Source organism: Clostridium sp. UBA5988, assembly GCF_002435615.1.
In the GTDB taxonomy this organism is placed as follows: domain Bacteria; phylum Bacillota; class Clostridia; order Clostridiales; family Clostridiaceae; genus Clostridium_J; species Clostridium_J sulfidigenes.
In genome coordinates this window covers 57672-114154 of record NZ_DJBA01000012.1, presented here as the reverse complement: position 1 = coordinate 114154, position 56483 = coordinate 57672, and the positions used below count along the sequence as shown (strand labels likewise).

Below are 56483 nucleotides of genomic sequence, written 5' to 3'. Positions count from 1 at the left end.
TTCACGTGCTAAACTTCTGACTTAACAGTTAAAATAAAGCTTCTACAAAATCCCTAGAATTAAATTCTTGAAGATCATCTATACCTTCTCCTACTCCTATATATCTAACTGGAATATTTAAAGTATGTTTTATAGAGATAACTATACCACCCTTAGCTGTACCATCTAGCTTTGTTAGAATTATACCATCTATAGGACATACCTCCATAAATTGTTTTGCTTGAATAACCGCATTTTGTCCAGTAGTAGCATCTAAAACTAGTAAAGTTTCCTTTTTAGCTTCTCCATACTCTCTATCGATAACTCTATTGATCTTTCCAAGTTCATCCATAAGATTTTTCTTATTATGAAGTCTACCTGCAGTATCACAAATTAACACATCAACTTTTCTAGCCTTTGCAGCCTGTACTGCATCGTATATAACAGCTGCTGGATCTGAACCTTCTTGATGTTTTATCATATCCACATTAGCTCTATTACTCCAAACTTCTAATTGATCTATAGCTGCCGCTCTAAAAGTATCTGCTGCTGCTAATAAAACCTTATAATTATTATTTTTTATTCTAGCAGCCATTTTTCCAATGGATGTAGTTTTGCCTACTCCATTAACACCAATGACTAATCTTACTTCTGGTGTTGATTCAGGTATTATTGAGGTTTCATAGTCTCCTAGCATATCCATAATTATAGATTTCATAGCTGGAAGTATCTCTTCAGTATCATTGATTCTTTCAGAAACAACCTTTTTTCTAAGCCTTTCAATAATTTCTACTGAGGTTTCTACCCCTATATCACTAGTTATTAATACTTCTTCTAGTTCTTCATATAAATCATCATCTATTGTAACTGCAAGTTTTAATACTTGAGTCACTGCATCATTAATAGTATTTCTAGTTTTGCTAAGCCCCTGTTTTAACTTATCAAAAAATCCTCCAAACATATTAATCCTCCTTATTTCTTATTAAATTCCATGGATACTACCTTAGATACACCCTTTTCTTCCATAGTAACTCCATAAATCATATCACTGGTTTCCATGGTTCCTTTTCTGTGAGTTATTACTATGAATTGTATGTTTTCAGAGAATTTTTTTAAAAATTCTCCATATCTAAGTACATTAGCATCATCTAACGCTGCCTCAATCTCATCTAGTATGCAGAATGGAGTTGGCTTCATCTTTAGTATTGCAAATAGTAGTGCAATGGCTGATAAAACCTTCTCTCCTCCTGAAAGTAGATTTATATTTTGAAGTTTTTTTCCTGGTGGCTCTACATCTATTTCAATCTTACAGGTTAGTTCATCATCACCTTGAAGACTTAAATCAGCACTTCCACCCTTAAATAACTCCTTAAAAGTCTCATTGAAGTAAATCCTGAGCTGCTTAAAATTCTCCATAAACACATCTCTCATCTTTTCAGTTATCTCGCCTATGAATTCAATTATTTCTTCCTTAGACTTAACTAAATCTTCCCTCTGTGTACTCATAAAAGTATACTTTTCATTTACTTCTTTAAATTCTTCTATAGCTCCTAGGTTAACTACTCCAAGAGCAGTTATTCTCTTTTTCAATTCTGCAACTTCATTCTTTAATATAGCTATATCATAACCCTCTAGTTTAAAACTTAATCCTTCTGCAAAGGTAAGATTATACTCTTCATTAAGCTTCTTCAATAGAACTTCTTCTTCTGATTCAATTTTAGCTAAAGAAATCTGATTTTTATGAATTTCTTTTTCTAGTTTATCTAATTGTAAATCAATATCTTCAATTTTTGAAGTTATAACTGGAATTTTATCTTTTATCTTTAACTTTTCTACTTGGGTTTCTTCGAAAAACTGCTCTAACTCCTTAAGTAACTTAATAATTTCCTTAGTACTTTCAGTACTTTTAGATATGTTTATTCTATATTCTTCCTTAGCTAAAGTGGATGTTTCTATATTCTTCAAATTGCTTTCAATTAGCCTTTTCTCTATATCTACCGCCTGGGTCATCCTATCTAATTCTTGAATATTATTACTTATAACTTCTAAAAGCTTTGCTTTATTTATTTTTATAGAGGTTAATTCATCTTTAATGGCATCTATATATAAATTTTTGCCTTTAGTTTTATTGTTATGCTCATCATATTGACCTTCTAATTCTATTACTTTATCTTTAAGCTGAGTTAATTCCTGCTCTGAAAAAGTTAATTTAGCTTTTAAGGCTTTAATTTTCTCCTCTTCCTTACCCAGATTTTCGCTAGCTTTTTGAAGTTCTCTTTTGTTTCTTAGTTCCTCTTCTGTAACCCTGGATATTTCACCCTTAATCTTTGTTATATTAATACTCTCGTAATGTATTTCATCTCTTAAGTTAAGACCTCTATCATCTAGTTCTTTAATCTTAACATTAACTGATGTTATTTCTTCATTTTTAAGAGCAACTACTCCGTGACTTTCTTCTACTTCCTCAGTTAATTTTTCAATTTCTCTCTTTCTACCAATTACGTTAGCATTTTTAGAATAACTTCCTCCCGTTAGTGATCCCCCTGGATTAAAGACTTCTCCATCTAAGGTAACAATTCTATATTTATAGCCACAAACTTTAGATATATGTAGTCCATTATCCATAGTATCACATACAAGAGTTTTGCCCAAAACTTGATCGATTACACCCTTAAATTTATCTTCAAATTCTATAAGTTCACTAGCTATGCCTATATAGCCCTTAGTATCCCTTACAGTTTTATCTACCACTAAGTTCTTACCCTTTACTATATTTATAGGCATAAAGGTTGCTCTTCCTATTTTACTACTTTTCAAGTAATTAATAAGATTTTTTGCTATGTGTTCATCCTTGGTGACAATATTAGATATGCTAGCTCCCATAGCAATCTCTATAGCTCTTTCAAACCTCTCTGGAACCTTTATTATATCTCCAAGTACATAGCAATCCTCATTTGCTTTATAATCTTTACTATTCTCTATGTGTTGCATTAGAAGTTTTACAGATCTATTATATCCTTCATAGGAATTCTCTAAAGTTACCAAAGCATTTAGCCTAGCTTCTTTATTTCCTTGCTCTCTCAATATTTCTTTTAATTTTTTTTCTAAGATCTCTAAGTCATGCTTACACTTAGATAATTTTTTTCTATTTTCCTTAACTTCCTCTTCATATTTCTCAATATTAATACTAGCCTTATTCTCTTCTTCTATTAAATGATTTTTCGTCTTGTTATTTATTAATATAGAATTTTTAAAAGTTTGAACATCTAATATTAAATTTTCTACATTTCCACTACTAATTTCCATATTATTTTTTAAAATATCTATTTCACTAGTTTTAGAATTAATATTATTATAGTACTTAAATTTTATCTCTTCTAATTCCTTCAATTTATTATTATCACTAGTTACACTATTTAATACATTTGTTAATTCTAATTGTTTTTTTTCTATTTTACTATTAATGTCTAATTCTTCTTCTTTTAAGGCTGCAATACTCTTTCTTTGGTTTTCTATTTTCAAATACGCCTCTTCAAGATATTGATTTTTTTGCAGTATTTCACTGTTCAATCTATTTATACTGTCTTCTAAATGTAATATTTTTTCTTCAAAGAGTTTAACTTCTCCAATTACTCCTTGATGTTTATTTTGACTTTCATAATAAACCTTTTTCTTTTCTTCTAAAATATTATTTAAAGCTTCTAGCTCTTCATTATTATTTTCATAAGCTAGTTTTAATTCATATTTTTCTTTCTTCAAGGTTTCTATATCTGCAGTTACAGTATTTATTGTGTTGTTGTATCTATCTATGTTAACTTTAGTCTTTTCCAAAAAATCTATGATTATATTAACTTCCTTTACTTTTACCTCTTCAGAAGCTTCTAAAAATATTTTGGCTTTTTCACAATCTTCTTCTAAGGATGGAAGCCTTTCTTCATAGGTAGAAATAATATCATTTATTCTAATAAGATTTTGCTCCGTGTTATCTAGTTTCTTCTCAGCCTCTTCTTTTCTTGTTTTATATTTTACTATACCTGCGGCCTCTTCTAATAACTTTCTTCTATCCTCTGACTTAGCACTTAAAATTGCATCAATTTTACCTTGTCCTATTAATGAATATCCTTCCTTACCTATACCTGTATCCATAAATAAAGCTTGTACATCTTTTAATCTACACACAGTATTATTTATTAAATACTCACTTTCACATGATCTATATAATCTTCTTGCAACGGTTACCTGAGAATAGGCTATATCTAAGTCAGAATCGCTATTATCTAAAGTAAGAGAAACTTGAGCAAGCCCTACAGGTTTTCTATATTGAGTACCTGCAAAGATTACATCTTCCATTTTGTCTCCTCTAAGATTCCTAATACTTTGTTCACCCAGCACCCACCTTACAGCATCTGAGATATTACTTTTTCCACTTCCATTGGGACCTACAACTACAGTTACACCTTTTTTAAATGTAAGCTCTGTCTTATCTGCAAAGGATTTGAATCCTCTTATTTCGATAGATTTTAAGAACATCTATTCACACTCCTAAGCTCCTAAGATTATAGGTAAAATAAGTACTGCAGCCATAGCAATGCATATACAAGTAGTTATTATTTTTATATATTTTTCTCTTTTTTTCTTAGTCATCCTCATAAAATCCACTCCTAACTTTAATTTAAAGAAAATATCCTATAGTCTTCCTAGGATACTTTAAAATATATATTTACTTTAGCCTATATAATCAAAAGTTTTATTGATATTTAAGTTTTAAATAATCCTTCTGATTAATTATATCTAACTTTGTACCATTATAAAACCCTATGGAAGACTTTCCTATATTTCTTTCTTGAGTTACAAATAGTTCTTTACTCTTTAATTTTTTTAGAAGCAGATTAAAATATTGCTTTTTATTAGAATAAAGCTTAGATATATCTTTAGGATTTATATATATTTTGTACTTATCCATTTCTTTATCTTTATAGTAATCATAAATCATATCACAGTAGACACTACTCTCCACCAGCTCTCTAAAGGCAGGATGAAAAGGTCCATCTACCACATCTCCATCAGCACTAATCTCTTCTGTAGGTTGAAGGCCAATTCGGATAACCTTTATATCATTACCCTCCATCATTCCATAGACTATCTTACTTATATCTACAGCTTCCTCTAAAGTATATGGCTTATATATGCCTTCCCTTAAGAGCTTTTCCATAGGTGTTTCCTTAATAACTAGGGATGGGTATATCCTACAGATATCTGGATTCATAGAAATACTTTTTCTTGTAGTTTCAATATCCTTCTCTCTTGTATCTCCTGGGAGTCCTAGCATGATTTGATGCCCTAAGGTGAATCCATATTCTTTTATTAATCTCGATGCCTTCTCCACATCTTCTGAACTATGACCTCTCCCTGATTTATGTAAAACTTCTTCATCTAAGGATTGAACTCCTAATTCTATAATATCTACATCAAAACTTTTTAGGTGGTCTAAAATCTCTTGGTCTATATAATCTGGCCTTGTGGACAATCTTATAAATTTAATCTTTCCTATTTTTTTATAGTTTTGAGCTACTGATAATAGTTCTCTTTGGATGCACATATTAATTCCTGTAAAAGTACCACCGAAAAATGATACCTCAATTATAGCATCACTACTATCTATAGTTTCTAAATAATCCTCTATGGTTTTTTTTACATAAGCACCATCTACATTTCCTGCGCTACCTGCTGAACCTGCATCTCCTGTAATACTATCCTGATTACAAAACACACAAGTATGAGGACATCCTATATGAGGCACAAATATAGGTATAATATAATGATTTTTACTCACTAATATCACCCCTCTTAATTAAAACTTCCCTAGCGGCCATTTGTTCAGCTTCTTTCTTACTATACCCTGAGCCACTTCCTTTAGCTTCTCCATTAATCAAAACTTTCACAAAAAATTCTCTTCTATGAGGTGGTCCTTCAAAATTAATCAGAGAATAAGAAATATCTACATCTCCATTTTTTTGTAATATTTCTTGAAGCTTTGTTTTATAGTCTAAAATTATCTCATTTTTAACTGCTTTAATAATAATTGAATTGAAATTTTTAAGGACAAACTCCTTAGTTACTAAAAGTCCTTCATCTAAGTATACTGCAGCAATAATAGCTTCTACAGCATCAGCTAAAATTGATACTCTAGTTCTACCACCGGTTAATTCTTCACCTTTACTCATATAAATGTATTTTCCTAGTTCCCACTTCTTAGCTATTTCAAATAAAGAATTTTCACATACAATTAAAGCTCTTACCTTAGTAAGGTATCCTTCTGTTTCATCTATGTGATTAGTAAATAAATATTCAGATATAATTAATTCTAAAACTGTATCTCCTAAAAACTCTAATCGTTCATTGAAGGCAGTGTTTCTTTCATTAGCGTAAGAACTATGAGTTATTGCTGTTTGTAATAAAGTTAAATCTTTAAAGTCAATACCTAATTTATTTTTTAATTCTAATGTACTTTTTAATATTTTCATCTTTTTACCTCTTTCGCCAAGGTTTATTCTTCAATTTATCTAAATAACCTACTAACTTAATATTATTATTCAAGTAAATAAACTCAAGTGGATAAATTCAAGAATAAATCTAAAAATAAGGTTCCGCATTTCTACGGAACCTGCTGATATTATTCTTCTACTCGTGCTTTTATGTAGTCAACTACATCTCCAACACTAGTTATTTTTTCTGCATCTTCATCAGGGATTTCCATGTCAAATTCCTCTTCAAGGGCCATAATTAACTCAACTAAGTCCAATGAGTCTGCTCCTAAATCATCAACAAATCCAGAGTCCATAGTTATATCATTTTCATCTATGCTTAGTTGCTCCGCGATTTTTGCTCTTATCTTTTCAAACATTTTATATACCTCCTAAAAATTCAATATAATATCACTATTTAATATAATAGCATATTGGATAATAATCAACTGTTTATTTTCAAATACTATATTATAATATACTAAACCTACAAAATTTTATTCACTTATTTTAATTTTTTTATTTTTCTTCTTTAAAAGCATCTTTAACTTTATCTAATACTTTTGTATCATAATAGGTTTTAGAAAGTTTAATTGCATTTTTTAAAGCCTTAGCATCAGAGCTTCCATGAGCTTTTATGCAAATACCATCAACCCCTAAAAATGCAGCTCCACCGTATTCTTTATAGTCATAGTGCTTTTTAAATTTCTTAAATACAGGCTTTAATAATAGTCCGCCTATTTTTGTTGTTGTGGAACTCATTATTTCATTTTTAAGCTCACTTAGAATGGTTTCTGCAACGCCTTCATACATCTTTAATACGGTATTCCCTACAAAACCATCACATACAAGGACATTTACTTCTCCTTTAGGAATTTCTCTCGGCTCTACATTTCCTATAAAATTTAAATTCTCTTGTTTTAAAAGTTGATAAGCTTCCTTGGTTAATTCATTTCCCTTTTCTTCCTCTGATCCTATGTTTATAAGACCTACAGTAGGATTTTTAACCGATAATACACTTTCAAAATATACCTTACCCATTTGAGCAAACTGAGTTAAATAATGGGGTTTACAATCTGCATTAGCTCCTACATCTATTATCATAAATGGACCATTTTTACCAGGCATAACTGGTGCTAGTGCTGGTCTACTTATCCCTTTAATCCTCTTTACAATAAGAGTACAGCCTGCTAAGAAGGCTCCTGTACTTCCAGCAGATACAATGGCATCTGCTTCCTTATTCTTAACTAATTCTAAAGCTTTAACAAGAGATGAATCCTTCTTAGTCTTTAGAGCTTTTACTGGTGCTTCATTAGTTGAAATAATTTCAGTAGTATTTATAATAGTTATTCTTCCTTTGGTATATTCATATTTTTCTAATTCTTTTTTTATAAGATCTTCTTGACCTGTAATTATTATATCTATATCATATTCTTTTTGTGCAAGAACACAACCTTCTACTATAGCTTCAGGTGAATTATCTCCACCCATTCCATCAACTACAACCTTCATAGTAACTCCTTTCATGATTTTAAAATATTTAAATACATTATATATTTTTTTCATTTAAATTTCCACATAAAAATAAAAAGAAAGTCTATCGACTTTCTTCTTATTCCTCAGTTGAAACAACTTCTCTATTCTTGTAGTAACCACAGTTCTTACAAACTCTGTGAGCAAGCTTCATTTCGTGGCATTGAGGACACTCTACTATTCCTGGTAAACCAAGTTTAAAAGTTTGAGCTCTTCTTGAATCTCTTCTTGCTTTTGAAAATTTTCTAGCTGGATTTCCCATTATTACACCTCCTTATGGTTAGAAAACATTTGTGATAGCTTTTCAAGTCTAGGGTCTACATAAAAATCAGTACAAGAACATTGTCCTAAATTTAAATCTTTCCCACAAGTCTGGCATAAGCCTTTGCAATCCTCTTTACATAACCTTTTAACAGGTAGTTCAAGGAGAATACTGTTTTCAATAATTTCATAAATATCTATATTCTCAGTATTGGTTGAGATAATCTCACAATCATCAGTGTTTGATATGTCTTCTTCTATGTGCACCTTAACTTCATAAGAAAAAGCTTTTGTACATCTAGAACAATTTAATAATACTTCAGTATCTACGTCTCCAATAAGTTCTATAACTTCCTTTTTGCGACGCAAAAACCCATTAAACTTAATAGGCTTGGAGTATTTTACCATTTCACTACCATCGTAAAATTTATCTTTCTCAATTTCGATATCTATATTCTTTCTCTCATAGTTCTTATCATTTAAATCTTTAAAGTTTATAATCATAACAACACTCTGAAAAAACATAATATACCTGTTTTTTCTCATATAACTAAGACTAGTTATATATAATGCAAAATGCATAGCTTGAGTAAAGCTCCAACTTCCCTCCTTAAGTTAATTAAATATATCATTCAAACACAAGTTATTATATAAATTATACCGATAAAAGTCAAGGTAATTTACACATGTATATTTTTTCCTTAAGATAAAAAGCTAATTTTTTACTCAAGCGGATAAACATTTTTACTATTTTGAAGTAAGTTCTTTAGTATCTCTTGCTATTACTAATTCTTCATTTGTAGGAATAACAAATACTTTTACTTTAGCTCCATCTTTGCTTACTTCTGTAGATTTTCCTCTAACATTATTCTTAGCATCATCTATTTCTATACCTAAGAATTCTAAGCCTTTGCAAATTTCTGCTCTAGTTTCTATAGCATTTTCTCCAAGTCCTGCTGTAAATACAACCGCATCTACTCCGCCCATTGCTGCAGCATAAGCACCGATCATTTCTCTTACTCTGTAGTTATATACATTTAAAGCAAGAATAGCTCTTTCATTTCCTTCTTTAGCAGCATCTTCTATATCTCTAAAGTCACTACTTACTCCTGATAATCCAAGAACTCCTGATTGTTTGTTCATTAAATTATCAACTTCTTTAGCTGTCATTTTTCCTTCATTCATTAAGAATGTAACTATAGCAGGGTCAATGTTTCCACATCTAGTTCCCATTGCTATTCCTTCAAGTGGAGTGAATCCCATACTTGTATCTACACAATGGCCATCTTTTATAGCAGCTAAGCTAGCTCCGTTTCCAAGATGACAAGTGATGATTTTAACATCTTTTATGTCTTTGCCCATTAATTTAGCACATTCTGCTGATACATATTTATGTGATGTTCCGTGGAAACCATATTTTCTTATTCCATACTTAGTGTATAGCTCATATGGTAGTGGGTACATATAAGCAGTCTTTGGCATTGTTTGATGGAATGCTGTATCGAATACTGCAACCATTGGAGTGTTTGGCATTAAGCTCTTGCAAGCATTAATTCCAATTATGTTTGCTGGATTATGAAGTGGTGCAAGTTTTACACACTCTTCTAAACTTTCCATAACTGCATCATCAATTACTACAGATTCTGAATATTTTTCTCCACCATGAACAACTCTGTGTCCTACTGCTGATATTTCATCCATTGAAGAAATAACTCCATGGTTACCATCTACTAATGCATCTAAAACTAATTTTATTGCATCTTTATGGTCAGCCATTGGTTGCTCTATTATATATTTATCTCTTCCTGGAACCTTTTGAGTTAAAATTGAACCTTCAATTCCTATTCTTTCAACTAATCCTTGTGCTAAGCTCTCTTCTGTTTCCATGTTTATTAATTGGTACTTTAATGAAGAACTTCCACAGTTTATTACTAATACTTTCATTCTCATTTCCTCCTGACGCATTTGTAATATATTAATATATCATTATATTAGATTACAATATATTTTTAATTAAATCAATATAATATTTATTTGCTATTTTGCGCTTGCACTGCTGTAATTGCTACAACATTTACTATATCATCTACACTACATCCTCTTGAAAGGTCGTTTATTGGTTTTGCAAACCCTTGACATACTGGACCTATAGCTTCAGCTCCTGCAAATCTTTGAACTAATTTATATCCAATATTTCCTGCTTGTAAATCTGGGAATATTAAAACATTAGAATTTCCTGCTACTGTACTATTTGGCGCTTTAAGACTTGCTACTTTATCAACTATAGCTGCATCTAATTGTAATTCTCCATCTATTGCAAGATCTGGTCTAGCTTCTTTTGCCATTCTTGTAGCTTCAACAACCTTATTTACATTTTCATGTTTAGCACTTCCCATAGTTGAGAAAGATAACATTGCAACCTTTGGATCTATTCCACATAGAGTCTTTGCATTTTCTGCTGTACTTATAGCTATTGATGCAAGCTCTTCTGATGTTGGATTAGGATTAACTGCACAATCTCCAAATAATAGAGTACCATTATCTCCATATGGAGAATTTTCAAGTTCCATAACGAAGAAACTTGAAACAACTTTTATTCCTGGAGCTGTTTTTATAATTTGAAGTCCTGGACGTAATAAATCCCCTGTGCTATGTACTGCTCCTGAAACTAATCCATGGGCATCTTCTAGTTTAACCATCATTGTTCCATAATAAACTGGGTCTTTAACTGTTTGTAATGCTTTTTCCTCTGTAACACCCTTATTTTTTCTAAGTTCATAAAATGCTTTTGCATACTCTGCAGTCTTAGGTGATACTTCAGGATCTACAATTTCAATTCCCTCAATATTTACCCCGAAATTCTTAGCATTTTCCTTAATCTTATCCTGGCTACCTACTAATATAACTTTAGCTATTTTATTTTTATGGATAATTTCTGAAGCCTTTAAATTTCTTTCTTCTTCACCTTCTGGAAGTACTATTGTCTTCATCTCTTGTTGTGCTAATTTCCATACCTTTTGTGTAAAACTCATTTTTTCTTACCCCTTTCAGTAAAAATATTCTAAATATCCCTTATTACTATACCCCTTTTCATATATATTTTTCAACCTCTATATTGAATTTTTTTGACTTAATTTAATAATTAGGCTATGATAATTAACATTTTTTTGATATAATCTATGGTTATATGAGTACAGGAGGTAATTTTAATGAAAATATCAGGAATTATTGTGGAATATAATCCTCTTCACAATGGACACCTTTTTCATATAAATAAAACTAAAGAATTGACTAATAGTGATTTAATTATTGCAGTAATGAGTGGAAACTTTAATCAAAGAGGTATTCCTTCTATAGTAGATAAATGGAAAAAAACATCAATGGCTTTAAATAATGGGGTAGATATTGTTTTAGAACTCCCTGCAATATACAGCCTATCTTCTGCGGAATTCTTTTCTTATGGTTCCGTAAGTCTTCTTAATAGTCTAGGGATAGTAGATTCAATTTGCTTTGGAAGTGAAGCAGGTGATATAGACTTTCTAAAAGAAGTATCTGATCTACTAGTAGAAGAACCTCCTTTATTCAAGTCCTTATTGAAAGAAGATTTAGATAGAGGATTACCTTTTCCAAAGGCTCGTTCTTCAGCTTTAATTCATTATTTAAATAAAAAAAATTATTATAATGAAAAAAAATTAACTGATTATCTAAATTCTTCTAATAATATTTTAGGGGTTGAATACCTTAAGAGCTTAAAAAAACTTCATAGTAATATTGTACCCTATACCATAAAAAGAGAAGGTGGGGATTACAATAGTACTAATTTAAATAATATCTTCTCAAGTGCTACTGCTATTAGAAAATCCTTGAAATCAAATACTTCTATGAAAGAATTAATTTCTCATGTTCCTCCTAGTGTTTACGAGGATATGGTAGAACTTAAAAACAAAAATTATAATTTTCCCTTTGATTACATGATGTATCCATATATAAAGTATAAGGCTATAACTAGCAAAAATAACTTTTTCCAATCAATTCCGGATGCTTCTGAAGGTCTCCATAATAAGATATTAGCTACCATAAAAGACGCTAAAGATTATGAACATTGTATTGAAATGATAAAAAGTAAACGATATACCTATACTAGAATCAGTAGAATACTATGTCAGTATTTTCTAGGCTTTTATGAATACAATACCTTAGAAATGCGTAAAGAGCCTTGTCCATATGCTCGTATTTTGGGCTTCACTAAACATGGAGCTATGGCATTAAAATCAATGAAGAACAATTCTTCTATACCAATATATTCAAAACTACCAAAGGATATAAACCCTACCTTAAAATTAGATTTACAATGCACTAGCGGCTATAGCATTCTAAATCCTTCCATAAGTGCTATGGAAGATTATCTACAAAGCCCGATTATATTATAAACATAATTCTTCAAGGAACCATACCAAAATAACCTAAATCATTAGATTAATTTTTAGTGACTTGTTTTGGAAGTACCTTGAAGATTTTATTTTACCTATATTTTGTTATCATATATTCCCAAGATAAAAAATATATTTAAGTATATCAATTTAAAAGGATTATTTAAATGAAGGCATTATTTTTTATTGTAATTGTGCTTATTATATTTTTAATATATTTATTATTTAGAAATTCATCAAAAAACCTTCTGCTTACAACAATATTTTCTCTCTTAATTATTTACATCATACTAAATCCTAAAGATTGCATAGCCTTTACTATAAATGGAGCTAAACTGTTTTTTTACTCAGTATTTCCATCACTATTCCCCTTCTTGGTCATAGTTAACTTAATTTTTTCTTTTGGGGGTATAGAAATTTATTCAAAGTTTTTAGGTAAGATACTATGTACCCCTTTAAGACTACCAAAGGAGTGTAGTGTAGTTATTTTAGCTAGTTTGTTTTGTGGATATCCTCTTGGTTCCAGATATGCTTGTGAACTCTATGAAAGAAAGGTTATTGATAAACCAACTTTTGAAAGACTTTTAAATATAGCCACTAATGGAAGCCCTCTATTTATTATAGGTACTGTTGGTACTGCAATGCTTCATAGTGCATTTTTAGGTTATATCCTTCTTATTTCTAATGCTTTATCTTGTATTGTTATGGGGTTAATACTACCTACTAGAAAGACTAATAAATATACTATAAATAGCAATTCTTCTGTTGCTGTGACACAGATAAATGAAAACCTTAACTTCGGGGTAGCCATGAAAAATGCCCTTGAAGATGCTACCAAAACCTGCTTATCAATAGGTAGTTTTGTAGTTATTTTTTCTGTAATTATAAACATAATAAAAAGCAGTGGAATATATCACACTGCCCTTATTTCTTTATGTAGTTCCGGTATTATTAATTATAATCTCCTTGATGGAATCTTCCTTGGATTTATAGAAATTACAAATGGATGTAACATTGTAGCTACAAGTTCCTTAACCCTAAACATTAAAATTCTTATATGCAGCTTTTTAATAGGTTTTAGTGGATTATCTATAACCTTCCAAGTATACTCCTTTGTTTACAAATATAAGGTATCAATGAAAAAATATATATTTCTAAAAGTTGTTCAGGGAATAATATGCACCTTGATAACATTGTTATTTTTAAAACTACCATTTTCTCTAGTTAATCAGGAAACTTTTTTCATAAACAATACTATGCTATCATCTAAATCAGGGTTTTTGGTCCTACTAATATTTATATTTTCTATCCCTGTGATACTCAAAAAGTTACGAGATTGTTTTTAGTCATTTCCTAATTCTTTAATATTTTCTCTTACCTTAGATGTAGTGGAAGAAATTTCTTTATATAATTTTACAAGCATTTCTTCCATTTCATTTTGTATAACTTTTAAAGACTCTTCTCCTATAATGTCTATATCCTTTTGTAAATTACTTAAAGTGCTGTCTGCATAATTCATAACTCCAAATTTTAAATCCTTAGCTTGCTTATTAGCTTCACCTTTAATTTTTTTAGCTTCCTCATTAGCACTTTCTAATATTTCTTCTGCTTCTTTTTTAGCAGCTACTAACACATCACAGTTTTCATATTCTTGTTGTGCTCTTTTTCTACTATCCTGAATAATACGTTCTGCTTCACTTCTTGCTTCGTCTAAAATTATTTCTTTACGATTCATTAAATTTTTAGCTTCTTCAAATTCATCTGGTAGCAATTTTCTCATTTCATTAAGAGTTCTTAAGACTTCTTTTTTATTAATAGATACTTTACCTACTAAATTCTTTGGTGACATGTCAATAGTTTGTTGTAGATAATCTAATAGTTCTAATACCTTCACTATAATTCCCCCTCAAAACTTTTAGCTCTCTCTCTAATTTCATTTTCTAACTCTTTTGGAATTAATCCATCCAAGTGTCCCTTAAACAAAGCCACTTGCTTTATAGCTGATGAGCTAAGATAAGAGTACTTAGAGTTGGTCATCATAAACATAGTTTCTTTTGTTTTATCAAGCTTTTTATTCATTAATGCCATTTGAAACTCATAATCAAAATCTGACATAGATCTAAGTCCCTTAACCATTACATCACTGTCTTCTGCTTCCATAAAATCCACTAAAAGACCTGTAAAACTTTTTACTTTTACATTTGGTAAAGCTTTAACCACTCTCTCAATTTGATCAATTCTCTCTTCAATGCTAAACCAACCACTTTTGTTAGGATTTAGTAATACAGCTACAGTAACCTGATCAAATACGTATGAACATCTTTTTATAATATCTAAGTGACCATTTGTTATTGGGTCAAAACTGCCTGGATAAACTGCTTTAATCATTTTTTACTCCTCAAATTCATAGAAACATACAGTGGTGTTTCCGTATTTTCTTTGGTCTATTAAAACAATGTCTTCATAACCTTCACAAATTTCTTCACCTGAATCTATTTTCGTTACAATCAAGCCATCTCTTTGTAGTAAATTATGTTTTTTAATAAGTTCTAGAGCTGGTGGAATCATATCTTTTGCATAAGGTGGGTCTATAAATATTAAATCAAATACCTTTCCTATTCTCCCAAACTCCTCTAAGTATTTGTATGAATCACCTTTATAAGATGTACAGAAATCTTCAAATTTTAAATTTTTAATATTTTCTTTTAAATACTTATAAGTTACGTCTCCCATGTCTATTAAATGACACTCTTTAGCTCCTCTACTTGCAGCCTCTAGACCTAGGCTTCCTGTACCAGAAAACTGATCTAAAACTATACTGCCTCTTACTTTATTTTGTATTATACTAAAAATTGATTCTTTAACTCTATCAAGAGTAGGTCTAGTGCCCATCCCCTCTGGTGATAGTAACTTTCTTCCTTTAGCTTTTCCTGCAATTACTCTCATTTTTATCTCCTTTGACCTTAGTTAAAGCAAATATAACTAGTGCTTTTCTCTAAGTTAATCATTATTTCTTTAAGTATTCTTTTGTTTTCTTCATCCTTGTTATTAATAAATTTCTTAGCTTCCTGATTTGCTATTTTAAATAGTTGAAAATCCTGTGATAAATCACTAAGAATTAATCCATTTTCACCAGATTGTCTAAGTCCAAACATTTCTCCACTTCCTCTTAATTTTAAATCTTGTTCCGCTATATAAAAACCATCATTGCTATTTTTCATTATGTCCATTCTCTTTTTAGTTGTTTCACTTTTTATATTAGCTACAAGAACACAATAAGATTTATGAGATCCTCTTCCAACTCTTCCTCTTAACTGGTGCAATTGAGATAATCCAAACCGCTCTGCATTTTCTATAATCATAACCGTTGCATTAGGTACATTTACACCCACTTCAATAACCGTAGTGGATATTAACACCTTAATATTTCCTTCTTTAAATTCATTCATAATTAAATTTTTGTCTTTATTACTCATTTTACCATGAAGAATGGCGATTTCCATACTTTTAAAGTAAGTTTTTTTTAGTTCTTCATATAATGCTGTTACAGAACTTAATTTCATATCTTCATTTTCTTCAACCAATGGACAAACTACATAAATCTGTCTTCCCTTTTTTATCTCCTCTAAAGCAAAATTATATATTCTCCCCTTTTCCTGAGTAGATAAATAATAGGTATCAATGGGTTTTCGCCCTGGTGGCAAAGTGTCAATTATAGATACTTCTAAATCTCCATAAAGATATAAACATAAAGTCCTTGGAATAGGTGTAGCACTCATTACAAGTACATCAATATCTTCACGCTTATTTCCAAATCTAGTTCTTTGACCAACACCAAATCTATGCTGTTCATCAGTTATTATAAGTCCTAAGTTTTTAAACTGGACATTATCTTCTATCAAAGCATGAGTACCTATTATTAAGTCTATTTCACCTTTTAATAACTTTTCTTTTATAATGTTTTTATTTTTTTCTGTGGTACTACCTGTTAGTAACTCTATGGTAATATTAAAATCCTTAAAGACTTTTTCAGCCTCGTAGTAGTGCTGTTTTGCCAATATTTCTGTAGGCGCCATCATGGCACCTTGATAACCATTCATAATAGCATTAAAAAGGGCAATAAAAGCAACTACAGTCTTACCACTACCTACATCTCCTTGAACTAATCTATTCATAGGACTAGGTTTCTTTTGATCTCTTAATATTTCTCTAACAGTTCTAGTTTGTGCATCTGTTAACTGAAAGGGTAACTTATCCTTTAAATCTTTCAGTTCCTTTGATATGGAAAAGGAAATTCCCTTAGAATTAGTACTTCTATTTTTTAAGGCCATAAGCTTTAAAGAGTATGTAAATAACTCTTGGAACTTTAATCTTCTTCTTGCCTCTTCTAACAACTTTAAACTTTTAGGATTATGTATATTTCTTATAGCACTATCCAAAGACATAAAATCATGTTCATTCAAAATTGACTTTGGTAAATTTTCTTGTATTTTTACTGTGTTTAAAGTTTCTGTAACTATTTTGTTTATAAAAGTATTAGAAATATCATCCCTTAAGGGATATCTTGCCATAATATCTGTACTCTCTGTAGTAGTATTCCTCATTATGGTTCCATTTTTAATTATAAAATCTCTACCTTGTTTCTCTATAATGCCACTTATAACATATCTACTGCCAATTCTAAAACTACTTTTCACATAGGGCTGATTAAACCATATTCCCTTAACTAATCTGCCTTTATGAATAAATCTAATGGTTGTAAGTATTTTGCCTGTTTTTGTCCTTATATCAGGCAAAATTCTCTCCACTCCAACTTCCAATATTATCTTCCCCTTAGAATCCACTTCATCTAAATCTTCAACAATAAAGATACTCTCATAATCCCTTGGAAAGTATAACAATAAATCTAAAATACTATATATTCCACATTTACTCAATTTCTCAGCCATTTTAGGCCCTACACCTTTAATGGCTGTAACACTACTATAAATATTCACCTTATCAACTCCATATGGCTAACATAGAAAAAAAGCCCTAAGGCTTTTATTCTACTGATGTAATAAAATAGTATAATGGTTGCTCACCATTAAAACATTGAACATCCATCTCTGGATATGCTTCTTCTAATTCTGATACTAACTGGTTAACCTTATCCTCTTCACAGTCTTCACCATAGAATATAGTAATAAGCTCGCTATCTTCATTTACCATGTTTTCTATAAGCTTTTTACATACAGCATATACATCCTGACCTATTTCACTTATTTTTCCTTCTAATAATCCTAGAATATCTCCCTCTTTAATATGTCTACCATTGTCTTCTGTATCCTTAACCGCATAGGTTACAGAACCAGAAGTAACAGTTTCTATAGTTTCATTCATAGCTGCTTCATTATCTTCTGAAGAGCCATCTGGATTAAACATAGTTATAGCTGTAATTCCTTGAGGGATAGTTTTTGTTGGAATCACTATAACCTTTTTATCTTCTATTAAATCTACAGCTTGTGTAGCTGCCATTATTATATTTTTATTATTTGGAAGAACAAATACTACCTCAGCATTAATTTTATTGATACTATTAACTATATCCTCTGTACTAGGATTCATAGTCTGACCACCTTCAATAACCTGATCTACGCCAAGATCTTTAAATATTGAAGATATCCCGTTACCTCTAGCTACAGTTACAAATCCATAAGCTTTAGGATCTTCTTTTATTTCTTCCACTACTGCATCATTGCTACTTTCATCTATTCCTAATAAAGATCTGTGTTGTTCTCTCATATTTTCAATTTTAATTTTTGAAAGATCTCCAAAGGTTACTGCTTTAGATAAAACTGCTCCTGGATCATTAGTATGAACATGAACCTTAGTTATATCCTCTAACCCTACAAGAACTAATGAATCACCTTGAGATTCAAGGAAATCTTTAAATTTTGGTATATCTTTTACTTCATTAAGTATGATAAACTCTGTGCAGTATCCAAATTTAATATCTTCCGGAGCCATGTTTAGCTCTGGAATATCATAATTATTTTCTGATTCACCTTCTAAATCATTAATTAAAGAAACTTCACCTTTATTTTTTAGAACTTCTAACATACCTCTTAATATTATTAGTAATCCCATTCCACCAGCATCTACTACCTTAGCTTGTTTTAACTGTGGTAACATTTCTGGAGTCTTATCAAGCATATTTTTACTTTCTTCACATACTTCTTCAAATAATTCAACTATGTTTTCTGCTTCACTGCAGATAGCAGCTTCTCCTGCCGCTCTAATTATAGTTAAAATCGTTCCTTCTGTTGGTCTCATAACTGCTTTATAAGCAAAATTTGAGCCTTCTACAAAAGAATTCTTAACTTCCTCTATAGTTGCCTCCTCTGTATTTTCAAGTCCTTTTGCCATGCCTCTTAAAATCTGAGAAAGAATAACTCCAGAGTTTCCTCTAGCCCCCATTAAAGCACCCTTAGCTAACCTCTTAGATACTTCGCCTATACCTTTATTCTCTAAACCTTCTATTTCTCTAGCTGCAGCCTTAAAGGTTAAAGACATATTTGTTCCTGTATCTCCATCAGGTACTGGGAATACATTCAAGGAGTTTACATATTCTTTCTGCTTCTCTAATGCATTTGAAGCACTTTTTATCATATTTGAAAAATCACGTCCATTAATCTGTGTATATGCCACTTTATGTTCCCCCTTAAACTCTAATGCCTTGAATATTAACAGTAACTTGAGAAACCTTAACACCTGTAAGATTTTCTAAATTGTATCTAACTGTTTGTATTATATTATTAGCGATTACTGCAATTTTAGTTCCATATTCAACAATTATATATAGTTCTATAGCTATAGCATTCTCTTTTTGAGTTATTTTAACTCCTTTTGCTAGGTTTTCAGCTTTTAATAATTCCCATAAACCATCCTTAGCATTCTTTAAAGCCATGCCAACAACTCCATAGCATTCCATGGTTGATACACCTGCTATATTAGCTATTACATCTTCAGAATAGTATATATTTCCTATTTCAGTTGTTATATTAGCTTTCATAATCAATTCCTCCTTAATTATACCTTATAAACATTTTATATTAACTTAAGATTTAATTCAACTAATATAATTATATATATCATTGAATTTTATTATAACAATATGTATAATATAATGGTATGTGTTTATTTTTCTTAATACTTGCAACAATCATAGTAATTATGTTAAAATAACTTGTGTTTGATTTATAGCAGTATGTTGAAATTTTGAGGAGGTGTAATATATGTCAAGAAGATGTGAAATATGCGATAAAGGTGTAGTTTCAGGAGTACAATTCTCTCACTCTCACCGTCAATCAAAAAGAAAATGGGCTCCAAACTTAAAAAAAGTTAAAGCTATAGTTAACGGTTCACCTAAGACAGTACACGTTTGTACTAGATGCTTACGTTCTGGTAAGGTTCAACGTGCCGTTTAATTGGTAAAAAAAATGCAACTACCTTTATAGTTGCATTTTTTTATGTGCAAAATTAATAACTATGTTTTTTTCTTACAAAAATTTTAACTATTTTAGATAAAAACTTAGGTAGTTTAATTACTCTTATAGTCACCCTGTAACCTCCTTAACCAATTGTTAGCAAAACTTATTCATTATAAACCATCCAGCACATATAATTGCACAACCTATGGCTACCATCCACCCCCAAAATGGAATTAGCATAGCTAATACTATCCCTGCTCCTACAGAACTAACAATAAGTCCCAACCTTTTAGTTGTCCTACTCCTCATACTTACTTCCCCCATAAGCCTTTTTAGTATCATTATATGTATTGACGTAAAAAGTGGTACATAAATAAAAAAATTACAATCATCAATTGTAATAATGATTGTAATCCTATATTTTAAATTTATATTTTATGAATTCTAACTACTATAAGACATCCTTTAGAAAAAGTTATGCTAACTTTTTCCTCCTCAAACTCATTAGATACAGTGAGATTGTTTCCTTGTGCTAGCTCAAAATTCTTTAATTTATATTTGACTCCCTCTATAGTTAAATCATGAGTATCTTCTAAATAACTAAACAGAGAAAATACATCCCCTTTTTTCCCAAAGATATTTGTAGGTTTATCTATAAGATAGATTTCATTATACTCATCTATTATACGACAATCTATTGATTTTTTTAAACCTTCATTGAGAATACATAAATTTGCATAGAAATGATCAATTCTCTTCCCTGTACATCCTAAAAAAATTATTTCTGTAGCTCCTAACTCTACTGCCTTATTAAAAGCTATATGACTATCTGTATAATCCTTCTCTTTTGGAAATCTAATGGTTTTAGAGCTATTACTTATTTCTATATACGTTTTTTCATCAATAGAGTCAAAATCCCCTAACAAATAATTTGGATGTATTTCATGATTTAAAAGAACGTTAGCGCCTCCATCAGCTGCTATAATTATAGACTTTTCATTTATATATTTATCTAAAATCTTTTTACTTGGAGGATCTCCTCCTCCAACTATAACTGCTTGCATACTAAAACCCACTTTTTATATTACTTATATTTTTTTCTATTTCATTATTTTTAAATACTGCTGAACCAGCTACTATAGAATTAGCTCCACATTTTACAACTTTACTAACATTAGTTGCATCTATGCCACCATCTACTTGTATATATAATTCTTTATTATATTTATCCTTTAACTCTTTAACCTGTGATATTTTATCTGCTGAATACTCTATATATTTTTGACCTCCAAATCCTGGATTAACTGACATGATAAGCACCATATCTAAATCTGGAATTAAGTTTTCTATCATAGAAACAGGAGTACCAGGATTTAATGCTACTCCAGCTTTAACTCCTAAGCTTTTAATATATTTTATAGTTCTGTCTATATGTCTATCTGCTTCATAATGAACTGTTATCATATCAGCTCCTGCATCAACAAAATCCTTTACGTATCTAGCTGGATCTTCAATCATTAAATGTACATCAAAAACTAAGGTTGTAAGATTTCTTATGGATTTTATAACAGGCACTCCAAAGGATATGTTAGGTACAAACATCCCGTCCATAACATCTATATGAACCCAATCCGCTCCATGTTTTTCTATTTCTTTAACCTGCTCTCCTAACCTTGAAAAGTCTGCTGACAATATAGATGGTGATAATTTTATCATTTTCTATTCCCCCTACTTATAATTTCTTCTAATGTTTTTATGTAGAATTCATATCTACTTTTATTTATTTGTCCAGATTCTACCTTTTGTTTTACTATACAACCTGGTTCTTTATAATGAACACAATTATTAAACTTACATCCATCTTTAAATTCTTCAAATTCCGGAAACAGATGTTGTAGTTCTTCTTTATCTATGAAATCTAATTCCAAGGAAGAGAATCCTGGTGTGTCAACTAAAAATCCATCTTCTATCCTTATAAGTTCACTATGCCTAGTTGTATGTTTTCCTCTTTTCAGTTTATCACTAATATCACCAGTTTTCATAGCATCTCTACCTAAAACTTTATTCAATATGGTAGATTTACCTACTCCAGAAGGCCCACAAAATACAGTAATATTACCCTTTATCTTTTCCTTTAACTGTTCTATGCCAACACCATGTTTTCCTTGTACATACATTATTTCATATCCAGCTTCATTTAACATATTACCTATTTCCTTGCTATAATCACTTTCAATGTCCATTTTATTAAAGCAAATAATAGGTACTACATGATTATACTCACATAAAACTAGAAATTTATATAATAAGCTTAAATTCAAATCTGGATTCTTACTAGTAACTACTACAAAAGCTTGAGTTACATTAGCAACGGCAGGTCTTATAAGTTGATTTCTTCTCTTTAATATTTCCGTTATAACACCCTTTCCATTTTCTTCTTCTATGATTACCTCATCACCAATCATAGGAGTTTCACCCTTATGCCTAAATTTCCCTCTAGCCTTACACTCTATAACTTTTTCTTCAACATCTACATAGTATAATCCACCAATTCCTTTAACTATTACACCTTGCATATATTCCTCCTAAATTTTAACTAATCCTTAGGCAAGTTTAAAACTTACCTAAGGATTGTTAACTTCATTGGTTAAGGTTCTTCATCTTCGTCATCATCGCCACCTATATTAGGGGCTTTTATTTGAGCTATAAGATTTATAGTACTTCCTTTATCTAACTTATTACCTTCAGGCACATCTTGACTTATTATAAGACCTTTTCTATCTCCAGTAACAGTTATTCTAAGTCCAAGTGAGTTAGCTGTTGCTTGTGCATCTTCAATGGTTCTTCCTATAAAGTTAGGAACTTCAACCTTACCTTCATCTGGATCCTTATATTGATAATAATTAACACTTATCTTTTCATTTTCTTGTACCGAAGTCTGTGCAGGTTCACTTTGGTTGAATATTTTTCCATCCCTGCTTATATCATCAGTTATTACTGCAGTAGTAGATCCAAGTTTTAGATTTACTACGGCTAATACTTGCTCTGCTTCTTTTAGTGTTAATCCAATGAGATCTGGTACTTGTGTCTTCTTTATCCTAGAACCTTTGCTTATAACTATATCTACTGTATCACCTTTTTTAACCTTAGTCTTTGCTACTGGATTAGTACTTATTACTGCACCTTCTTCTATTTCTTCAGAATAGTCTTCTGTTATCTTTCCCACCTTAAGTCCTTGAGTAACTATATGGTCTTGGGCAACACTTTTACCCAGTTTCACAACATCTGGTACCTCAATCTCTCCTGGTCCTGTACTAATTCTTACTCTAACTTCACTTTCTTTTTTTACTGCAGTACCTTCCGATGGAAATACTGCAATTATAGTTCCAGCTGGCTTATCACTAGCTTCCTCTCCTAAGACTACATAAGTTAATCCTACTTTTTCTACAGAATCTTTGGCTTCATCTGCTGTAAGACCAATTATCTTTGGAACCCTTAATTCGTCTTTTTTAACATTGTTGTTACCTTTGTTATATATGCTAGTACCTACAAATACACCTAAAAGAATAGTTAATAAAAGAGCCCCTCCAACTATTAGTACCTTTTTCCAGGTGCTAGTTTTTCTCTTTTCGCCATCATAATCTTCATAATCCTCGTCTTCTTCCTCTTCTTCCTCATCATCCATATCCTTATTGTTTAATTTCTTTCCAAGATTGCTAGCATACATAGTATTTTGAATTTGAGTTGCATCCATTACTGTAGTATAATCATTATCCATATTAGATGGTGTTACTATATACTTATTATTATTCTCTATTCTCATTAAATCTATTAACATATCTGTTACATTATTATATCTTTTTATAACTTCCTTCTGGGTAGCCTTAATTACCAAATTATTTAGACTATCTGGTACTTCTGGAACTAAAACCTTAGGAGGCACAATAGTATCTTGTATATGCTTAAGCGCCACTGCTACAGCACTTTCTCCATCAAAGGGAACTCTTCCTGTTATCATTTCATATATCACAATTCCAAAAGAATATATATCTGTTCTATTATCAACTATCTTTCCTTTGGCTTGCTCAGGAGAGAAGTAATGTGCAGAACCAATAACCTTATTAGTATGAGTTATTGTATCAGATGAAGTAGCTTTGGCTATTCCAAAATCTGTAACCTTAATTACACCTTCTTCATTTATTAATATATTGTGAGGTTTTATATCTCTATGGATAATTTTATTTTTATGAGCACATTCTAAAGCTTTAGCAATTTGTATTGAAATCTTTAAAGTTGAGTCCATGGAAAGAGGTGCATTTTCTCTTATGTATTCTTTTAAAGTTTTTCCATTCACTAATTCCATTACAATATAATTAATATTTCCTTCTGAACCCACATCATAAATATTAACTATATTACTATGGGAAAAGGTTGCTGTAGCTAAAGCTTCTCTTCTAAATTTCTCCATAAATTCATTATTATTAGAGTACTCTGGCTTTAGTATTTTTATTGCTACAAATCTATTTAAAATTCTACATTTAGCCTTATATACTACTGCCATACCCCCTTCGCCAATTTTTTCTATGAGTTCATATCTATTTCCTAACATAGTTCCTATCATCTGCACTCCCACTCTCCTTTAAAAATGATGATAGAAATATTATCTCTTCCACCATTTTTCTTACTCATGTTTATTAGTTCCATACATTGATTGCCATTATAACCTTGTAAAACTCTAAAAATATCCTCCTCACTTACTTCATTAGTAAGTCCATCACTACAAAGAAGAATTTTGGAAACCCCTCTTATATCTAAACTGTAGTAATCTGCTGTCACCACTGGATTAGTTCCTAAAGCTCTTGTTATAACATTTTTATTAGGATGATTCTTAGCTTCCTCATTAGTTATTGTTCCATTATCTAATAGTTCTTGTACCAATGAATGATCTTTTGTAACCTTAACAAGCTGTCCATCCTTTAAAATATATCCTCTACTATCTCCTATGTTTACCATAGTTAAGTTATTTCCTCTCACAAAAGCTCCCACAAGAGTAGTTCCCATTCCATTACAACTTTCGTTTAACAAGCTTTCTCTATATATTTTTCTATTAGCACTTAGGATTGCCTCATTTAGAATTTCCTCTTCTGACCTATCCTTTTTATGATTAATTACATATTCAATAATGGTATCTATAGCAATCTTACTAGCAACTTCACCAGCATTATGCCCTCCCATACCATCGGCTATTACAAAAATACCGAAATCTTCTTCTTCATAGTAACCAACGGAATCTTCATTAAAAGTTCTTTTATTTCCAACATCCGTTTCTATTCCTAACAATCTCCCCATTAAAAACTACAACTCCCTTTTTTCTATATAACTTTTTCTCAGCTGACCACAAGCAGCATTTATGTCTAAACCCATTTCTTTTCTAACAGTAGTTTCAATCCCATGTTTCATTAAAATATCTCTAAAGCACTTAACTTGCTCTTCATTTGATTTTTTTAAATCATTTTCATCTATTTCATTTATTGGAATTAAATTTACATGACATAACATACCTCTTATTAATTTTACTAATTGCTCAGCTTGCTCTTTAGAGTCGTTTACCCCCTTTACTAATGCATATTCAAAGGTAATTCTTCGTCCCGTTTTATCAATATAATATTTACAGCTATCAATAAGCTCAACTATAGAATATACCTTAGCAATAGGCATAGTTTTCACACGCAACTCATCATTAGGAGCATGTAATGAAATTGCTAGTGTTATCTGTAAATCTAAATTTGCTAAGCTCTTTATCTTAGGCACAATTCCACATGTAGAAAGAGTTATATGACGTTGTCCTATATTAAGTCCATATTGAGAATTTACATCCTTAATAAATTTTACAACATTATCATAGTTATCTAACGGTTCTCCACTTCCCATAAGTACAATATTTGAGATTCTCTCCCCAAGTTGTTTTTGTGAAACCATAATCTGACCTAACATTTCTCCACTACTTAAACTTCTAACAGCTCCTCCAATGGTTGAAGCACAAAACTTACAACCCATATTACATCCTACTTGAGTTGATATGCATATAGAATTTCCATGATTATACTGCATAACTACTCCTTCAACTATATTACCATCATGTAAAAGAAATAAATGCTTGCGAGTATCACTATTTTTAGAACTATATGTTTCTACTATTCTAGGTATTCCTATAAAAAAATTTTTTTCTAATTTTTTCAAAGTATCTTTAGATATGTTAGTCATCTCTTTGAAGTCCCAAACTTCATTATAAATCCAAGAGAATACTTGTTTAGCTCTAAATTCTTTTTCACCATTTTCTTTCATCCATGATTTAAGTTCTTCTATATCTAAATCTAATATATTTTTCATTTCTACTCCTATTTATTTCTACGAATTTTTGCTATAAAAAATCCATCCATATATTCATTAGGCAACACTGTTACAGAACCTTTTTCGTCATAGACCAGATTTTCCACCTGTCCAAAGTTTAAAGGCTCTACACTAAAATCTTTAAAATTACTTAAAAACCAGTTTATATTCCCTTGATTTTCTGTTTTATTTATAGTACAAGTTGAATATAAAATTATTCCATCTGGTTTCACATATTTAGCTGCATTCCTCATTATTTCACGTTGAACTGTTATTAAAGATTTTAATTCCTTCTCTTTTTTTGTATATTTAATTTCTGGTTTTTTTCTTATTATTCCTAGGCCAGAGCAAGGTACATCTATAAGTACTCTATCTCCCACCTCTATTAATTCTTTGCATTCTTTAGTAGCATCTAATATATCTAATTCAATGTTTGTTAGTCCTAATCTCTCACTATTACTTCTTATAAGTTCTAGCTTATGATCATAAATATCAAAAGCCTTAACTATACCTGTATTATCCATTATTTCAGCTATATGAGTAGTTTTTCCTCCTGGAGCACTACATAAATCTAACACAGTCATATGCTCTTTTAAATCCATACTAGGTGCTACTAGCATAGCACTTTCATCTTGAACTGTAATAGCACCTTTCTTAAACAATGGGTTATCCTCTACACTCTTTCCTCTTACGATTCTTATGGCTTCAGGGCATATAGACCCCTCTTCTACGTTGTATGCATTTTTTTCTAACTCATGAAAAACCTGCTGAAAATCTCCCTTTGTGGAGTTTACTCTAACTGTAACAGCAGGTCTTTTATTAAGCCCATCTAGTATCTTTTCTCCAACTACCTCTCCATATTGCTCAATAAATAATTTTACCATCCATTGAGGAAAAGAATATGAAAATGCTAATCTTTCATTAATGTTTTCTTTATTATAATAATCTTTATTCTTATTTCTTAAATAACTTCTTAATACGCCATTTACTAATTTGGAAGCTCCCACAGACACATTAGTCTTAGCTAAATTAACGCCCTCATTTACTGCTGCAAACTCAGGTATTTTATCTAAATATCTAAGCTGATATATACAAACCCTTAATAAATTTAAAATATATTTATCTGTTTTGTCAAATTTTTTTTCTAAAAAAGTCTTAAGTATTTTATCAATTGCGTACCTATATTTTATAGTACCATAAACAAGTTCTGTAGCTAATGCTTTATCTTTATCTCCAAGATTACATTGACTAAGGTTGTTGTTTAAAACAATATTAGAATAAGCCTTATTTTCAAAGACTTGCATTACTGTATTTATTGCTACTTCTCTAGCACCTATCATTCATATCATCCTATCTACGATTTCTAGTGTTTATCCATTTTCCTACTAATCATTTCTATTTCTTATAGCAATGAGTCTTAAAAGCTGTGCAATAGCTGTAACTGCTGCTGCTACATAGGTTAATGCTGCTGCAGTCAAAACATTTTTAGCTCCCTTTACTTCATCTTCATAAAGTATATTCCTTGAACTTAATATGGCTACAGCTCTACTGGATGCATTAAACTCTACAGGTAGTGTAACTATCTGAAAAAGAACTGCTGCTGAGAATAATATAATACCAAAGTTAACTAATGGTGTAAAAGACATTACAATTCCAATAAAGAATAATATCCAAGAAGCTTGGGAGCCTATATTAGCAATTGGCACTAAAGCTGTTCTTATTTTAATTGGTGCATATCCTTCTTTATGTTGAATAGCATGACCTATCTCATGGGCAGCTACACCTATAGCTGCCAGGGATGTACCGTTGTATACATCTGTTGATAGTTTTACCACCTTTTTACTAGGGTCATAGTGATCTGTAAGGTGACCCCCTGTAACTAATACTGGAATATCAAAAAGTCCGTAGGCATCTAATATCATTCTAGCTACTTGATTTCCAGTATATCCATTTCTACTATATACTTGTGAATACTTTGCATAACTACTTTTTATTTTCATCTGAGCCCATATTGAAATGATAAGAGCTGGTATAAGAATAATCATTGTTCTGTCAAAAAAACTTCCATAATAATATCCCATATATATTTCTCCTTTTTTTATTTAATTAATTTTTACTCTTCTTTTGAACTTTTTAATAATATATTTTCTTCAATAGAATTTCCTTTTATATATTCTTCTACTCTTAAAGGCTTTTTATTAGGAAATTGAACCTTAGTTATTAATATATTATCATCTTCAGTTGAAACCAACATTCCTTCTTTATTAACTTTTAAAATAGTCCCTGGAATTTTAGAAGACTTCTCGTTAGTAAGTCTAGTTTCAATTACCTTCATAGGCTCATCTTTATAATAAGTATAAGCTATTGGAAAAGAGTAAAGTCCTCTTACAAAATTATGTATGTCTTTAGAACTTTGATTCCAATTAATCTTTGCCATCTCTTTATTCAGCATACTGGCATAACAACTTTCACTTTCTCCTTGCTTTATTGGAGTTATCCTGTCATTATAAAGGCCTTCTATAGTTTCAATTAAAAGCTCAGCTCCACTGTTCATAAGTTTATCATGGAGCTCTGCAGTAGTCATATTTTCTGTAATCTCTACTTTGTTCTTTAACAACATATCTCCTGTATCTAAACCTATATCCATTAGCATAGTAGTATTTCCGCTTTCCTTTTCTCCCTTCATAATAGCATAATGAATTGGTGCTGCACCTCTATATTTAGGAAGTAATGAACCATGAAGGTTTATACATCCATATTTAGGTATATCTAAAACTTCCTTAGATAGAATTTGGCCAAAGGCTACAACTATTATGAAATCTAAATTCATATTTTTTAATTCTTCTATTAAACTTTTTTCATTTTTTAATTTTTCTGGTTGATATACTTTTATATCATGGTTAAGTGCTACCTGTTTTACTGGTGACATTGTCACGGATTTTCCTCTTCCTTTAGGTCTATCTGGCTGAGTAAGTACTGCCTTAACTCCATATTTTTCAATAATTGCTTCTAAGGATGGTACTGCAAAATCTGGTGTACCCATAAATACTATATTCATCTTCATACCTCCTATTTCACTGTCTTATCAGTGTATAATATTCCATTTAAATGATCTATTTCATGACAAAGAGCCCTTGCTAGAAGATCCTCCCCCTGAATTTCAATAGAATTTCCATCTCTGTCTTCAGCTTTAACTTTTACATATTGGGGTCTTATAACATTTCCTTGTTTACCTGGCACACTTAGACATCCTTCTACATCCTTAACTTCACCATTAGCCTCAACAATCTCTGGATTAATAAGTATTATTGGTCCATCACCAATATCTATAACCACTATTCGCTTTAAAATACCTACTTGTGGTGCTGCAAGACCTACTCCATTAGCATCATACATAGTGTCTAGCATATCATCAATTAATATTTGTGTTCTTTCATCAAAGTTTTTAACTACCTTACTAATCTTCCTTAATATTGGGTCTTCATTAACTCTTATATTTCTTAATGCCATAATCATTCTCCTTTACAATAAACTATTTGGATTTATATCAATACCAATCCTTATATTTTTATAATTAATCTGTTCATAGACTAAATTTTTAATCTCCATGGCATAATTATCATCAAATTTACCTTTAATTATAATTTGCCATCTATACAAACTTTTTATTTTAGAAACCCCACAAGGACATGGTCCTAATAACTCAATTTTATCACTTCCATAGTTTTTTATCCTTACTTTATCTGCTAAACTTTGTATACTTTTTATTAAATGTTCCTCATTTTCACTACTTAAATTTATACACAAAATTTTAGAAAATGGTGGATAATCCCTTAGCTTTCTAATAATTATTTCTTCTTCATAAAAACTTTTAAAATCATTTTCAGCAGCATAAACTATACTATAATTATCTGGATTATAAGTCTGAAGGATTACTCTTCCAGCCTTATTACCTCTCCCCGCTCTCCCTGCTACTTGAGTTACTAATTGAAAAGTCTTTTCTGCAGCTCTATAGTCTGGTAGATTTAAAGACAAATCTGCAGCAATTATTCCTACTAGGGTTACTTCTTTAAAATCTAAGCCCTTAGCAATCATTTGAGTACCTATTAACACATTATACCTTTTTGCAGAGAAGTCTCTATATATTTTTTCATAAGAATCCTTTCCTCTTGTAGTATCAAAATCCATTCTAAGAGGTTTACTATCTAAAAAGGTCTTTTTAACACTATGTTCTAATTGCTCTGTGCCTACTCCAAAATATTTCACATATTTACTTTTACATTTTGGACAAGTTTTTAATGCTCTTTGCTTTGCTCCACAATAGTGACAAGTTAAATTGTTATCATTATGATAGGTAAGGGAAATATCACAATTATCACACTTAAATACATAACCACACTCTCTGCAAGATACAAAAGTAGAATATCCTCTTCTATTTAAAAACATTATGGCTTGCTCTTTTTTTTCTAAACATGCTGTCATTTCTTCATAAAGTCTTCTACTAAACATAGACTTATTTCCTTCTTTTAGCTCTTCTCTCATATCCACTATCTCTATAGTTGGAAGATTAGCTCCATCGGCTCTGTGATTTAAAGTAATTATATCATATTCACCTTCCGTAGCCTTATAATAAGTCTCAATGGAGGGTGTAGCAGATCCTAACACCACTTTACATCCTTCAATTTCAGCTTTTAAACTAGCTATATCTCTTGCATGATATTTGGGGTCACTATCTGATTTATAACTAGTTTCATGTTCCTCATCTATAACAATAAGACCTAAGTTAGAAAAAGGAAGGAAAATTGCAGATCTAGCACCTATGGCTACTTTAACATTTCCCGTTTTTACTCTCATCCATTCATCAAATCTCTCACCTATAGATAACCTACTATGAAATATAGCAATGTCTCTTCCAAACCTTCCTTTAAATCTTTCAACCATTTGAGGAGTTAAGGCAATTTCCGGAATTAATATTATAGAATCTTTATTTTTTTTAATCATCTCTTTTACTAGGTTCATATATATCTCAGTTTTCCCACTACCAGTTATACCATGAATAAGAAATTTATTACTACTATTTTGGGATAATATAGTATCAACACATCTTTGTTGAATTGAATTTAATATTTTTTCCTCATATTTTTTATATATATTTTCATTATACCTATTAACTATAGTCTTTTTAACATCTAAGAATCCATTCTTAATTAATGTATTAATCCTAGATAAAGAAAATTTAAATTCACCAGTAAGTTCTGTCTTATTATAAACTCCATTATGTTCTCCTATAAAACTCACAATATTTATATATTCTTCTTTACTATATTTTTCTGTTAAGGGTCTACCAATAATTATACTATTTTTAGTTTTAAAAGTTGTTCCTTTAGTTATTCCACTAGGAATCATAACTTTTATACATTCTAAATAAGTACATAAATACTTCCTTCTCATTATTTCAATAAGACGTATATTATCCTCCGTAAGAAATTCCATACTGTCATCTATATCAACAATTTCTTTCAATTTAGTATTATCATCTATATCATAAAATATATCAACTATAAATCCATATATTTTCTTATTTCCATTTCCAAAGGGAACTGTAACCATTCTGCCTTTTTTTACTTTACCATATAAGTTTTCAGGTACCTTATATGTAAATATTTTATCTACTTTTACAGCTTCATTATTTACGATAATTCCTAAATACACTTTTAGCCCCCTTCTAGAGGTGTCTACCTCCATTCTAAATTAACTATTACCCATATTTTCTTTTTTAAACCCATTAGATACATTATATAAATAAATAATAAAAAAAGCGACTTAGTCGCTCTTTTTATTTATTGTTTAAAATCATATTAAAAAGCTCATGTCCAACTAATCTTTTACTCATATTATCAAGAGATATTTCTTTCCCATCTCTATTTATAATAGTAACCCTATTAGTATCACTTCCAAAGCCTGCATTACTTTCAGTTATATTATTAGCTACAATATAATCAAGATTTTTCTTTTTTAGCTTTATGTGAGCATTTTCTATTACATCATTACTCTCAGCTGCAAATCCAACTAAGATTTGGTGTTTTTTCAGGGTTCCTAGTTCCTTTAGAATATCGTTATCTCTTTCTAGTTCTATATTTAAATTACCTGGTCCCTTTTTTATCTTCTTATCTGAATAAGTCTTAGGTTTATAATCGCTTACTGCTGCAGATTTAACCACAATATCACTGTTATCAAATTCTGCTTTAACTGCGTTTAACATTTCTTCATTGGTTTCTACTTTTATGATTTTAACTCCTAATGGTGACTTTATACTGGTAGGACCACTGACAAGAACCACTTCTGCTCCCCTATCTCTAGCCTCTTCAGCAATTGCATATCCCATCTTACCAGTAGATCTATTAGTTAAAAACCTTACTGGATCTATATTAGCTCTAGTAGGCCCTGCTGTTACTAGCACTTTTTTACCTACTAAGTCCTTTGGTTCATGCAGATGTGATAAAATCACTTCTGCAATTTCTTCTGTGTCAGCAAGTTTTCCATCTCCTACATCTCCGCAAGCTAATCGCCCACTACTAGGATTTATAAACTCATACCCATAACTTTTCAATTTTTTAATATTTTCTTTAACTATGGGATTGTTATACATATTAGTATTCATGGCTGGTGCAAAGATTACCTTTGCATTAGCAGCCATAATAGTAGTTGATAACATATCATCTGCAATGCCATTTGCTACTTTACCTATAATGTTTGCTGTAGCTGGAACCACTACTAGTACATCTGCTTTTTTAGCTAAAGATATATGCTGAATTTCAAAAACCTTAGGTTCATCAAACATATTCTTTATTACTGCATTTTGACTTAATGATTGAAAACTTAATGGAGTAACAAACTCACAAGCTGACTTTGTCATAATAACATCCACATTTATATCTTTCTTTTTCAATCTGCTTATAACATCTAGAGCTTTATAGACTGCAACTCCACCTGTTACTCCAATAACTACATTTTTCTTACTCATCTAAATTTGAGCCTTCTTCCGCCTCTTCATTTACTAGTTCAAGTTCTTGAACCTTAGTAAACTTATCATCTGCCTCTCTAATTTCTACAATTCCTTGTTTAACTTCATTAATAGCAATAGTTAATGGTTTAGTGCCTACTCCTTGTACTCTTGACTCTTCACCGTCAATTATTTTTCTTGCTCTTCTTGAAGTAGATACTACTAATGAATATCTGTTATCCACTTTTTCTAATAACTCCACAATAGATGGATTAATCATTGAATTACTCTTTGAATTACTCATATCTTTTAGAACCTCCCTAATAGCTCATCTTTAATTTTAAATACTCTACATTTTTCAGCGACTATTATACTTTCAATTTTTTTAACGGCATCTTCAACCTTATCATTTACAACGGCATAGTCATATTTAGATGCAAAGCTTATTTCATCATAAGCACATTCCATTCTAGTCTTTAATGACTCTGGAGTTTCGCTTCCTCTATTTGTTATTCTATTTCTAAGTTCTTCCATAGATGGAGGCATAATAAATATAAATATTCCTTTAGGATATGAAGATTTAATTTTTAATGCACCTTGTATATCTATTTCTAATATTACATCCTTACCTTCTTCTAACATCTTTAAAACCTCAGATTTTGGTGTTCCATAAAAATTACCATAAACCTCTGCATATTCCAGAAAATCTTCTTTATCAATCCTATTTAAAAACTCATCTCTCTCTATAAAGAAATAATTTACTCCTTCTACTTCACCTTCTCTTGGCTTACGCGTAGTGCAAGATGTAGAAATCCATATTGGATTTTTTTCAATTAGCGCCTTACATACAGTCCCTTTGCCTGCTCCTGATGGTCCAGATATAACTAATAATTGTCCTTTGCTTCCCATATTAATCCTCTACCTCATCTATAGCATCATCACCTTTAGATGACAATCTATGTGCTACTGTTTCAGGCTGAACAGCAGATAGTATTACATGGTCACTATCAGTTATTATAACTGCTCTAGTTCTTCTACCATAGGTAGCATCTATTAGCATACCCCTATCTCTAGCTTCTTGAATTATTCTTTTTATAGGCGCTGATTCTGGACTAACAATAGCTACTAATCTATTTGCTGAAACAATATTTCCAAATCCAATATTTATAAGTTTTATACCCATGCCCTACCTCCTAAATTTATTCTATGTTTTGAACCTGTTCTCTAATCTTTTCTATATCACTTTTTATATCAAGTGCTATATTAGTTAATTCCAAATCGTTAACTTTAGACGCAATTGTATTTGCTTCTCTGTTCATTTCTTGAACAATGAAGTCTAGCTTTCTACCTATTGGCTCTCCTAGTTTAAAAGTTTTGATGACTTGCGCAACATGGCTTTTAAGTCTAACAATTTCTTCATCAACACAGGATTTATCAGCTTGAAGAACTACTTCCATAGCAATGCGATTTTCATCAATACTTTTTTCTGCTAAAATTTCTTCTACTTTCTTTAGAATTCTTGCTCTATACTCTTCTGTAACTTCTGGCACCCTTCTATTAATTATATCAACATTACTTGAAATACATTCACATCTCTTTGTAATATCTATTAAAAGTTTTTCGCCTTCTTGTTGCCTCATGGACACAAGATTGTGTACTGCCTCTTCTACTGCTGGTAATAATATCTTCCATGTTTTTTCTAAATCTTCTTCCTTTTGTTCTAATTTTAGAACTTCTGGAAATCGTGCTAAGGTTGTTGCAGAAATATCATCCCTTAAATCATACTTATCCCTTAAATTATGTAATACCTCCACATAATTTTCAGCTAAACTCTCATTTACCAACACGGACATATCTTCGTTAGCTCCTTGATTTTGAGTAATAAATATATCTACCTTTCCCCTTTTAATCTTGTCATTTACATATTTTCTTATACCATCTTCTAAAGATATTAAAGTTCTTGGCATTCTAGCATTAAGTTCAAAGTATCTGTGATTTACTGTCTTTATTTCCACAATAAAACTAGATGCTTCGCCCTCTGATGTACCTCTTCCAAATCCAGTCATGCTTTTTATCATATACAACGCACCCTTCTAGACCTTCTTAAATTCTTTATTTATTATACATAAAGTATGTGGCTTATTTCAACCCATAAACAAAAGAATTTTAAAGAAAAATGAAATATTCTTTAGAAAACCTTAGAAAAACCATTATAATTTAAAATATTCACTCTATAAACAAGGGACATAAGCTTGTATTTTAAGCTTATGTCCCTGATCTATAAATTAATTCAATAAAATCATCGATTTTAATAAATATATATTTAAAACTTTATTTAACCAAAGATTATTTTTAATAAGAATATTATTGCTAGAATATATACAACGAAAGATACTTTTTTTCTATCCTTAGCTTCCTTAGTTGTAATATTAGATATTAGGTTTAATATAGCATAAGATAACATTCCTATCATTAATCCATCTCCTATACTATATGTCATAGGCATTAATGCTATAGTAAGGAATGCTGGTACACCTTCAGTGAAATCAGAAAAATCTATATTTTTAACTGATTCTATCATGAAGAACCCTACAATAATTAAAGCTGGCGCTGTTGCACAACCTGGTATAGCAACAAATAATGGTGATAAGAACATAGCAAGTAAGAATAATATTCCTGTAACTACTGCTGAAAGACCTGTTCTAGCTCCTGATGCAACTCCAGCAGAACTCTCTACATAAGTTGTAACTGTAGATGTTCCTACACAAGCTCCGAAAGTTGTCCCAATTGCATCTACTAGTAATGCCTTACCTGCATTTTTAACTTTACCATCTTTATCTATCATTCCAATCTTTGACGCTACTCCAACTAAAGTTCCAGCTGTATCAAAGAAGTCTATAAATAAGAATACAAATACAACTGAAATAAATTCTGATATAGTTCCAGCATTTGTGAATACTGAGAAATCCAATTTACCTGCAATAGGCGCTATAGATTCAAACTTTAAAATACCTTTTGGTAAATATATTCCTGCAGCTGTAGCAGCTTCTGGTGATAAAGCAGCATATATCCATGCAGCTATTGCACTAGCAGCCATTCCCCAAAGTATTGCACCTTTTACATTTTTTTTAGATAAAATTACTATAACCATTACACCTAATATTGTAATTAACGCTGTTGGACTTACTAAGCTACCCATGGTTACCTTTGTAGCTTCACTTCCAACTACTATTCCAGCATTACCAAAACCTATAAATGCTATAAATAGTCCAATACCTGCAGTAACTGCATATTTTAAGTTAGTTGGTATACAGTTTACGATAGCTTCCCTAACCTTTGTTAATGATAATAAAATAAATATAATTCCTTCTACAAATACTGCTGTTAACGCTATTTGCCAAGATATCCCCATTTCCATTACTACCGTATATGCAAAGAACGCATTAAGTCCCATGCCTGAAGCTAATCCTAATGGTAGATTGGCGTAGATTCCCATTAAAATAGTAGTAACCCCAGCTGCTAGGCAAGTTGCTGTAACAACTGCTCCCGGATTCATTCCAACACCAGGATCTCCTAATATATTAGCATTAACGGCTATTATATACGCCATAGTTAAGAAAGTTATTAATCCACCAACAACTTCCCTCTTTACATCGGTACCATTTTCTTTTAACTTAAAAAATTTTTCCATAATACTTGTCCTCCTATTAATATGTATTATTGCAAAAAAATAGTCACTGGATAAGAATCCCAGTGACAGTTTTTTTAACATAGGAATTCTCATAGTCGGATTTTATCGGTATCCGGTAGAAACATCTAATCCATCGCATTAGACCTATATGAAAATTAGTGATTATTTCTTTTTACAAGATTATAATATCAACTTTATATACCTATGTCAATGTTTTTACGTATATTAATTTTATTTTTATTTATAATGTTCGTGTATTAATAATGTCCTTTTTCAAATACTTCTCTTATTTCATCTAAATTTCTTGTTTTTCCCAAGGCTAAAATCATCTTTATTCTAGCTTTTTGCCCTGGCATGCTATCCCCAAATATAACACCCATATTTCTTAATTGTTTTCCTCCACCTTCATAACCATAACTATCTAGAACTCTCCCCTTATAACACCTAGAAACTATTACTACTGCCACACCTTTATTTATAGCCTTTTCTACAGAACTCGCCATTAACGGTGGAATATTACCTCTCCCCATAGCTTCAATTACTAATCCCTTAGCACCTTGACTAACACAATAATCTATAAGTGTTCCATCCATTCCTGCACAGGATTTAATAAGCTGAACATTATTTTCTATTACATCAGTATTTATATATTCCTTTGTAGTGCTTCCTCTATAAAACCTTACTTCATTACTGTCAACAATACCTATTGGCCCAAATTCTGGACTTTGAAACGTATTAAGGTGCATAGAGTGAGACTTTGTAACCTCACTAGCACAATTTAGTTCATTATTTAAACATACAATTACTCCACGATTTCTTGATTCTTTAGATGTAGCCGTACAAATTGATGCCGCTAAGTTAGCAGGTCCATCGTATCCTAGCTCAGAACTATTTCTCATGGAACCTGTAACTACTACTGGCTTTTCACTATTTATAGTTAGCTGTAAAAAATAAGCTGTTTCCTCAAGAGTATCTGTTCCATGGGTAACTACTACTCCATCTACATCTTCTCTTTCTAAAAACTTCTTAACATAATTTGATAATTCCATCATTATATCTGGGGTCATATGAGGGCTTGGAAGACTAGAAAATGTATATGATTCTACTTCTGCATAGGATTCAATACCTGTTACCATTGACATTATTTCTTCACCTGTTAAATTAGGCACCGCTGCTTTTATTTTTTCATCTACCTTCATAGATATAGTTCCACCATTAAATATTACTACAACTTTACTCATACTTTATGTACCTCCAAAATCTTTATTATTTACAATCCAAAATAAAAGTTCAATTACACTTAACTTGTTTATAATCAATTTTAATTATATCTCTTTATCAAGGGCATTGTAAATGTACCTTATCCATTATAATCATTCCAATGAAATCTTTTACATAATTAAATATATTACATTGATGAAAATTATACAATAAAAAATATAGTTTTGAAATTAATATTAATTTCAAAACTATATTTTTGAATTTGAAGAAAACGTCTTAACATTCATTAGATAATTATGCAGATAAGTCCACCATTTCCCTCATTAATAATTTTCTGAAGGGTTTTTTGAAGTTTAATTTGCACATCTTCAGGCATTTTGTAAAGTTTATTTTGAAGTCCTTCTTTAACTAATTCTTCTAAAGACTTTCCAAACATGTTACTTTGCCAAATTTGTGAAGGATCATTTTCAAATTGCTCTAAAATTGATTTGTAGAACTCTTCGCTTTGTTTTTCACTACCCATTATTGGTTGAATTTCAGTTTCAATATCAGCTTTAATTAAATGTAATGATGGAGCTGAGGCTTTTAGTTTTACTCCATATTGATTACCCTTCTTAACAATTTCAGGCTCTTCTAGTTTCATTTCAGTAAGCTGTGGTGCAACTAATCCATAACCTGTCTCATTAACTTCTTTTAATGCCTCCTCAACCTTATCATATTCTATTTTAGCCTTGTAGAAACTCTCCATAATATTTAATAAATCATTTTCATTTTTTATATCAGTATTACAAATCTCTCCAAGGATTTTATAAAATAATTCATGTTTTGGATTAATATCCACACAGGAAGTACCTTCTCCCATATTCATTTCTTTAACTTTTATGTCTGATAAGAATTCAATTCCTTTAAAGGCATCAAGACATCTCTTAACATCTCTAACTTTATAGATATCTTTACACATGGCTTTTAGAATAGTCATTATGTTTACCTTTAACCAATGAGATGAATTTAAACTCTCCATCCACTGAGGCATGTCAATATTTATTTCTTTTACTGGAAACTCTCTTAGAACTGTATCAAATATTTCTGTAATTTCATTGTTTCCTATATTCATTACATCCATAACTTTTACAGGAACATCATACTTTTCTTCTAGTTCCCTTCCTAGGTCTTTACTCTCTTCTGAATTAGGATTTACAGTATTTAGAACTATTATAAATGGCTTATTTATCTCTTTAAGCTCCTTTATAACTCTCTCCTCAGCATCTACATAATCTTCCCTATCTAAGCCTGTTATACTTCCGTCTGTAGTTACAACTATACCTATTGTAGAGTGATCTGTTATTACCTTCTTAGTTCCTATTTCTGCTGCTTGCTCAAATGGAATTTCATAATCATGCCATGGAGTAGAAACCATTTTAGGTGCATCAGCCTCTGTATAGCCTAATGCATTCTTTACTATATATCCAACACAGTCAACCATTCTAACTTTAAATTTTACTCCGTCCTCAAACTGAATTTCTACAGCCTCATTAGGAACAAATTTAGGTTCTGTAGTGTGAATAGATTTTCCTGATCCACTCTGTGGCAATTCATCTTTTGCTCTGTCCTTCTTATGAGGATTTTCTATGTTAGGTATAACCATTAGTTCCATGAACTTTTTAATAAAAGTAGATTTACCTGTTCTAACTGGACCAACTACCCCTACATATATATCCCCTTGAGTTCTTTCCGCTATATCTTTATATATATCAAAATTTTCCAAGGCTACCCTCCCGCAACTACATATTAACATTATATATATATTGATATAGAATTAATATTATGCATTAATAAAATAAAAAAGTTCTCCTTTTTATTTTAAAAGGAAAACTTTTAATAGTTGATAGGTATTTAAATTAGATTATTCACTTTTAGCATAACTAAGTAATTCTTCTAATGTTAAATCTTTATTGTGACAAAGTATACTAATGGTTTTATTTCCAACATATCTATAATGCCATGGCTCATATTTATATCCCGTTATATCTTCTTTAGTCTTAGTATACCTTAAAATAAAGCCATACTTATAAGCATTTTCTAGAACCCAAGCACCCTCTTTGGTATTCTCAAAGGATTGATTTAAATCAAAGGCCATATCTCTGCTAGTAATATCAATAGCTAATCCAAGTTGATGTTCACTTTCACCAGGTTTTGCTACATATTCACTATGTTCACTGTCTTTATTTTGAATATCCTCATTGTAGATATATGTCTGAGAATCATATCCTCTAAATCCATTACTTAAAAATAAATTAATACCCTCTTCTTGAGCATCATAAAACATCTGCTCTAAATCTTCAACCATAGTGGCACTAACTAGGTTTTTTTCATTACTTCTTTCAGATACTAAGTTGATATTAGGAATAACTAAATTACCTGGCATATACTCCTTAGAAAGTAAATTTTCTTTGTTTACCAATGTATATAATCCCGTTGTATCACTATTAATAATATCTTTTATTTCTTTTATCTCATCTTTTGTTAAGGTAGAGCTAACTGTAGTGTCACTTAAATCAGGTACTTCTTCTAAATTGCTATATTCATGTTCATTAATACTATTCCCCCTAGAAGGCGTTGTTTTCCCTTGACTATATTTAGAAGTTTTATTCTCATAATCATTGTTGAATATATTAGCCGTATCAAGGACTTTTGAATCTTCCTTTAACACAAGTCCAATCATTATACCCACTAAAAATAATAACCCAATAATTATTGTAGTTCCATTATTAAAACCTGATTTCTTTTTATAGAAAATATCTTTTCTTTTATAAAATGAATTTTTTTTCTTTGTATATTTTTTATTATTCAACATACGTTTTTGTTAGCCTCCTACCTTTATCTTCAATTTTTCATTGAAAATAAAATTAATTCTCATCTATCTAACCTTATATCATTATATCAAATATTAAGATATTATCAAAATAAAATATTTTAATTAAATAAATGTTTACAATTCATTGTTTTCATCCTTATATTTTCTTCCCATTAATTTTGTAACACATTCTTTAGCATTCTTGCCTTTAAAAAGAACTTCATACAATGCAGTAGTTATTGGCATATCTACATCAGTTTTAGATTTTAATTCATGAAAGGCTTTAACAGCCTCAATTCCTTCTACAACCATACCTATCTCTTTTATGGCTTCTTCCATTGTCTTTCCACTTCCAATTAATATTCCTGCTCTTCTGTTTCTACTATGCATACTAGTGCAAGTAACTATTAAATCACCCATTCCTGTAAGCCCATAGAATGTCTCAGCTTTTCCTGAGAGCTTAGTTCCAACCCTTATTATTTCACTCATCCCTCGAGTCATTAGAGCTGCTTTAGTATTATCTCCATATCCAATGCCATCTGAAATCCCAGCAGCAAGGGCAATGATATTTTTAAAAGCTCCTCCTATTTCAACTCCAATAAGATCATTATTTGTATAAACTCTAAAGGTATTATTGCTAAATACATCCTGGATTTTTTTTGCAGCTTTCATATCCTTTGATGATACAGTTACAGTAGTAGGTATATCCCTTGCTACTTCTTCGGCATGACTAGGACCTGATAGTACTACTATAGGATGACCTTTTATTTCATCTTCAATTATTTCTGACATTCTTTTTAATGTATGATTTTCTATGCCCTTAGCCACAGTTACAATTATTTCATCACCCTTAAGAAAAGGCTCTACTTTTTTTGAAATCTCTCTAATAGCCTTTGAAGGTACTGCAAGAACTATTATATTACTATTTACTATAGTTTCTTCAAGCTCACCATAGGCAGTAACTTTTTCTGGTATGGCAATTCCCTTAAGATATTTTGTATTTTCTCTTTTTATATTAATATCATTAACTGTACTTTCACTATGGCACCATACAGAACATTCTGCCCCTTTCTTAGAAAGTAATACAGCTAAAGCTGTACCGAAACTTCCTCCTCCTATAAAAGAAATCTTATTCACCTTATCCCTACTTTCTTAAATTATATAAAACAATGAGAATAAATATTATATTATTTATTCTCATTGTCTCTATTAATTCCTTCTTATTTACTATTATTTACTAAAAATCCATTTGTAATAAAAGATATAAAACTTTATTAATCTTCTTTTCTCTTCCTGAATATAGTTTTTATTCCAGTACCTTTAAAATCAAAACTTTCCCTTAGCTTATTCTCTAAATATCTCTCATAAGAGAAGTGTAGTAAGGCTGGATCATTTACAAAAAATATAAATGTAGGTGGTTTTATATCCACTTGGGTTACATAATAAATTTTTAGTCTTCTTAATGCAACTACTGGAGGTTCATTCATAAGTACAGCTTTACTTACCACATCATTTAATACCCCTGTAGCTATCCTCTTAGTATAATTATTATAGCACTCTTTAGCTACATTTAAAACTTTGTTTACCCTTTGACCTGTTAAGGCAGATATAAATAGATAATTAGCATATGGCATAAAAGATAATCCTCTACCGATTCTAGCTTTATAATCATTCATAGTCTTATCATCTTTTTCAATTAAATCCCATTTGTTAACTATTACAACTATTGCCTTATTAAGTTCATGGGCATATCCTATAATCTTTTCATCTTGATCACTTAACTCTTCTGTAGCATCAAGAATCAATATACACACATCTGCTCTCTCTATGGCTGTAAGAGTTCTTATAACGCTATATCTTTCTATCTCTTCTTTAATTTTACTTTTTCTTCTTAATCCTGCAGTATCTATTAATATAAATTTACCCTCATCAGTTTCTAATTTACTATCAATAGCATCTCTTGTGGTGCCTGGAATATTACTTACTATATTTCTATTTTCACCTAGTAACTTATTTATAAGTGAAGATTTTCCAACATTAGGCTTACCCACCATGGCAATTTTTATGTATTCTTCATCCTCTTCGCTACTTCCTAACTCATCAAAATGAGCTACAACTTCATCAAGCATATCTCCAAGACCTAATGCTTGAGTCGCTGAAATAGTTACTGGATTACCTATACCTAAGTTATAAAATTCATAAGCATTATCTTCTAATTCTCTTCTATCAATTTTATTTACTACTAATGTTATTGGTTTTCCTGATTTTCTAAGCATTTGTGCCACTTCATAATCTGATGGATGAAGACCGGCTTTACCATCTACTATAAATACAATTACATCTGCTGTTTCAATAGCAATATTTGCTTGCCTTCTCATTTGAACCATTATAATGTCTTCATTTTCTGGCTCAATTCCACCAGTATCAATAATTGTAAAGTTATGTCTTAGCCATTCAGCCTCTGCATAAATTCTATCTCTTGTAACTCCTGGTGTATCTTCTACTATAGCTATTCTCTTTCCTGCTAATTTATTAAAAAGTGTAGACTTACCTACATTTGGTCTTCCAACAATAGCAACTACTGGTTTTCCCATATTAATCCTCCCTTAAATGTTCATTTATTATAGTTATTAAATCATCTCCTGTGAAATCACAAATAATAACTTTTCTATTTAGTTCTCTAGACAAATCTTCCACAGTATAATCATCTAACAGTATGGCTTCATCTGAATTAGAAAGTTCATATCCTTTTCTAAGGACATTATCGGGTATTATTATATAGTCTCCAACTTCTCTTTCTTTAAGTGTGTTTATTATGTCTATTCCTGTTAAAAGCCCTGTTACTGTAATAGTCTCTCCAAAAAACTTATTTGGTATCTTCTCTACGGTAATATTTATATTATTATTTAACCTTTGAATTTTATCTTTTATATGTACTATTTCAGGATAAACTAAAGCCCCTGTTACAAAGGTAAAAGATCCCACTCCATCTTTCTTTAAATCTGGAAGTGTAGTATCTATGGTATCCTTTAATAGAGTTACCATTCCTACACCATCTTCAATTTGCTCAAATCCTTGGTAATGCTCAGAGTCTGGCAATGGTTCCCCTGATACTATATAAAATTCGTCTGACAATCTAACAAAGGGCGTTCCACTTTCTTCATAGTACTTTTTTTGTAGCTCTTTAACTAAATTGATTTGTTTTAAAGAAGTTTCTTGTGTAAATAAATTTAGCTTTTTTAATCCTTCTCTATGCTTAGTTATCCCTAAGGGTACTACTGCTACACTATTAACATTAGGATAAAGTCTATATAAATCTTCTATAGTGTTAACTAATTCTTCTCCATCATTAATTCCTGGGCAGCAAACAATTTGAGTGTTCATCTTTATTCCTGCTGCTGATAACCTCTTAAGTATATCATATATTTTACCCGCAAATCTATTGTTGAGCATTCTAACTCTAAGTTCTGGATTTGTAGTATGTACAGATACATTTATAGGACTTATCTTGTATTTTATTATTCGTTCTATATCCTCTTCTTTCATATTAGTTAAAGTTAAAAAGTTTCCTTGTAAAAAGGATAGTCTAGAATCATCATCCTTAAAATATAAAGTTTCTCTCATTCCTTTAGGTAATTGATCTATAAAACAAAAAATACAATCATTATGACATGTCATAGGTTTATCAATAATTCCTTCTCTAAATACTATCCCTAAATCTTCATCATAATCCTTCTCAATTTCAATTTCCCAAATCTCTCCATCTATCTTCTCCACTTCTAAAAGAAGGACTTCATCAGTAATAAGAAATTTATAATCTATTATATCTTTAACATCATTTTCATTTATCCTTAAAAGTCTATCTCCAACCTTAATATCTACTTCTTCTGCAATAGAATTTGGAATAACCTTACTTATTTCATTTTTCATATTTGTATCTCCTTCATTCCTATAGCATGATTATACCACTATTATGTTATATTATCTTAATTATATTCCCTAGTCAATGCACCTCATTAAGATTACCTCAAAGCTTTCTATTTTTCAACAAAAATATAATTTAATTTCTAAGTAAAATAAAAAAGCTGACTACACATAGCCAACTTGTAATTTGAAGGTGGATTTAAATTAATTTAATTTTAGTTTTTCTCCGCTCTCTAAATATATAGTCCATTCACAAATATTGGTAGCATGGTCTGCCATGCGTTCCAAAAACTTGCATATAAATAAAAATTGACTAGCTTGATTTATAGTAGTTTGATCATTTCTCATTATTACAAGTAATTCATCAAATATACTCTTAAATAATCTATCTACCTGATCATCCATTTTACTTACTTCATGAGCTCTACTTATATCTGTAGTTATATATACCTCTAAAGAGTCTTTAATCATTTTTTCTACAATTTTAGCCATATTAGGTATATCTATAAGTTCCTTAATATAAGTTTCTCCTATAAGTTTTTTTGAAATCTTAGCTATGTCTACAGCATGGTCTCCCATTCTCTCTAAATCAGTTATGATCTTTGTAGTGATAAATATCCTTCTTAAATCACTGGCTAAGGGCTGCTCTGTAGCCATTAGTTTTATACACTTATCTTCTATATCTTCTTCATAGTCATCTATTACATCATCCTTTTGAATTACTTTTTCTGCTAAGATTTCATCCTGTTTTTTTAATGCATCAATGCTATCTTCTATTTGTTTGGCTACAGCCTCACCCATGGCCATTAAATCTTCATGAAGTTGTTGTAACTTAAGATCAAAACTATTTCTTGTCATCTTCTTCACCTACACTTTATAAATTTTAATTATTGATAACTACCTAATTTCATTCTATTATTAACCAAATCTTCCTGTGATATAATCTTCAGTTCTCTTATCCTTTGGCACATGAAACATCTCTTCTGTCTTTCCATACTCCACAATTTCTCCATTTAAGAAGAATGCTGTTTTATCTGATATACGTCCTGCTTGTTGCATATTATGAGTTACTATGACTATAGTGTATTTTTCTTTAAGTACGTCCATAAGTTCCTCTATCTTAGAAGTTGATATTGGATCCAATGCAGAAGTAGGTTCATCCATTAGTATGACCTCAGGTTCAACAGCTATAGTCCTAGCAATACAAAGTCTTTGTTGTTGACCTCCCGATAATCCTATAGCACTTTTTTTAAGCCTATCCTTTACCTCTTTCCAAAGAGCTGCTCCTTGAAGAGATTTCTCTACAATTTCATCTAACTTCTTTTTATCCTTTATTCCATGAATTCTAGGTCCATAGGCAATATTATCATAGATAGACATTGGAAATGGATTTGGTTTTTGAAATACCATTCCTATTCTTTTTCTTAATTCTATTTCATTTAGCTCTTTGTAGATATTGTTATCTTCAAAAAAAACTTTCCCTTCTATTTTTACATCATCAATTAAATCATTCATTCTATTTAAAGTTCTAAGAAAAGTAGACTTTCCACACCCCGATGGACCTATTAAAGCTGTAACACTATTCTTATCTATTTCTATATTTATATTTTTAAGAGCATGATTTGTTCCATAGTGTAAATTAAGATCTTTTACAGATATTATTGACATTATATTTCCTCCTAGTTACATTCTAATGATTAAAATTTTTCTTTATTTATTGTTTTGGTGATTCCCTTAGCTATCAGGCTTAAAGCTAAAATTATAAATATTAGTATAACTCCAATTGCAGATGCTAGCTCTATATTTCCGGCTTCCTTAGTAACTAGATAAGCATGTACAGTAAGAGTCCTACCACTAGACATAAGGTTTTGTGGCATTGCAGCTACTGTACCAGCGGTTAAAAGAATTGCCGCTGATTCGCCTATAATTCTTCCAATAGATAATATTACTCCTGATAAAATTCCTGGCATTGCACTGGGAACTACTATTTTGTATAAAACTTCAAACTTAGTTGAACCTAAAGCTACTGCACCTTCTTTATAACTTTGAGGAACTGTCTTTAAAGCTTCTTCTGTGGTTCTTATAATTACAGGTAGTACAATAATAGCTAATGTTAAAGAACCTGATACAATTGAAAATTGCAATTTAAGAGTAGATACAAAGAATACTGTTCCAAATAGTCCATATATTATAGATGGTATACCTGCAAGACTTTCTGTTGCAAATCTAATTAATTTAACTCCTCTTCCTTGCTTTGCATACTCTTGTAAATATATAGCTCCACAAATCCCTATAGGAATTGATATTAATAAAGATAATATTACCGTTAACAATGTAGTAACAATCATGGGAAATATACCACCACCATTTGTGGGAGAATAATCTCCAAAAATAAAGTTAAAATCTACAAGTCCAAAACCTTTATTAAATATATATCCTACTATAATAGCAATAATTAGAGCTGTAATAGCTGCAGATAACCATAAAATAGTTTTTAATATATTGTCTTTTATTTTTCTCATATTAATTACCTGCCTTTTCTGATATTTTAGCTATTACAAAGTTTAACAATAGAATGAAAGAAAACAAAACTACTCCTGTTGCAAAAAGCATCTCTTGATGTGTTCCAAAGGCATATCCCATTTCCAATGCTATATTAGTAGTGAGAGGTCTTACACTATCTGTTATATTATTTGGTATTATGGGGCTATTCCCAGCAACTAAGATAACTGCCATGGTTTCTCCTATTGCTCTTCCCATCCCTAGTACTATAGCTGTTAAAACTCCAGACTTAGCTGCTGGTAAAATTACTTTAAATATAGTTTCAATTTTAGATGCACCTAAAGCTAAAGATGCCTCTTTATATTGTTTTGGTACTGATCTTATAGCTGTTTCTGCCACTGAAATAATAGTTGGTAGCATCATCACTGAAAGAACTATTATAATGGCAAGTAAACTTTGTCCTTTAGGAAGGGATAATTTACTTTGAATAGCTGGTACTATTATTCCAAGGGCAAAGACTCCAAATAATACAGAAGGAATTCCTGCTAATAATTCCACTCCCTGAGACATTATCTTTGCTACTGATTTAGGTGCTATTTCAACAATAAAAATAGCTGTTAATATTCCTATGGGTACCCCTATAACAAGAGAGCCTAGGGTTCCATATATAGAAGCAATTATCATAGGAAGAATTCCATACTTTTCTGAACTAGGTACCCACTCTGTTCCTAGTAAAAATTCTCCAAAGGAATATCCTTTAGATATAAATGGTGTCAAACCCTTATAAAATACAAAACCTATTATTAAAATTAAACTTATTACTGCTATTAAAGCACATACTTTAAAAACATTCTCTGATATACCATCAATGATATATTTTATCCCCTTAAGTTTGTGGGGTTTTTCCATCTTAACTGATTTCACTGACATATATTTGACCTCCAATTTAAATTCAATAGACCTTTAAGATAATTTTTCTCTCAAAGGTCTATAACCATTGTGGCATATAAATTATCTATTTTACTTTTATTCCACCAGCTTCTTCAACAATACCTTGACCTTTTTCGCTTAAAATGTAGTCAATAAATTGTTTTCCATCCTTTGTTAATTTATCTTCTTTATATACTACTAAGAAAGGTCTTGATAATTTATACTCTTTGCTTAATACTTTTTCAGGTGTTGCTTCACTTCCCTCTATTTTTAAATCCTTAATTGAATCATCTAATTGTTCAAAAGAAATATATCCTATTGCATTTTTATTTGTTGAAACTGTAGTTTTAACACTTCCATTACCTTCTGCTATAGTTGCATTTTTCTCCAATTCTTCTGAAGTATATCCTACAATTTCTTGGAAAGCATCTCTAGTTCCTGAACCATCTTCCCTTGAAACTACCACTATTGGGGCATCAACTCCTCCAACTTCCTTCCAGTTAGTTATAGCTCCTGTATATATGTCCTTAATTTGTTTCATAGTTAAGTTTTCTGCTTTATTTGATGGATGGACTACTAATGCTATTCCATCATAAGCAATTACTGTTTCAGCAAGCGCTGATTTTTCTTCATCTTTTAACTCACGTGAAGCCATACCTATTTCACTAATACCTTCTACAGCATTTTTTATTCCTGCTGAAGATCCTATTTGTTGAACCTCTACAGTAACATTGGGATTTTCACCTTTATAACTCTCTGCTTCCTTTTCCATTAATGGCCCTACAGAAGTTGAACCTGATATTTTAATAGTTATAGCTTTTGCTTTATTATCACTAGTATTATTACCGCTATTATTTGAATTGGAAGTATCCTTTCCGCCACAACCTACTAATAATCCCATGGTCATTGTTGCAACTATTCCTGCTATTAATAATTTTATTGACTTCTTTTTCATTTAAATTCCCCTCCAATTTGTTTTTTTATTTATCTTACAATATTGATTATATTCTTTCTTAGTTAAGCTATTATTATCCATATATTAAAAAAACTTAACTTAGGTTAATAATACTTAACATAAACAGAATTTTTAACTTCACAAGAAAAAGACTAGAGAATTTTCTCTAGTCTTTTATAAATATCTTATCTTAATTATTCTATTTTTCTATGTGATATGGAATTGTAATAATAAATTTTGTACCAACGCCTAAAGTACTTTCTACATCTATACTACCATTAAAACCAATAATTATATGTTTAACTATAGCAAGACCTAATCCAGTACCACCCTTTGCCCTAGACCTAGCTTTATCAACCCTATAAAATCTTTCAAAAAGTCTTGGTATATACTCTTTTGCAATTCCCATACCACTATCTTCTACAATAACTTTAAAGTAGGTATCATAAATTATCTTTGTTATTACTACTGTATCAAAGGCTTCACTATATTTTATTGCATTATCTACTAGATTTATAAGCATTTGTTTAAACTTATCCCTATCTCCTAGAATATTAGGTATCTCATCTCCAACTATACTTACATGCACCTGCTTTTGTTCACCAGTATTCTTCATTAAATAAAATACATCCTCTATAGCTTTATTTACATTAAATACTTCTTTTTTAAATTCTTGTTTATGCTCAATTTGTGATAACAATAATATATCTGATATAAGTGTTGTAAGTCTTTCTGCTTCTTCATTTATTATAGTTAAAAATTTTTTCTTAGTCTCATCATCATCAACCTCTTTTAAAGTCTCAGCAAAACCTCTTATAGATGTAAGAGGAGTTTTAAGTTCGTGGGATACATTAGCCACAAATTCAGTTCTCATATTTTCTAACTTTTTCAAGTCAGAAATGTCTTGTATTACTGCTACTGCTCCAATATGCTGATGATTATGAACTATAATATCTGCGGTTCTAACCCTAAGGAATTTTATAGTAGGAGCACTTAACTTAAATTCTTTAATATCTCTATCTCTCATAGAAAATATAAATTTTAAATTCACTTCTTTACATATATTTTCAACTGGATTGCCTACTACATCTTCTTTAATATTAAAAATTTTCTTTGCATAGTTATTTATCATTATTATATTGTGACTATTATCTATAGCAATTACGCCACTTTCCATACTTTGAAGAATTGCTGAAAGTCTATTTTGCTTTTCACTTACCTCATGTAAGCTACTTTCAAGTCTATCAGCCATATGATTAAAGTTCAAAGCTAACTTACCCAGCTCATCATTGGTGGTAATTTTAATTCTTCTACTTAAATTTCCATTAGTCATCATGGAAGTAATAACATCTAAATCCCTAATTGGTTTAACAATTATATAGGATAACTTATTGGCAATCCAAAGAGATATAAAAATCATTATAATTATAGCACTACCATACCATACTATATATGTATCATTTAATTTATGTGTTGCTTTTACAGGGGTTGAAACTCTAACTACTATACCATCTTCTATAGCTACAGCATAGTAAATAACATAGGTTTCTTCCCTATCACTATATCTAGTAGCAGTACCTTCCCCTTTAGATTTAGCCATGATAACTTCATCTTTATTATTATAATTTATTAATTTTTCCATATTTCCCAAAGAATCAAATTGGACAGTGCCATTGCTATTTATAATAGTAATTCTAATATTTAAATTTTTCATTTTATCTACTACGTTAGAAAAACTCGCCTGATCAATGTTGTGTAACTGCTCACTTATTAAATAAGCATAAACATTTAATTGTTCTTTAGCACTTTCTTCACTTTCATAGGTCACTATTGTATAAAATACTGTAGTTAAAAATCCTAATACAAAAACTAATGCCGCAAAAACACTTAGCATTAGTCTTTTTTTCATAGTTCTTTGTGAATTATCTTTCATAACTTTCCCCAGAATTAAATTTATATCCTATGCCTCTAATAGTTTGAATATAAATTGGATTTTTATCATTAGCTTCTATCTTTTGTCTTAAATGTCTCACATGGACATCTACAGTTCTAGTTTCTCCTACATATTCGTAGCCCCATATCTTATCTAAAAGAAAATCTCTTGTCATAACTTTTCCTTTGTTTTTTATCAGTATTTCTAAAAGTTCAAACTCTTTTAATGTAAGCTCTATTTTTTCTTTGCCTTTATATACTTCATGTTTTTGATAATCTATACTTATATCTCCAAATTTAAAGCTATTGTCTTCTTGTTTAAAACTAGTTCTTCTTAATATAGCTTTAGCTCTAGCTACTAGTTCCCTCACCGAAAAAGGTTTTGTTATATAATCATCTGCCCCTAATTCTAAGCCTAAAATCTTGTCTAACTCCTCACCTTTTGCTGTAATCATAATTATTGGTGTAGACTCTATAGATGAGTTTTTTCTAATAGACTTACATACTTCTAATCCATCCATCCCCGGCAACATAAGGTCTAAAAATATTAGATCTGGTTTTTCATCTTCAGCTATTTTTAATGCATCAATTCCATTATCAGCAGTTATAACCTTAAATCCATTCTTAGTTAAATTAAATTTAATTAGTTCCTGAATATGTGCCTCATCATCAACTACTAATATTGTTTTTTCCATAAATATCACTCCTTAAACTCATGGATAAATACAAAGGAAAATAACCTACCATGAGATTCTTCTTCTTTTCTATATGAATATAACTTTTTATCCTTGCTACAGTATGTACATAAATTTAAACATACTATATTATTATTTTTTATACCTTCATTCATTAACTGTATCTCTACACACTTTTGTAAATCTAAATTTCTACCATAATTAATCTGTTGATTTTTAAATAAATCACAATCCTTGAAATTATCTATAAGCTCCTGGCTTACTTCATAGCAACAGCTTTTATTATGAGGTCCTATAAAAGCTTTAATATAGCTATGATCACACCCATAATTTTCTTTCATAACTTTAATTCCTTTAGAGACTATATTATTCAAAGTTCCTTTCCAACCACTATGAAGAGCTGCTATTACTTTATTTTTAGTATCTACTAAAATTATTGGTACACAATCCGCTGTAAATACCCCTATAGCAACCTGTTTTTCTTTTGTTACAATACCATCTCCATCATAGTTTACTATATCCATATTTTCTTCGTAAGAAAATACTTTAGTTCCATGAACTTGATTTAAATATATAACTTCATTTATTTTAAACCACTTTTTTAAATTATTTAAACTAGACTTTCCTTCATCAAATGCTTTATTAAAGTTTAAATTATTTTTTGCTGTAGAAAATCCAATGGTTATATCACCTAAATCATAGGTTAGAAATTCATTATTTTCTATGTTATAGGATCTCATATTACTTATCACCACTTAAACCCTTTATCTCTTCTATAAAACTATTAATATCATCAAACTTTCTATATACAGATGCAAATCTTATATAAGCAACTTCATCCATATACCTTAATTTCTGCAATATTAATTCTCCTATTTCCTCGGATCTTATTTCACTAGTCATGGTATTATTAAGTCTTTTTTCAATTGAATTTACTAAGTTTTCTATCTCTAATCTTGATACAGGTCTTTTCTCACAGGCTCTTATAACACCACTTATGATCTTATCCCTATTAAATAACTCTCTAGTTAAATTTCTTTTTATAACAAATATTTGTATATCCTCTATTTTTTCATAGGTAGTATATCTTTTATTGCAATTAAGACATTCTCTTCTACGTCTAATTGCACCATCATCTTCTGTTGCTCTAGAATCTACAACCTTACTTTCTTCTCCATTGCAATAAGGACACTTCACTATAATCACATCCTCTAAGTTTTTCTGTTTATACTACGATTATACACAAAGTATTCACTATTTGTATATAATTAATTATTTTCTCCTAATTATTTTCAACAATTCCCTCTCCATCTACTAAAATAACATCTACTCCAATTTTTTTAATTCTATCCCAAGGCAATTCTATATCTTCATTTTTTGAAAACCATCCAGATTTCTGTGTTGGAAGTATTATTGCTTCTAATTTATATTCTTCACAATTAACTTTAAAATCTTTTATATAGCCAAGTTTAGTACCTGTGTTAATATCTATTATCTCCATAGTTTTTAAACTATTTATCGCAAACATTGAAGTTTCCATAAAAAAACTCCCTCCTTAAATTTTATATCATTTAATCTATATTCTCTTTAAAATAATATAGAACATAAAAAAAGAGCCTAGGCTCTCTTTTTTATACTAAAGTAAGTTTATTTATTTCTTCTATTATAAAACATCGTCTATCTACATTTACTAAAACAACTATATAATCTCCACCTATTAATTTTACATTGCCTGTTGGTATTATTTCTTTTTCTCCTCTTTTTATAGACACAAGAAGACAGCCCTTCGGCCAATGAACTTCACTTATAAATTTCCCTTCACCTATACTTCCCATTTCAATGCAAAATTCTAATATGGTCTTTTTACTGTCACTTTCCTCTTTAGTTAATCCAACCCTTTTTAGCAATCTTTCTAATAGCACCTCATAAATTGGTTCATTTCTTAACAACTCTGAAGTAATGTATGAAATTATAACTACTACTGATAAAGACAACAAATGATTAAAGGAACCTGTCATTTCCATTATAAGAACAATTCCCGTTATAGGAGCTTTGACTACAGATGCAAAATATCCTGCCATACCTAAAGCTATAAAGTTAATAATATATGCACTGTTTATTCCGAAAATATCTATTGAAATATTTCCAACTATGGCTCCTATAATTGCTCCTAGCAATAACATTGGTAAGAATATCCCCCCTGGTACTCCAGAGCCAAAACAAATTAAAAGTAGTAAAAATTTAATTATGTATACTATTATTAAAAATAAGATTGATTTTTCTTCTAATGATAAATGTAATATTAGCTCATGCCCCCCACCTAATAGCATAGGTGCTGTCAATCCAATAATTGCTGTTAGTATAAAGGGGATCATTATTTTTACTTCTTCAGGTATATTTTTAAATTTAGAATATAAATCTTGAAATAAATATATTCCTTTTGAAAATATAACTCCCATTATTCCTGTTAAAATACCTAATACAATTAAAATCCAATAATAACTTAATGGCAATGCATCCATTGCACCCACAGTTAAAGCTGGCTCGATGCCTAAAAATCTTTTTGTCACAAAATCTGCAGTTATAGCCGCCGGCATAACCGTCAATAATACTAATGGAGAAAAATTTCTATGAATTTCTTCTAATGCAAAGATTATTCCAGATAAAGGTGAATTAAACGCAGCAGACAAACCTGCTGACGCTCCAGCTGTTATTAAAAATTCCTTTTTAACTGGCATATTTTTATAACTTTTTTCTCCAACTCCTTCACCTATTGAAGCTCCAATTTGAACTGAAGGACCTTCTCTACCAACAGAAAGTCCAGCTGACAAAGCTAAAAATCCTCCAATAAACTTGTATATTAATATTCTAAACCAATTCATTTTTAATTTATTTATAACTCGTCCTTTTACTTGTGGAATACCACTTCCTGAAATCATGCCTTCCCGTTTAACCATGATTCCTACTATTATTCCAACAGTTGCTAAAATTCCAATAACTAAAATTGCTTTTAATAAATCCTTATTTCCCCATGAATAAAAATTATTAAAAAGTAGCGAGAATTTATTTATTAGTATCCTATTAAGTACTATTACTACTCCTGTTACTAAGCCTACAATAATTCCTTGAAAAACTAATCTATACTTCATATTTTTTCTCTGGATCATTATTTCCTTTATTCTTTCGCCTTCCACTGTTCCATCACCTCAATTTCAAATATATACTTAACTTCATCCAATATTTCAGAATTACTAAAATCTGCTGAAATAAATTACAAAACCCTATTTTTGTTTATCGATATGATAAATTCAAGAAATTTAACACATGAGTTAAATAATATCTCTTCTAAAAATATTTTAACAGAACAACTATCTTTTAATCAAATTTTATTTAATTTGAAATTTTCATAATTTTAAGCTTACCTATTTAATATATTGTATAAGATATAAATATTTATTTTCATACAAAGACTCATATCAAATTAGCCACATACTCTAAGTCTATAATATCTTATAACTCAGCAAAAAGGAGCCTAGGCTCCTTTTTGCTGAGTTATAAATTTTAATTTTAACCTCATTGCAATATAAATTTTAATATAATATGAATCAATTATATTAACTATTGCAACTAGTTTTAATTCTAAAATAAGCTACCTACCTGTAAATAAGCATACTACACGTGTTTTCTCATGTGTTTAAGTGCTGTCTTTTCTAATCTAGAAACCTGAGCTTGAGATATTCCAATTTCATCAGCAACCTCCATTTGAGTTCTTCCTTGAAAAAATCTTAAGTTTAAGATTAGTTTTTCCCTATCTGTAAGCTTCTTCATCCCTTCTTTTATTGATATATTTTCAAGCCATCCATCATCTAAATTCTTACTATCACTAATTTGATCCATAACAAATATGGCATCTCCACCATCATGGTAAATAGGTTCAAATAATGAAATTGGGTCTTGAATTGCATCTAGTGCAAATACTATCTCTTCTTTAGGCATTTCTAGTTCTTTTGCAATTTGAGAGATAGTTGGCTCCTTATTATCCTTGTTAACAAGCTTATCTCTCACTTGTAGTGCCTTATAAGCAATATCTCTTAAAGATCTACTTACTCTAATAGAGTTATTATCCCGAAGGTATCTTCTAATTTCTCCAATTATCATCGGTACTGCATAAGTGGAAAATCTAACAT

54 protein-coding genes, 1 pseudogene and 1 riboswitch (1 of these 56 only partly in view) are annotated in these 56483 nt (G+C 30.4%); of the genes and pseudogenes, 3 read left to right on the top strand and 52 right to left on the bottom strand.

Annotated elements, in window-relative coordinates; genetic code table 11:
* Positions 1–28: 28 nt before the first annotated feature.
* The 10 genes from ftsY to pta all read right to left on the bottom strand — a co-directional run bounded on the left by ftsY (position 29) and on the right by pta (position 11329).
* Complete coding sequence (gene ftsY, locus B3J31_RS02090) at positions 29–940, bottom strand: signal recognition particle-docking protein FtsY (RefSeq protein WP_035132751.1); 912 nt, start codon at positions 938–940, stop codon at positions 29–31.
* 11 nt (positions 941–951) lie between these two features.
* Positions 952–4509, bottom strand: coding sequence for a chromosome segregation protein SMC (gene smc / locus B3J31_RS02085; RefSeq protein WP_346867341.1), 3558 nt, complete (start codon positions 4507–4509; stop codon positions 952–954).
* 217 nt (positions 4510–4726) lie between these two features.
* A complete protein-coding gene (locus tag B3J31_RS02080; RefSeq protein WP_150843567.1) occupies positions 4727–5812 on the bottom strand; it encodes a radical SAM protein in 1086 nt (361 codons plus the stop codon).
* Positions 5805–6503 (bottom strand): ribonuclease III, encoded by a 699-nt coding sequence (gene rnc / locus B3J31_RS02075; protein WP_150843568.1) that lies wholly within the window; start codon positions 6501–6503, stop codon positions 5805–5807. The genes B3J31_RS02080 and rnc overlap by 8 nt, the downstream gene beginning before the upstream one ends.
* 149 nt (positions 6504–6652) lie before the next feature.
* A complete protein-coding gene (acpP, locus tag B3J31_RS02070) occupies positions 6653–6883 on the bottom strand; it encodes an acyl carrier protein (RefSeq protein WP_035132743.1) in 231 nt (76 codons plus the stop codon).
* Positions 6884–7022: 139 nt separating this feature from the next.
* Positions 7023–8015 carry a phosphate acyltransferase PlsX gene (gene plsX / locus B3J31_RS02065; protein WP_150843575.1) on the bottom strand — a complete coding sequence of 331 codons (993 nt, stop codon included), beginning with the start codon at positions 8013–8015 and terminating at the stop codon, positions 7023–7025.
* Positions 8016–8115: 100 nt separating this feature from the next.
* Entirely contained in the window at positions 8116–8298 is a 183-nt protein-coding gene (gene rpmF / locus B3J31_RS02060) for a 50S ribosomal protein L32 (RefSeq protein ID WP_035132741.1), read from the bottom strand.
* A 2-nt stretch (positions 8299–8300) separates the two neighbouring features.
* Positions 8301–8843, bottom strand: a complete 543-nt coding sequence (locus B3J31_RS02055) for a DUF177 domain-containing protein (RefSeq protein WP_346873562.1) — start codon at positions 8841–8843, stop codon at positions 8301–8303.
* Positions 8844–9044: 201 nt separating this feature from the next.
* Complete coding sequence (locus B3J31_RS02050; protein ID WP_150843569.1) at positions 9045–10241, bottom strand: acetate/propionate family kinase; 1197 nt, start codon at positions 10239–10241, stop codon at positions 9045–9047.
* 86 nt (positions 10242–10327) lie between these two features.
* On the bottom strand, positions 10328–11329 hold the full coding sequence (gene pta, locus B3J31_RS02045) for a phosphate acetyltransferase (RefSeq protein ID WP_035132736.1): 1002 nt from the start codon (positions 11327–11329) through the stop codon (positions 10328–10330).
* Between the two features lie 177 nt (positions 11330–11506).
* On the opposite strand from pta, the gene B3J31_RS02040 reads away from it, so the two are divergent.
* Positions 11507–12727, top strand: coding sequence for a nucleotidyltransferase (locus B3J31_RS02040; RefSeq protein ID WP_150843570.1), 1221 nt, complete (start codon positions 11507–11509; stop codon positions 12725–12727).
* Between the two features lie 167 nt (positions 12728–12894).
* A complete protein-coding gene (gene ylbJ, locus B3J31_RS02035) occupies positions 12895–14073 on the top strand; it encodes a sporulation integral membrane protein YlbJ (protein ID WP_150843571.1) in 1179 nt (392 codons plus the stop codon).
* Here ylbJ and B3J31_RS02030 read toward each other — a convergent pair.
* Genes B3J31_RS02030 through B3J31_RS02005 form a run of 6 tightly spaced genes read right to left on the bottom strand, consistent with a single transcriptional unit; the run spans position 14070 to position 19781 of the window.
* A complete protein-coding gene (locus tag B3J31_RS02030) occupies positions 14070–14621 on the bottom strand; it encodes an ATP synthase F0 subunit B (protein ID WP_035132729.1) in 552 nt (183 codons plus the stop codon). The genes ylbJ and B3J31_RS02030 overlap by 4 nt on opposite strands.
* Positions 14621–15115 carry a pantetheine-phosphate adenylyltransferase gene (coaD, locus tag B3J31_RS02025; protein WP_035132727.1) on the bottom strand — a complete coding sequence of 165 codons (495 nt, stop codon included), beginning with the start codon at positions 15113–15115 and terminating at the stop codon, positions 14621–14623. The genes B3J31_RS02030 and coaD overlap by 1 nt, the downstream gene beginning before the upstream one ends.
* A 3-nt stretch (positions 15116–15118) precedes the next feature.
* Entirely contained in the window at positions 15119–15673 is a 555-nt protein-coding gene (gene rsmD / locus B3J31_RS02020) for a 16S rRNA (guanine(966)-N(2))-methyltransferase RsmD (RefSeq protein ID WP_150843572.1), read from the bottom strand.
* Between the two features lie 17 nt (positions 15674–15690).
* Positions 15691–17724, bottom strand: coding sequence for an ATP-dependent DNA helicase RecG (gene recG, locus B3J31_RS02015; protein WP_346867340.1), 2034 nt, complete (start codon positions 17722–17724; stop codon positions 15691–15693).
* A 46-nt stretch (positions 17725–17770) separates the two neighbouring features.
* On the bottom strand, positions 17771–19417 hold the full coding sequence (locus tag B3J31_RS02010; RefSeq protein ID WP_346867339.1) for a DAK2 domain-containing protein: 1647 nt from the start codon (positions 19415–19417) through the stop codon (positions 17771–17773).
* 13 nt (positions 19418–19430) lie between these two features.
* On the bottom strand, positions 19431–19781 hold the full coding sequence (locus tag B3J31_RS02005; protein WP_147519512.1) for an Asp23/Gls24 family envelope stress response protein: 351 nt from the start codon (positions 19779–19781) through the stop codon (positions 19431–19433).
* A gap of 223 nt (positions 19782–20004) precedes the next feature.
* Here B3J31_RS02005 and rpmB point away from each other — a divergent pair, with 223 nt between their 5' ends.
* Positions 20005–20196 (top strand): 50S ribosomal protein L28, encoded by a 192-nt coding sequence (gene rpmB / locus B3J31_RS02000; RefSeq protein ID WP_035132719.1) that lies wholly within the window; start codon positions 20005–20007, stop codon positions 20194–20196.
* Positions 20197–20352: 156 nt separating this feature from the next.
* On the opposite strand, the gene B3J31_RS01995 is transcribed toward rpmB, so the two are convergent.
* The 36 genes and pseudogenes from B3J31_RS01995 to sigG form a co-directional block, all read right to left on the bottom strand.
* Positions 20353–20508 (bottom strand): hypothetical protein, encoded by a 156-nt coding sequence (locus tag B3J31_RS01995; protein WP_198028577.1) that lies wholly within the window; start codon positions 20506–20508, stop codon positions 20353–20355.
* A 119-nt stretch (positions 20509–20627) separates the two neighbouring features.
* Entirely contained in the window at positions 20628–21263 is a 636-nt protein-coding gene (locus B3J31_RS01990) for a thiamine diphosphokinase (RefSeq protein WP_150844799.1), read from the bottom strand.
* Between the two features lies 1 nt (position 21264).
* Positions 21265–21915 carry a ribulose-phosphate 3-epimerase gene (gene rpe / locus B3J31_RS01985; protein ID WP_150844798.1) on the bottom strand — a complete coding sequence of 217 codons (651 nt, stop codon included), beginning with the start codon at positions 21913–21915 and terminating at the stop codon, positions 21265–21267.
* Positions 21912–22775, bottom strand: coding sequence for a ribosome small subunit-dependent GTPase A (gene rsgA / locus B3J31_RS01980; protein ID WP_346867338.1), 864 nt, complete (start codon positions 22773–22775; stop codon positions 21912–21914). Before rsgA ends, rpe begins: the two co-directional genes overlap by 4 nt.
* Positions 22776–22846: 71 nt before the next feature.
* Positions 22847–24820 (bottom strand): Stk1 family PASTA domain-containing Ser/Thr kinase, encoded by a 1974-nt coding sequence (pknB, locus tag B3J31_RS01975; protein WP_346867345.1) that lies wholly within the window; start codon positions 24818–24820, stop codon positions 22847–22849.
* Positions 24817–25548: a Stp1/IreP family PP2C-type Ser/Thr phosphatase gene (locus B3J31_RS01970; RefSeq protein ID WP_207656761.1), complete on the bottom strand. Its 732-nt coding sequence runs from the start codon at positions 25546–25548 to the stop codon at positions 24817–24819. The genes pknB and B3J31_RS01970 overlap by 4 nt, the downstream gene beginning before the upstream one ends.
* 6 nt (positions 25549–25554) lie before the next feature.
* Positions 25555–26589 carry a 23S rRNA (adenine(2503)-C(2))-methyltransferase RlmN gene (gene rlmN, locus B3J31_RS01965; protein WP_150844796.1) on the bottom strand — a complete coding sequence of 345 codons (1035 nt, stop codon included), beginning with the start codon at positions 26587–26589 and terminating at the stop codon, positions 25555–25557.
* Between the two features lie 8 nt (positions 26590–26597).
* Positions 26598–27929 carry a 16S rRNA (cytosine(967)-C(5))-methyltransferase RsmB gene (rsmB, locus tag B3J31_RS01960; RefSeq protein ID WP_346867337.1) on the bottom strand — a complete coding sequence of 444 codons (1332 nt, stop codon included), beginning with the start codon at positions 27927–27929 and terminating at the stop codon, positions 26598–26600.
* Between the two features lie 45 nt (positions 27930–27974).
* On the bottom strand, positions 27975–28670 hold the full coding sequence (locus B3J31_RS01955) for a zinc metallopeptidase (protein ID WP_346867336.1): 696 nt from the start codon (positions 28668–28670) through the stop codon (positions 27975–27977).
* Between the two features lie 32 nt (positions 28671–28702).
* Entirely contained in the window at positions 28703–29647 is a 945-nt protein-coding gene (fmt, locus tag B3J31_RS01950; protein ID WP_346867335.1) for a methionyl-tRNA formyltransferase, read from the bottom strand.
* 11 nt (positions 29648–29658) lie between these two features.
* Positions 29659–30099 (bottom strand): peptide deformylase, encoded by a 441-nt coding sequence (gene def, locus B3J31_RS01945; RefSeq protein WP_150844793.1) that lies wholly within the window; start codon positions 30097–30099, stop codon positions 29659–29661.
* A 12-nt stretch (positions 30100–30111) separates the two neighbouring features.
* Positions 30112–32334, bottom strand: a complete 2223-nt coding sequence (gene priA, locus B3J31_RS01940; protein ID WP_346867334.1) for a primosomal protein N' — start codon at positions 32332–32334, stop codon at positions 30112–30114.
* A 91-nt stretch (positions 32335–32425) separates the two neighbouring features.
* A complete protein-coding gene (gene coaBC, locus B3J31_RS01935) occupies positions 32426–33613 on the bottom strand; it encodes a bifunctional phosphopantothenoylcysteine decarboxylase/phosphopantothenate--cysteine ligase CoaBC (protein ID WP_346867333.1) in 1188 nt (395 codons plus the stop codon).
* A gap of 91 nt (positions 33614–33704) precedes the next feature.
* Positions 33705–33896: pseudogene (gene rpoZ, locus B3J31_RS01930) on the bottom strand (DNA-directed RNA polymerase subunit omega); the annotation flags it as partial.
* A 5-nt stretch (positions 33897–33901) separates the two neighbouring features.
* Positions 33902–34501, bottom strand: a complete 600-nt coding sequence (gene gmk / locus B3J31_RS01925) for a guanylate kinase (protein ID WP_150844790.1) — start codon at positions 34499–34501, stop codon at positions 33902–33904.
* Position 34502: 1 nt separating this feature from the next.
* Complete coding sequence (remA, locus tag B3J31_RS01920) at positions 34503–34775, bottom strand: extracellular matrix/biofilm regulator RemA (protein ID WP_035132703.1); 273 nt, start codon at positions 34773–34775, stop codon at positions 34503–34505.
* A gap of 16 nt (positions 34776–34791) precedes the next feature.
* Entirely contained in the window at positions 34792–35670 is an 879-nt protein-coding gene (locus tag B3J31_RS01915; RefSeq protein ID WP_346867331.1) for a YicC/YloC family endoribonuclease, read from the bottom strand.
* 257 nt (positions 35671–35927) lie between these two features.
* The gene (locus B3J31_RS01910; protein ID WP_150844788.1) at positions 35928–37283 is read right to left on the bottom strand and encodes a solute carrier family 23 protein; all 1356 of its coding nucleotides are present in this window, start codon (positions 37281–37283) and stop codon (positions 35928–35930) included.
* A gap of 72 nt (positions 37284–37355) precedes the next feature.
* Positions 37356–37455: riboswitch (purine riboswitch) on the bottom strand.
* 85 nt (positions 37456–37540) lie between these two features.
* Positions 37541–38524 carry an asparaginase domain-containing protein gene (locus tag B3J31_RS01905; protein WP_150844787.1) on the bottom strand — a complete coding sequence of 328 codons (984 nt, stop codon included), beginning with the start codon at positions 38522–38524 and terminating at the stop codon, positions 37541–37543.
* A 266-nt stretch (positions 38525–38790) separates the two neighbouring features.
* Complete coding sequence (gene spoIVA / locus B3J31_RS01900) at positions 38791–40269, bottom strand: stage IV sporulation protein A (protein ID WP_150844786.1); 1479 nt, start codon at positions 40267–40269, stop codon at positions 38791–38793.
* 138 nt (positions 40270–40407) lie between these two features.
* Entirely contained in the window at positions 40408–41358 is a 951-nt protein-coding gene (locus B3J31_RS01895; RefSeq protein WP_346867330.1) for a M15 family metallopeptidase, read from the bottom strand.
* Between the two features lie 135 nt (positions 41359–41493).
* Positions 41494–42495: an NAD(P)H-dependent glycerol-3-phosphate dehydrogenase gene (locus B3J31_RS01890; RefSeq protein ID WP_346867329.1), complete on the bottom strand. Its 1002-nt coding sequence runs from the start codon at positions 42493–42495 to the stop codon at positions 41494–41496.
* Positions 42496–42632: 137 nt separating this feature from the next.
* On the bottom strand, positions 42633–43952 hold the full coding sequence (gene der, locus B3J31_RS01885) for a ribosome biogenesis GTPase Der (protein WP_035132691.1): 1320 nt from the start codon (positions 43950–43952) through the stop codon (positions 42633–42635).
* A gap of 1 nt (position 43953) precedes the next feature.
* Complete coding sequence (locus tag B3J31_RS01880; protein WP_346867328.1) at positions 43954–45288, bottom strand: DUF512 domain-containing protein; 1335 nt, start codon at positions 45286–45288, stop codon at positions 43954–43956.
* Positions 45289–45486: 198 nt separating this feature from the next.
* Positions 45487–46140: a phosphate signaling complex protein PhoU gene (gene phoU, locus B3J31_RS01875; RefSeq protein WP_346867327.1), complete on the bottom strand. Its 654-nt coding sequence runs from the start codon at positions 46138–46140 to the stop codon at positions 45487–45489.
* A 60-nt stretch (positions 46141–46200) separates the two neighbouring features.
* The gene (gene pstB, locus B3J31_RS01870) at positions 46201–46950 is read right to left on the bottom strand and encodes a phosphate ABC transporter ATP-binding protein PstB (RefSeq protein WP_346867326.1); all 750 of its coding nucleotides are present in this window, start codon (positions 46948–46950) and stop codon (positions 46201–46203) included.
* Between the two features lie 29 nt (positions 46951–46979).
* A complete protein-coding gene (pstA, locus tag B3J31_RS01865; protein ID WP_035132683.1) occupies positions 46980–47804 on the bottom strand; it encodes a phosphate ABC transporter permease PstA in 825 nt (274 codons plus the stop codon).
* Between the two features lies 1 nt (position 47805).
* Entirely contained in the window at positions 47806–48714 is a 909-nt protein-coding gene (pstC, locus tag B3J31_RS01860) for a phosphate ABC transporter permease subunit PstC (protein ID WP_150844778.1), read from the bottom strand.
* Positions 48715–48799: 85 nt separating this feature from the next.
* Complete coding sequence (locus B3J31_RS01855) at positions 48800–49669, bottom strand: phosphate ABC transporter substrate-binding protein (RefSeq protein ID WP_346867325.1); 870 nt, start codon at positions 49667–49669, stop codon at positions 48800–48802.
* Between the two features lie 199 nt (positions 49670–49868).
* A complete protein-coding gene (locus tag B3J31_RS01850; RefSeq protein WP_346867324.1) occupies positions 49869–51602 on the bottom strand; it encodes a HAMP domain-containing sensor histidine kinase in 1734 nt (577 codons plus the stop codon).
* Positions 51592–52302 (bottom strand): response regulator transcription factor, encoded by a 711-nt coding sequence (locus tag B3J31_RS01845; RefSeq protein ID WP_346867344.1) that lies wholly within the window; start codon positions 52300–52302, stop codon positions 51592–51594. Before B3J31_RS01845 ends, B3J31_RS01850 begins: the two co-directional genes overlap by 11 nt.
* Entirely contained in the window at positions 52302–53036 is a 735-nt protein-coding gene (gene pgeF / locus B3J31_RS01840; RefSeq protein ID WP_150844774.1) for a peptidoglycan editing factor PgeF, read from the bottom strand. The genes B3J31_RS01845 and pgeF overlap by 1 nt, the downstream gene beginning before the upstream one ends.
* 1 nt (position 53037) lies before the next feature.
* Positions 53038–53493, bottom strand: coding sequence for a transcriptional regulator NrdR (gene nrdR, locus B3J31_RS01835; protein WP_150844773.1), 456 nt, complete (start codon positions 53491–53493; stop codon positions 53038–53040).
* Positions 53494–53578: 85 nt separating this feature from the next.
* On the bottom strand, positions 53579–53836 hold the full coding sequence (locus B3J31_RS01830; protein WP_346867323.1) for a YlmC/YmxH family sporulation protein: 258 nt from the start codon (positions 53834–53836) through the stop codon (positions 53579–53581).
* A gap of 91 nt (positions 53837–53927) precedes the next feature.
* On the bottom strand, positions 53928–55490 hold the full coding sequence (locus B3J31_RS01825) for a ClC family H(+)/Cl(-) exchange transporter (RefSeq protein WP_414632862.1): 1563 nt from the start codon (positions 55488–55490) through the stop codon (positions 53928–53930).
* A 478-nt stretch (positions 55491–55968) separates the two neighbouring features.
* A protein-coding gene (gene sigG, locus B3J31_RS01820) for an RNA polymerase sporulation sigma factor SigG (RefSeq protein WP_035132671.1) crosses the window boundary here: on the bottom strand, positions 55969–56483 show its 3' portion. 259 nt of this gene lie beyond the right edge of the window; the window shows 515 of its 774 coding nt (coding positions 260–774); its start codon lies beyond the right edge, outside the window; the stop codon is at positions 55969–55971.

What these genes read in the sequence shown, in the direction of transcription:
- ftsY (WP_035132751.1), bottom strand. Translation starts at nt 940, where the DNA reads ATGTTTGGAGGATTTTTTGATAAGTTAAAACAGGGGCTTAGCAAAACT.
- smc (WP_346867341.1), bottom strand. Translation starts at nt 4,509, where the DNA reads ATGTTCTTAAAATCTATCGAAATAAGAGGATTCAAATCCTTTGCAGAT.
- rnc (WP_150843568.1), bottom strand. Translation starts at nt 6,503, where the DNA reads ATGAAAATATTAAAAAGTACATTAGAATTAAAAAATAAATTAGGTATT.
- acpP (WP_035132743.1), bottom strand. Translation starts at nt 6,883, where the DNA reads ATGTTTGAAAAGATAAGAGCAAAAATCGCGGAGCAACTAAGCATAGAT.
- plsX (WP_150843575.1), bottom strand. Translation starts at nt 8,015, where the DNA reads ATGAAGGTTGTAGTTGATGGAATGGGTGGAGATAATTCACCTGAAGCT.
- rpmF (WP_035132741.1), bottom strand. Translation starts at nt 8,298, where the DNA reads ATGGGAAATCCAGCTAGAAAATTTTCAAAAGCAAGAAGAGATTCAAGA.
- B3J31_RS02055 (WP_346873562.1), bottom strand. Translation starts at nt 8,843, where the DNA reads ATGAGAAAAAACAGGTATATTATGTTTTTTCAGAGTGTTGTTATGATT.
- B3J31_RS02050 (WP_150843569.1), bottom strand. Translation starts at nt 10,241, where the DNA reads ATGAAAGTATTAGTAATAAACTGTGGAAGTTCTTCATTAAAGTACCAA.
- pta (WP_035132736.1), bottom strand. Translation starts at nt 11,329, where the DNA reads ATGAGTTTTACACAAAAGGTATGGAAATTAGCACAACAAGAGATGAAG.
- B3J31_RS02040 (WP_150843570.1), top strand. Translation starts at nt 11,507, where the DNA reads ATGAAAATATCAGGAATTATTGTGGAATATAATCCTCTTCACAATGGA.
- ylbJ (WP_150843571.1), top strand. Translation starts at nt 12,895, where the DNA reads ATGAAGGCATTATTTTTTATTGTAATTGTGCTTATTATATTTTTAATA.
- coaD (WP_035132727.1), bottom strand. Translation starts at nt 15,115, where the DNA reads ATGATTAAAGCAGTTTATCCAGGCAGTTTTGACCCAATAACAAATGGT.
- rsmD (WP_150843572.1), bottom strand. Translation starts at nt 15,673, where the DNA reads ATGAGAGTAATTGCAGGAAAAGCTAAAGGAAGAAAGTTACTATCACCA.
- B3J31_RS02005 (WP_147519512.1), bottom strand. Translation starts at nt 19,781, where the DNA reads ATGAAAGCTAATATAACAACTGAAATAGGAAATATATACTATTCTGAA.
- rpmB (WP_035132719.1), top strand. Translation starts at nt 20,005, where the DNA reads ATGTCAAGAAGATGTGAAATATGCGATAAAGGTGTAGTTTCAGGAGTA.
- B3J31_RS01995 (WP_198028577.1), bottom strand. Translation starts at nt 20,508, where the DNA reads ATGAGGAGTAGGACAACTAAAAGGTTGGGACTTATTGTTAGTTCTGTA.
- B3J31_RS01990 (WP_150844799.1), bottom strand. Translation starts at nt 21,263, where the DNA reads ATGCAAGCAGTTATAGTTGGAGGAGGAGATCCTCCAAGTAAAAAGATT.
- rpe (WP_150844798.1), bottom strand. Translation starts at nt 21,915, where the DNA reads ATGATAAAATTATCACCATCTATATTGTCAGCAGACTTTTCAAGGTTA.
- rsgA (WP_346867338.1), bottom strand. Translation starts at nt 22,775, where the DNA reads ATGCAAGGTGTAATAGTTAAAGGAATTGGTGGATTATACTATGTAGAT.
- pknB (WP_346867345.1), bottom strand. Translation starts at nt 24,820, where the DNA reads ATGATAGGAACTATGTTAGGAAATAGATATGAACTCATAGAAAAAATT.
- B3J31_RS01970 (WP_207656761.1), bottom strand. Translation starts at nt 25,548, where the DNA reads ATGGGGAGATTGTTAGGAATAGAAACGGATGTTGGAAATAAAAGAACT.
- rlmN (WP_150844796.1), bottom strand. Translation starts at nt 26,589, where the DNA reads ATGAAAAATATATTAGATTTAGATATAGAAGAACTTAAATCATGGATG.
- rsmB (WP_346867337.1), bottom strand. Translation starts at nt 27,929, where the DNA reads ATGATAGGTGCTAGAGAAGTAGCAATAAATACAGTAATGCAAGTCTTT.
- B3J31_RS01955 (WP_346867336.1), bottom strand. Translation starts at nt 28,670, where the DNA reads ATGGGATATTATTATGGAAGTTTTTTTGACAGAACAATGATTATTCTT.
- fmt (WP_346867335.1), bottom strand. Translation starts at nt 29,647, where the DNA reads ATGAATATAGTATTTATGGGTACACCAGATTTTGCAGTACCATCCTTA.
- def (WP_150844793.1), bottom strand. Translation starts at nt 30,099, where the DNA reads ATGGCATTAAGAAATATAAGAGTTAATGAAGACCCAATATTAAGGAAG.
- priA (WP_346867334.1), bottom strand. Translation starts at nt 32,334, where the DNA reads ATGGAGGTAGACACCTCTAGAAGGGGGCTAAAAGTGTATTTAGGAATT.
- coaBC (WP_346867333.1), bottom strand. Translation starts at nt 33,613, where the DNA reads ATGAGTAAGAAAAATGTAGTTATTGGAGTAACAGGTGGAGTTGCAGTC.
- gmk (WP_150844790.1), bottom strand. Translation starts at nt 34,501, where the DNA reads ATGGGAAGCAAAGGACAATTATTAGTTATATCTGGACCATCAGGAGCA.
- remA (WP_035132703.1), bottom strand. Translation starts at nt 34,775, where the DNA reads ATGGGTATAAAACTTATAAATATTGGATTTGGAAATATTGTTTCAGCA.
- B3J31_RS01915 (WP_346867331.1), bottom strand. Translation starts at nt 35,670, where the DNA reads ATGATAAAAAGCATGACTGGATTTGGAAGAGGTACATCAGAGGGCGAA.
- B3J31_RS01910 (WP_150844788.1), bottom strand. Translation starts at nt 37,283, where the DNA reads ATGGAAAAATTTTTTAAGTTAAAAGAAAATGGTACCGATGTAAAGAGG.
- B3J31_RS01905 (WP_150844787.1), bottom strand. Translation starts at nt 38,524, where the DNA reads ATGAGTAAAGTTGTAGTAATATTTAATGGTGGAACTATATCTATGAAG.
- B3J31_RS01895 (WP_346867330.1), bottom strand. Translation starts at nt 41,358, where the DNA reads ATGTTGAATAATAAAAAATATACAAAGAAAAAAAATTCATTTTATAAA.
- der (WP_035132691.1), bottom strand. Translation starts at nt 43,952, where the DNA reads ATGGGAAAACCAGTAGTTGCTATTGTTGGAAGACCAAATGTAGGTAAG.
- B3J31_RS01880 (WP_346867328.1), bottom strand. Translation starts at nt 45,288, where the DNA reads ATGAAAAATGAAATAAGTAAGGTTATTCCAAATTCTATTGCAGAAGAA.
- phoU (WP_346867327.1), bottom strand. Translation starts at nt 46,140, where the DNA reads ATGACAAGAAATAGTTTTGATCTTAAGTTACAACAACTTCATGAAGAT.
- pstB (WP_346867326.1), bottom strand. Translation starts at nt 46,950, where the DNA reads ATGTCAATAATATCTGTAAAAGATCTTAATTTACACTATGGAACAAAT.
- pstA (WP_035132683.1), bottom strand. Translation starts at nt 47,804, where the DNA reads ATGAGAAAAATAAAAGACAATATATTAAAAACTATTTTATGGTTATCT.
- pstC (WP_150844778.1), bottom strand. Translation starts at nt 48,714, where the DNA reads ATGTCAGTGAAATCAGTTAAGATGGAAAAACCCCACAAACTTAAGGGG.
- B3J31_RS01855 (WP_346867325.1), bottom strand. Translation starts at nt 49,669, where the DNA reads ATGAAAAAGAAGTCAATAAAATTATTAATAGCAGGAATAGTTGCAACA.
- B3J31_RS01850 (WP_346867324.1), bottom strand. Translation starts at nt 51,602, where the DNA reads ATGAAAGATAATTCACAAAGAACTATGAAAAAAAGACTAATGCTAAGT.
- pgeF (WP_150844774.1), bottom strand. Translation starts at nt 53,036, where the DNA reads ATGAGATCCTATAACATAGAAAATAATGAATTTCTAACCTATGATTTA.
- B3J31_RS01830 (WP_346867323.1), bottom strand. Translation starts at nt 53,836, where the DNA reads ATGGAAACTTCAATGTTTGCGATAAATAGTTTAAAAACTATGGAGATA.